The organism is Pseudoruegeria sp. SK021, assembly GCF_002119405.1.
Classification (GTDB): Bacteria; Pseudomonadota; Alphaproteobacteria; order Rhodobacterales; family Rhodobacteraceae; genus Meridianimarinicoccus.
The window spans coordinates 57672-113894 of record NZ_MTBG01000006.1 but is presented as its reverse complement, the minus strand read 5'-3'; the positions used below and the strand labels follow the sequence as shown (position 1 = coordinate 113894).

Annotated in this window: 57 protein-coding genes and 1 pseudogene (2 of these 58 running past the window's edge); 21 read left to right on the top strand and 37 right to left on the bottom strand. The window is 60.1% G+C overall.

Annotation, left to right across the window (positions count from 1 at the left end; genetic code table 11):
- From xrtD to BV911_RS06330, 9 genes are all read right to left on the bottom strand, one after another.
- Positions 1-591, bottom strand: the 5' end (the start) of a protein-coding gene (gene xrtD, locus BV911_RS06365) for a VPLPA-CTERM-specific exosortase XrtD (RefSeq protein WP_240512168.1). 948 nt of this gene lie to the left of the window's left edge; the window shows 591 of its 1539 coding nt (coding positions 1-591); the start codon lies at positions 589-591; its stop codon lies beyond the left edge, outside the window.
- Between the two features lie 181 nt (positions 592-772).
- The gene (locus BV911_RS06360; RefSeq protein ID WP_139840044.1) at positions 773-2161 is read right to left on the bottom strand and encodes a hypothetical protein; all 1389 of its coding nucleotides are present in this window, start codon (positions 2159-2161) and stop codon (positions 773-775) included.
- A 12-nt stretch (positions 2162-2173) separates the two neighbouring features.
- Complete coding sequence (locus tag BV911_RS06355; RefSeq protein ID WP_086052755.1) at positions 2174-2767, bottom strand: polysaccharide biosynthesis/export family protein; 594 nt, start codon at positions 2765-2767, stop codon at positions 2174-2176.
- A 172-nt stretch (positions 2768-2939) separates the two neighbouring features.
- Positions 2940-4805: an excinuclease ABC subunit UvrC gene (gene uvrC / locus BV911_RS06350; protein ID WP_086052754.1), complete on the bottom strand. Its 1866-nt coding sequence runs from the start codon at positions 4803-4805 to the stop codon at positions 2940-2942.
- Positions 4806-5089: 284 nt separating this feature from the next.
- On the bottom strand, positions 5090-5872 hold the full coding sequence (locus BV911_RS06345; protein ID WP_086052753.1) for an SDR family oxidoreductase: 783 nt from the start codon (positions 5870-5872) through the stop codon (positions 5090-5092).
- 11 nt (positions 5873-5883) lie between these two features.
- Positions 5884-6846 (bottom strand): calcium/sodium antiporter, encoded by a 963-nt coding sequence (locus tag BV911_RS06340; RefSeq protein ID WP_371587905.1) that lies wholly within the window; start codon positions 6844-6846, stop codon positions 5884-5886.
- Positions 6847-6848: 2 nt separating this feature from the next.
- Complete coding sequence (locus BV911_RS19550) at positions 6849-7013, bottom strand: hypothetical protein (RefSeq protein WP_168183999.1); 165 nt, start codon at positions 7011-7013, stop codon at positions 6849-6851.
- A gap of 3 nt (positions 7014-7016) precedes the next feature.
- A complete protein-coding gene (locus tag BV911_RS06335; RefSeq protein WP_086052785.1) occupies positions 7017-7814 on the bottom strand; it encodes a S49 family peptidase in 798 nt (265 codons plus the stop codon).
- A gap of 141 nt (positions 7815-7955) precedes the next feature.
- Positions 7956-8216 carry a hypothetical protein gene (locus tag BV911_RS06330; protein ID WP_086052752.1) on the bottom strand — a complete coding sequence of 87 codons (261 nt, stop codon included), beginning with the start codon at positions 8214-8216 and terminating at the stop codon, positions 7956-7958.
- Between the two features lie 228 nt (positions 8217-8444).
- Here BV911_RS06330 and BV911_RS06325 point away from each other — a divergent pair, with 228 nt between their 5' ends.
- Positions 8445-10091, top strand: a complete 1647-nt coding sequence (locus BV911_RS06325; RefSeq protein WP_086052751.1) for a hypothetical protein — start codon at positions 8445-8447, stop codon at positions 10089-10091.
- A gap of 31 nt (positions 10092-10122) precedes the next feature.
- On the opposite strand, the gene BV911_RS06320 is transcribed toward BV911_RS06325, so the two are convergent.
- From BV911_RS06320 to BV911_RS06310, 4 genes and pseudogenes are all read right to left on the bottom strand, one after another.
- Positions 10123-10962, bottom strand: coding sequence for a CpsD/CapB family tyrosine-protein kinase (locus BV911_RS06320; protein ID WP_086052750.1), 840 nt, complete (start codon positions 10960-10962; stop codon positions 10123-10125).
- A 62-nt stretch (positions 10963-11024) separates the two neighbouring features.
- Entirely contained in the window at positions 11025-12275 is a 1251-nt protein-coding gene (locus BV911_RS06315; RefSeq protein WP_240512167.1) for a GNVR domain-containing protein, read from the bottom strand.
- Between the two features lie 135 nt (positions 12276-12410).
- Positions 12411-12599, bottom strand: a pseudogene (locus tag BV911_RS20355) (Wzz/FepE/Etk N-terminal domain-containing protein); the annotation flags it as partial.
- On the bottom strand, positions 12589-13458 hold the full coding sequence (locus tag BV911_RS06310; RefSeq protein WP_086052748.1) for an ExeA family protein: 870 nt from the start codon (positions 13456-13458) through the stop codon (positions 12589-12591). The pseudogene BV911_RS20355 and the gene BV911_RS06310, both read right to left, overlap by 11 nt.
- A gap of 577 nt (positions 13459-14035) precedes the next feature.
- On the opposite strand from BV911_RS06310, the gene BV911_RS06305 reads away from it, so the two are divergent.
- The 5 genes from BV911_RS06305 to BV911_RS06285 all read left to right on the top strand — a co-directional run bounded on the left by BV911_RS06305 (position 14036) and on the right by BV911_RS06285 (position 18804).
- Positions 14036-14674 carry a sugar transferase gene (locus tag BV911_RS06305; RefSeq protein WP_240512166.1) on the top strand — a complete coding sequence of 213 codons (639 nt, stop codon included), beginning with the start codon at positions 14036-14038 and terminating at the stop codon, positions 14672-14674.
- Positions 14675-14904: 230 nt separating this feature from the next.
- The gene (locus tag BV911_RS06300; protein WP_168183998.1) at positions 14905-17253 is read left to right on the top strand and encodes a tetratricopeptide repeat protein; all 2349 of its coding nucleotides are present in this window, start codon (positions 14905-14907) and stop codon (positions 17251-17253) included.
- Between the two features lie 180 nt (positions 17254-17433).
- The gene (pgsA, locus tag BV911_RS06295) at positions 17434-18105 is read left to right on the top strand and encodes a CDP-diacylglycerol--glycerol-3-phosphate 3-phosphatidyltransferase (protein ID WP_086052745.1); all 672 of its coding nucleotides are present in this window, start codon (positions 17434-17436) and stop codon (positions 18103-18105) included.
- Positions 18105-18350 carry a molybdopterin converting factor subunit 1 gene (gene moaD, locus BV911_RS06290; RefSeq protein WP_086052784.1) on the top strand — a complete coding sequence of 82 codons (246 nt, stop codon included), beginning with the start codon at positions 18105-18107 and terminating at the stop codon, positions 18348-18350. The genes pgsA and moaD overlap by 1 nt, the downstream gene beginning before the upstream one ends.
- A gap of 1 nt (position 18351) precedes the next feature.
- The gene (locus BV911_RS06285) at positions 18352-18804 is read left to right on the top strand and encodes a molybdenum cofactor biosynthesis protein MoaE (protein ID WP_086052744.1); all 453 of its coding nucleotides are present in this window, start codon (positions 18352-18354) and stop codon (positions 18802-18804) included.
- Between the two features lie 20 nt (positions 18805-18824).
- Here BV911_RS06285 and BV911_RS06280 read toward each other — a convergent pair whose 3' ends face one another.
- The 3 genes from BV911_RS06280 to ubiA all read right to left on the bottom strand — a co-directional run bounded on the left by BV911_RS06280 (position 18825) and on the right by ubiA (position 22054).
- Complete coding sequence (locus BV911_RS06280; RefSeq protein ID WP_086052743.1) at positions 18825-19163, bottom strand: hypothetical protein; 339 nt, start codon at positions 19161-19163, stop codon at positions 18825-18827.
- Positions 19150-21027 carry an OmpA family protein gene (locus BV911_RS06275; protein WP_086052742.1) on the bottom strand — a complete coding sequence of 626 codons (1878 nt, stop codon included), beginning with the start codon at positions 21025-21027 and terminating at the stop codon, positions 19150-19152. The genes BV911_RS06280 and BV911_RS06275 overlap by 14 nt, the downstream gene beginning before the upstream one ends.
- 64 nt (positions 21028-21091) lie before the next feature.
- On the bottom strand, positions 21092-22054 hold the full coding sequence (gene ubiA, locus BV911_RS06270) for a 4-hydroxybenzoate octaprenyltransferase (RefSeq protein WP_086052741.1): 963 nt from the start codon (positions 22052-22054) through the stop codon (positions 21092-21094).
- Between the two features lie 11 nt (positions 22055-22065).
- Between ubiA and BV911_RS06265 the strand changes: the two genes are divergently transcribed.
- The 5 genes from BV911_RS06265 to BV911_RS06245 all read left to right on the top strand — a co-directional run bounded on the left by BV911_RS06265 (position 22066) and on the right by BV911_RS06245 (position 27578).
- Entirely contained in the window at positions 22066-22845 is a 780-nt protein-coding gene (locus BV911_RS06265; protein ID WP_086052740.1) for a 16S rRNA (uracil(1498)-N(3))-methyltransferase, read from the top strand.
- Between the two features lie 31 nt (positions 22846-22876).
- On the top strand, positions 22877-23419 hold the full coding sequence (locus tag BV911_RS06260; RefSeq protein ID WP_240512165.1) for a hypothetical protein: 543 nt from the start codon (positions 22877-22879) through the stop codon (positions 23417-23419).
- 128 nt (positions 23420-23547) lie between these two features.
- Positions 23548-24918, top strand: a complete 1371-nt coding sequence (locus BV911_RS06255) for a glutamate--cysteine ligase (protein ID WP_086052738.1) — start codon at positions 23548-23550, stop codon at positions 24916-24918.
- A gap of 97 nt (positions 24919-25015) precedes the next feature.
- Positions 25016-25624, top strand: coding sequence for an NAD(P)H-dependent oxidoreductase (locus BV911_RS06250; protein ID WP_086052737.1), 609 nt, complete (start codon positions 25016-25018; stop codon positions 25622-25624).
- Position 25625: 1 nt separating this feature from the next.
- Positions 25626-27578, top strand: coding sequence for a cation:proton antiporter (locus BV911_RS06245; RefSeq protein WP_086052736.1), 1953 nt, complete (start codon positions 25626-25628; stop codon positions 27576-27578).
- Positions 27579-27602: 24 nt separating this feature from the next.
- Here BV911_RS06245 and BV911_RS06240 read toward each other — a convergent pair whose 3' ends face one another.
- Positions 27603-28319, bottom strand: coding sequence for a response regulator (locus BV911_RS06240; protein ID WP_086052735.1), 717 nt, complete (start codon positions 28317-28319; stop codon positions 27603-27605).
- A 152-nt stretch (positions 28320-28471) separates the two neighbouring features.
- On the opposite strand from BV911_RS06240, the gene mce reads away from it, so the two are divergent.
- Positions 28472-28876: a methylmalonyl-CoA epimerase gene (gene mce, locus BV911_RS06235; RefSeq protein WP_086052734.1), complete on the top strand. Its 405-nt coding sequence runs from the start codon at positions 28472-28474 to the stop codon at positions 28874-28876.
- Positions 28877-28902: 26 nt separating this feature from the next.
- The gene (locus BV911_RS06230) at positions 28903-29196 is read left to right on the top strand and encodes a DUF1467 family protein (protein WP_086052733.1); all 294 of its coding nucleotides are present in this window, start codon (positions 28903-28905) and stop codon (positions 29194-29196) included.
- Here BV911_RS06230 and BV911_RS06225 read toward each other — a convergent pair.
- A complete protein-coding gene (locus BV911_RS06225; RefSeq protein ID WP_240512164.1) occupies positions 29150-29863 on the bottom strand; it encodes an EI24 domain-containing protein in 714 nt (237 codons plus the stop codon). The genes BV911_RS06230 and BV911_RS06225 overlap by 47 nt on opposite strands.
- Positions 29848-30426 carry a nitroreductase gene (locus tag BV911_RS06220; RefSeq protein ID WP_086052732.1) on the bottom strand — a complete coding sequence of 193 codons (579 nt, stop codon included), beginning with the start codon at positions 30424-30426 and terminating at the stop codon, positions 29848-29850. Before BV911_RS06220 ends, BV911_RS06225 begins: the two co-directional genes overlap by 16 nt.
- Positions 30427-30557: 131 nt before the next feature.
- Here BV911_RS06220 and BV911_RS06215 point away from each other — a divergent pair, with 131 nt between their 5' ends.
- A complete protein-coding gene (locus tag BV911_RS06215) occupies positions 30558-30803 on the top strand; it encodes a DUF167 domain-containing protein (protein WP_086052731.1) in 246 nt (81 codons plus the stop codon).
- Between the two features lie 4 nt (positions 30804-30807).
- Here BV911_RS06215 and BV911_RS06210 read toward each other — a convergent pair whose 3' ends face one another.
- Positions 30808-31053, bottom strand: coding sequence for a hypothetical protein (locus BV911_RS06210; protein ID WP_086052730.1), 246 nt, complete (start codon positions 31051-31053; stop codon positions 30808-30810).
- Positions 31054-31243: 190 nt separating this feature from the next.
- Between BV911_RS06210 and BV911_RS06205 the strand changes: the two genes are divergently transcribed.
- On the top strand, positions 31244-31957 hold the full coding sequence (locus BV911_RS06205; RefSeq protein WP_086052729.1) for a M48 family metalloprotease: 714 nt from the start codon (positions 31244-31246) through the stop codon (positions 31955-31957).
- A gap of 97 nt (positions 31958-32054) precedes the next feature.
- On the opposite strand, the gene rimO is transcribed toward BV911_RS06205, so the two are convergent.
- Together rimO and BV911_RS06195 are read right to left on the bottom strand one after the other, a co-directional pair.
- Positions 32055-33443 carry a 30S ribosomal protein S12 methylthiotransferase RimO gene (rimO, locus tag BV911_RS06200; protein ID WP_086052728.1) on the bottom strand — a complete coding sequence of 463 codons (1389 nt, stop codon included), beginning with the start codon at positions 33441-33443 and terminating at the stop codon, positions 32055-32057.
- An 88-nt stretch (positions 33444-33531) separates the two neighbouring features.
- Positions 33532-34122 (bottom strand): GcrA family cell cycle regulator, encoded by a 591-nt coding sequence (locus BV911_RS06195; protein ID WP_086052727.1) that lies wholly within the window; start codon positions 34120-34122, stop codon positions 33532-33534.
- A 169-nt stretch (positions 34123-34291) separates the two neighbouring features.
- On the opposite strand from BV911_RS06195, the gene BV911_RS06190 reads away from it, so the two are divergent.
- On the top strand, positions 34292-35095 hold the full coding sequence (locus tag BV911_RS06190) for an ABC transporter permease (RefSeq protein WP_240512163.1): 804 nt from the start codon (positions 34292-34294) through the stop codon (positions 35093-35095).
- A 27-nt stretch (positions 35096-35122) separates the two neighbouring features.
- Here BV911_RS06190 and argF read toward each other — a convergent pair whose 3' ends face one another.
- From argF to BV911_RS06160, 6 genes are all read right to left on the bottom strand, one after another.
- Positions 35123-36046 carry an ornithine carbamoyltransferase gene (argF, locus tag BV911_RS06185; protein WP_086052726.1) on the bottom strand — a complete coding sequence of 308 codons (924 nt, stop codon included), beginning with the start codon at positions 36044-36046 and terminating at the stop codon, positions 35123-35125.
- Between the two features lie 6 nt (positions 36047-36052).
- On the bottom strand, positions 36053-36547 hold the full coding sequence (locus BV911_RS06180) for a GNAT family N-acetyltransferase (protein ID WP_168183997.1): 495 nt from the start codon (positions 36545-36547) through the stop codon (positions 36053-36055).
- The gene (locus tag BV911_RS06175; RefSeq protein ID WP_086052724.1) at positions 36534-37718 is read right to left on the bottom strand and encodes an aspartate aminotransferase family protein; all 1185 of its coding nucleotides are present in this window, start codon (positions 37716-37718) and stop codon (positions 36534-36536) included. Before BV911_RS06175 ends, BV911_RS06180 begins: the two co-directional genes overlap by 14 nt.
- Before the next feature lie 228 nt (positions 37719-37946).
- A complete protein-coding gene (locus BV911_RS06170) occupies positions 37947-39359 on the bottom strand; it encodes an L-serine ammonia-lyase (protein WP_086052723.1) in 1413 nt (470 codons plus the stop codon).
- Positions 39360-39508: 149 nt separating this feature from the next.
- Positions 39509-41968: an ATP-dependent helicase HrpB gene (gene hrpB, locus BV911_RS06165; RefSeq protein WP_086052722.1), complete on the bottom strand. Its 2460-nt coding sequence runs from the start codon at positions 41966-41968 to the stop codon at positions 39509-39511.
- 5 nt (positions 41969-41973) lie between these two features.
- Positions 41974-42705, bottom strand: coding sequence for a DUF3108 domain-containing protein (locus BV911_RS06160; RefSeq protein ID WP_086052721.1), 732 nt, complete (start codon positions 42703-42705; stop codon positions 41974-41976).
- 115 nt (positions 42706-42820) lie between these two features.
- Between BV911_RS06160 and meaB the strand changes: the two genes are divergently transcribed.
- Positions 42821-43855 (top strand): methylmalonyl Co-A mutase-associated GTPase MeaB, encoded by a 1035-nt coding sequence (gene meaB, locus BV911_RS06155; protein WP_086052720.1) that lies wholly within the window; start codon positions 42821-42823, stop codon positions 43853-43855.
- A gap of 101 nt (positions 43856-43956) precedes the next feature.
- Positions 43957-44244, top strand: coding sequence for a 50S ribosomal protein L28 (gene rpmB, locus BV911_RS06150; RefSeq protein ID WP_086052719.1), 288 nt, complete (start codon positions 43957-43959; stop codon positions 44242-44244).
- A gap of 62 nt (positions 44245-44306) precedes the next feature.
- Here the strand turns inward: rpmB and BV911_RS06145 are convergent, their stop codons facing one another.
- Entirely contained in the window at positions 44307-45062 is a 756-nt protein-coding gene (locus BV911_RS06145; RefSeq protein WP_240512162.1) for an NAD-dependent deacylase, read from the bottom strand.
- Positions 45063-45569: 507 nt separating this feature from the next.
- Here BV911_RS06145 and BV911_RS06135 point away from each other — a divergent pair.
- Positions 45570-45707: an entericidin A/B family lipoprotein gene (locus BV911_RS06135; protein ID WP_086052717.1), complete on the top strand. Its 138-nt coding sequence runs from the start codon at positions 45570-45572 to the stop codon at positions 45705-45707.
- Between the two features lie 101 nt (positions 45708-45808).
- Here the strand turns inward: BV911_RS06135 and BV911_RS06130 are convergent, their stop codons facing one another.
- The 3 genes from BV911_RS06130 to BV911_RS06120 form a co-directional block, all read right to left on the bottom strand.
- Complete coding sequence (locus BV911_RS06130) at positions 45809-47548, bottom strand: SulP family inorganic anion transporter (RefSeq protein ID WP_240512170.1); 1740 nt, start codon at positions 47546-47548, stop codon at positions 45809-45811.
- A gap of 144 nt (positions 47549-47692) precedes the next feature.
- A complete protein-coding gene (locus BV911_RS06125) occupies positions 47693-48577 on the bottom strand; it encodes an MBL fold metallo-hydrolase (protein ID WP_086052715.1) in 885 nt (294 codons plus the stop codon).
- A gap of 98 nt (positions 48578-48675) precedes the next feature.
- Complete coding sequence (locus BV911_RS06120; protein WP_371587898.1) at positions 48676-49098, bottom strand: tellurite resistance TerB family protein; 423 nt, start codon at positions 49096-49098, stop codon at positions 48676-48678.
- Positions 49099-49224: 126 nt separating this feature from the next.
- Between BV911_RS06120 and BV911_RS06115 the strand changes: the two genes are divergently transcribed.
- On the top strand, positions 49225-50808 hold the full coding sequence (locus tag BV911_RS06115; protein WP_086052713.1) for a lysine--tRNA ligase: 1584 nt from the start codon (positions 49225-49227) through the stop codon (positions 50806-50808).
- A 68-nt stretch (positions 50809-50876) separates the two neighbouring features.
- Here the strand turns inward: BV911_RS06115 and BV911_RS06110 are convergent, their stop codons facing one another.
- From BV911_RS06110 to BV911_RS06095, 4 genes are all read right to left on the bottom strand, one after another.
- A complete protein-coding gene (locus tag BV911_RS06110; RefSeq protein WP_086052712.1) occupies positions 50877-51395 on the bottom strand; it encodes a hypothetical protein in 519 nt (172 codons plus the stop codon).
- A gap of 90 nt (positions 51396-51485) precedes the next feature.
- Positions 51486-51890 carry a hypothetical protein gene (locus tag BV911_RS06105; RefSeq protein WP_086052711.1) on the bottom strand — a complete coding sequence of 135 codons (405 nt, stop codon included), beginning with the start codon at positions 51888-51890 and terminating at the stop codon, positions 51486-51488.
- Between the two features lie 10 nt (positions 51891-51900).
- Positions 51901-52392 carry a HugZ family protein gene (locus BV911_RS06100; RefSeq protein WP_086052710.1) on the bottom strand — a complete coding sequence of 164 codons (492 nt, stop codon included), beginning with the start codon at positions 52390-52392 and terminating at the stop codon, positions 51901-51903.
- A gap of 174 nt (positions 52393-52566) precedes the next feature.
- Positions 52567-53322: a hypothetical protein gene (locus BV911_RS06095; protein ID WP_139840043.1), complete on the bottom strand. Its 756-nt coding sequence runs from the start codon at positions 53320-53322 to the stop codon at positions 52567-52569.
- A gap of 152 nt (positions 53323-53474) precedes the next feature.
- On the opposite strand from BV911_RS06095, the gene BV911_RS06090 reads away from it, so the two are divergent.
- Positions 53475-53792: an antibiotic biosynthesis monooxygenase gene (locus tag BV911_RS06090; RefSeq protein WP_086052708.1), complete on the top strand. Its 318-nt coding sequence runs from the start codon at positions 53475-53477 to the stop codon at positions 53790-53792.
- 215 nt (positions 53793-54007) lie between these two features.
- Here the strand turns inward: BV911_RS06090 and gcvP are convergent, their stop codons facing one another.
- Positions 54008-56223: the 3' portion of an aminomethyl-transferring glycine dehydrogenase gene (gene gcvP / locus BV911_RS06085; protein WP_086052707.1), read on the bottom strand. It continues 631 nt past the right edge of the window; only the last 2216 of its 2847 coding nucleotides appear in the window; its start codon lies beyond the right edge, outside the window — the gene reads right to left on this strand; it ends in the stop codon at positions 54008-54010.

Genomic DNA, 56223 nt, shown 5'->3' with positions numbered 1-56223 from the left:
GATCGAGAACAGATATGAGAAGGACAGGATGGGGAACAAATAGCGCAATCCGGAACAGGCTTCAGCGACCTGAAGTTTGTAGACCCCGAGATCGATGATATTGCCTTCTAGGACAACGGTCACGCCGGCCAATTTGACGAACCAAACGCCCAATTCTGACGAGATGCCCTGGAGAAATATCGACAATTGCCAGTAAACGGCTTGCGGCAATGGGAGCATGAAAATTAGATGCAGTACTGGCGCCCAATGGGTTTTGCCGCGCTGCCAACCGAAACACACAAGCACAACGCCCATCACCCAGATGATGAAGGCGTAGGCTACGATGTCACCGATTCGGACCACATTGCCGAAGGCCGCGATCGCCATTCCGAATGCGACGATCGCTATGCCGGGCCACCGGTTGACTGGGCCGCCGGTATCCAAGGGGGCTTTGCGCAATTCCCGTAGGAACAGATACATGGAAATGACGGGAATCAGCGGGCCGTGACTATATTCCGGAGTGGCCCACGCGCGCGCAAGGTCAGCGAAGCCGAGCCAGAAGATCGGGATCGAAACCGCAAGCAAAAGTACGAACAAAAGAAGGCCGGCCAAATCGACCGGACGTCCTGCGATTGAAAATCCTGTCGGTCGAGACGGGGTTTGTGCGTACATCAAAGGCTCACTCGCTTAAAAACAATTCCGGACTGGGAGCAAGATATACTACGTTCCCTTCCGCGGCACCCAAAGACTTTGTGAACTGGGCGCACTTCGCGGATCTTTTAGCGCACAGCTCTTAACGAATCGATGCGAAATCACGCCTTAGGCCGATGAAGACTGCATTAGAATTCGCCTCTGACGATGTGTCGTAGTCTTTCATCTGGTGTCGGTAGCCTGCAAAACCTGACCAATCTGGGGTCAAGACACGGGTATACTGCGCGGTCAGATTGACTCGGCTTTCATCGGGCTGGTCGTCAGCGTCATAGCGGGTCAGACCGGCATTGAGGCTCAGGTCGAACGATGACAGGGGCGTTACAAGGTAACTGTAGTCAATCGCTGCCCGAGAGACGATGATATTTTCGCCTTCATCATCAACGGTCGTGTTTTGAACGATATTCATCCCGATCTGCGATCGCGGCAACAGATAGGTATAATCGATATTGCCGATGGCCCGGACGTTGGTATCGGCGTTTGAGGACGCGCCGAGATTGTAGGACAACGCGCCGCCCAGCAATTGTCTGGACCTGCCATAGGTTACATCATAGCGCTCGCCATTTTCGTCAACGCGCGAGGAAAACCCGAAGCGGTGCTCGCCGTCGGGGACTGTTCTGGTGAAATCAACCCGTCCAACAACACCAGAGGCCGTCTCATCCCCAGTGGTCTTTTCGGTCAGAACCTCAGAATAGCCCAGTCGAACGGACACATCCAATGCCGGATTGATGCTTCCATCAAAGCCCGTATCCAACGTCTTACGGGTTCGATGCGTATCGACGCTGTCCCCGACGTCTTGAACGTCATAGCCGCCGCCAAACGTCCAGCGCAGGATGGGGCTGATCAAAACTCCGAATTCGCCGTTCAAAAAACCTTCTTCCAGATTGTCGTTCGATTCGGTGGAAGAACCCGATAGGTCGTAATATTTCCGCTGAAACAAGAGACCATCAAATTTGAAGCTGAGCGGCCCGTTTTGATTGATGAAGCCGCCAAAGGTCGATCGCACAGTTTCGACATTCCCATCGGAATTGGAGTCGTCAAACGTGCCGTCGGGGTTCAAATCTCCCAACGGATCGAAGAAATCCAGATCATACCGACGGAGCGCGAGGTTGAAATAGAGCGAACTGTCATCGGTCGCTCTGGTAAACCGAAGGGTCAGCCGGGGATCATCAAATAAGGTTTCTGTTCCTTGACCGGGCAGGTCCGCCACACGTGCCGTGCCCTGAGCATCCAGAAACAGCGTGTCGGTGAGAGTCCGGCTGTTCAGGCTGGCCCCGACCGTGGTGTTCCACAGAAACGAATTCCCGGGAGACGTCGGACTGAGGTCGTAGTTGTCGTTCGCCTCAAGGTCGGTGACGATGCGTGCCGTTGTTCGCGCGGTTTGGCCCGATACAGTTTGCGCGACCGCGTGGCTGACCAGTGATAGGCACAACCCACCACAAGTCAGAATGACTGTTGGAAATATTCTTGCCACGTTATCAGCCTGTTATTCGAACAACCGTCGTTCCGGAACGAAGATGATGTCGCCATCACGCATGGTGGTATTTCCGCTGATTGCGGCGCCGTCTCCAACCTTTTTAAGGTTGAACAGGAATACGGCCTCTTGGCCCGTGGAGGGATCCGTGCGGCGCAACTGAACCCGTTTGGTTGCCGCGAATTGGTTGAAGCCACCGGTTGAGGCCAGAGCCTGAAGGAAATTTACTCCGGAGGTAACCTGAACCGGTCCGGGATTGTTGACCTGTCCGACCACATAAATCGTGATCGTCGGACCGGTCTGACCCGCCGCGGCTTGTGCGAGCGACGCAACCGAAACGAATACGGTCGGTGCGGATGCAAAATTCGGGGCCAGCGCGGATTTTAAGCTGGATTCGACCTGACGGATGCTGCGCCCTTCGGCGTTCAGTGTCCCCACGAATGGGAACGTGATCGAGCCATCCGGCAGAACCATGACATTCCGGTTCAGACTGGGATCCTCAAGGACTTCCACAGACAGAACATCGCCTTGTTGAAGGTTATAATTCTGAGCAACGCCGGGAGACGCGAAAAGAATGAAAGCCAGTAGTCCAAACAGTAGTCGCATAGTCCTGTGCCTCTCAGAAATTCAGTGCCTTGTGACGGCAAGCTGACGTGATGCTACGGTTAGATGGCCTAATGTAGAAGCCCTTTGTGTCGCAAATGGCCTTTTGCGGGGGTACCGTCTTTTCCCTGCAACAGGTTCCGGTAAACTGATGCCGGTTCAAGTAACCATTTGATTACGATCCGTGGAAGAAGTCGTAGATCAATTGCGCCAATGCGTCCGAAATTCCATCGACGGCTTTCAGATCGGCCAAATCGGCACGGCTGACGGCCTTCGCCGAGCCGAAATGTGCCAGCAGGGCGCGTTTCCGGCTTGCGCCCACGCCTGGAACGTCATCCAGCGGCGTTGCGCCGACGGCTTTGGCTCGTTTCGCGCGATGGGTGCCAATGGCAAACCGATGTGCCTCGTCGCGAAGTCTTTGAATGAAATACAGCACCGGGTCGTTGTGCCGAAGCGCCATCGGGCGTTGTCCGGTGCGATGGAACTCTTCCTTGCCGGCATCCCGGTCGACGCCCTTGGCGACCCCGATCATCGGAACGTCGCCGACCCCTAAGTCTTCCATGATGCCGCGGACAGCGCTGACTTGCCCCGCCCCGCCATCAATCAGTAGCAGATCAGGCCATGTTCCTGCAGACCGGTCGGCATCCTCTTTCAGGAGACGATGAAAGCGCCGCGTCAGAACCTCTTTCATCATCCCGAAATCGTCGCCGGGGGTCAGGCCGTCACCGCGAATATTGAACTTACGATAGGAATTCTTCATGAATCCGTCAGGTCCAGCCACGATCATCGCACCTACGGCATTTGTGCCTTGGATATGCGAGTTGTCATAAACTTCGATTCGCTGCGGGGGCGCGTCCAGATCGAAAGCTTCGGCCAGACCCTTCAACAGCTTCGCTTGGGTGAGGGTTTCCGACAGGCGTCGGGCAAGGCTTTCGCGGGCATTCCGGGCCGCACCAGCCACCAATTCTGCCTTCTCGCCGCGCAGGGGAACCGAGATGTCGACCTTTCGCCCTGCTTTTTGCGCCAACGCTTCGAGCATCAGATCTTCGTTGTCGATTGGATGGGACAGCAACAACTGACGGGGTGGTTCGCGGTCGCTGTAGAATTGACCGATGAAGGCTTCCAGAACCTCACCGGCTTCTGCGCCTGACCCGGTGCGCGGAAAGAAATCCCGGTTGCCCCAATTCTGATTGCCGCGGATGAAGAATACCTGAACGCAGGCTTGGCCGCCTTCAAGATGCAGCGCGATGACATCGGCTTCGGTCACGCCGCGCGGGTTGATGCCTTGTGAGGATTGGACATGGGTCAAAGCGCGAATCCTGTCCCGCAAGGCTGCGGCGCGCTCAAATTCCATCGCTTCTGCGGCTTCGGCCATCTGTAGCGCCAAATCCGCCTGAACCTTGGTCGAGCGTCCGGACAAAAACCGTTCTGCGTCGGACACCAGGCTGCGATAATCCTCTGCGCTGATCTCGCCGACGCAGGGGGCGGAGCACCGCTTGATCTGAAACAGCAGGCAGGGGCGGGTTCTGCCTTCGAACATCGTGTCGGAACAGTTCCGCAGTAGAAACACCTTTTGCAATTGATTGAGCGTCCGGTTGACCGCGCCGGCGCTGGCAAAGGGGCCGTAGTAATTGCCCTTATCTGTTTTCCGGCCACGATGCTTGCGGATCTGCGGAAAGTCATGGTCCTTGGCGACCAGAATATTCGGAAAGCTTTTGTCATCGCGCAACAGCACGTTGTAGCGCGGCTTCAGTTGCTTGATCAGGTTCTGTTCCAGCAGCAGGGCTTCGGTTTCGGTACGGGTGGTCAGGAACATCATCGATGACGTTTCCCGAATCATCCGGTCGATTCGTCCGCTATGACCGCTGGGCCGCGCATAGTTCGACACCCGGGCCCGCAAATTGCGCGCCTTGCCGACATACAGCACCCGATTGCTGGCATCGAGCATCCGGTACACGCCTGGCGAACCATCAAGGGTCTTCAAGTAGCTTTGGATCCGTGCATAGCCGGTGAGGATGGTGTCGTCTGTCATGCCGCTCATTGTGTTAACTTTCGATTCCTCCGGCGGGGTCCTGCAAATTCTATTGAGTGGGTACAAGCGAAAACATATGCACTGAATCTGTGGATAAGTCTGGTGGTATCTTTTGGGCTACCCGGTTTTTCCCTTCATTTGTTGGGACTTCGTTGAGTTGCCTAATTTATAGGCGCAGCTGCAATGTGCTGAAAAATAACGAAAAAAATATTCACATTTGTAACGCGATGAAAAAGCTAACGTTTTTATGAACGCTTTGGGGCCGTCAGGATGCCCGTGCACAACTTGTCGGATCAGTCAACGCCCAACTCGTCAGGAGTCTGCCATCCAAGGTGCTGCCCACCATCCACACAGATCAGTTGCCCCGTCACCGCAGGCGCGTTGATCAGATAGTGCAGGGCGGCGGTGATGTCCCCAAGGTTGACGCCGCGTCCAAGGACCGTAGCGGCCCGTTGAGCCGCGAAATTGGCTTCGGACTGTCGCGCACCCTGAAGGGTTGGGCCGGGGCCAATGGCATTCACCCGCACCTTGGGGGCCAAGGCTTGTGCCGCTGTCTGAGTGAAGGCCCACAGCCCCATCTTGGCGATGGTGTAGCTCATGTGCTGCGGTGTGAGTTTGCGCACCTTCTGGTCGATCATGTTGACCACAAGGGCGCGCGGCAGCGGCTCTCCGTATTGGTCATATGCCGGGTCTGGGGCTTGGGCCGCGAAGGCTTGGGTCAGGACGACAGGGGCGCGCAGATTGCTTTCAATATGCCGATCCCAACTGCGCCGTGTTCCGGTGGCCACCGTATCATATTCAAAGATCGATGCGTTGTTGACCAGAAGTGTGAGCGGGGTCGTAAGCTCCGCCGCGGCCCGGTCGACCAGCGTGGTGGTCTGATCTTCGTCCAACAGATCAGCCTGAAGCGGAATTGCACGGCACCCCATTGCCCGGATCTCTTCGACAACGCTTTCGGCGGCTTGTTGCGACGACGCGTAATGCACCGCGACATCGAACCCCGCTTCAGCCAAAGACAACGCCATCGCGCGTCCCAAGCGTTTTCCGGCACCGGTGACGAGGGCAGTTCCGGACATTGAATGCCCTCCTAAAACAGCAAGAATCCGATATAGACAAAGTACAGCGCGGTGAAAATGATCCCGGCGAGCCGGGTCAATGTCCACCCCAGAAGCACAAAGGGCGCCAGCAGCAGCGAGCTTGCAACCATGACCCAGAGGTCAACGCGCAGAAACGCCGGATCAACCGGAATCGGGGCGACAAGGCTCGTGACGCCGATAATGGCCAGCAAATTGAAGATATTCGAGCCAAGGACATTCCCCAAAGCCACATCTGCATTCCTGCGCAGGGCGGCCATGACGGTCGTTGCCAATTCAGGCAGCGATGTGCCGACTGCGATCAGGGTCAGGCCGATAACGGTGTCGCTAACCCCGAAGTCAGTGGCGATCCGAACACCGCTTTCCACCAAAAGCTGCGCCCCCAGTGGCAATCCAATCAACCCAAGGACAAGAAACAGGGCAACTTTCCAGCCCCGCATCGCCGGATCCGCACCTTCGACATCCTCAAGGTCATCGTCGCTGTCACCCGTGTTGGTCGCCGCGTTTCGACGATATTGCCGCGCCCGCCGGACCTGATCCAGAATCATCAGACTAAGCGCCAAAAGCAGGATGATGCCGTCGATCCATGAGATCGGGCCTATGAAACACATGGCGACGAACGCCAGCGTCACGCCAATCATGATGGCATAATTGCGGACCGTATCGCCACTGCTGCAGTGCAGACCTGAAATGATGGCCGGAATGCCCAAGACCAACAGGATATTGGCCGTGTTCGACCCGACGACATTGCCAAGGGCAAGGCCGGGTGCTCCTTCCAAAACCGCGCTAATGGCGATGAGAAGTTCAGGGGCTGAAGTGCCGAACGCGACGATCGTTAGACTGACAATCATCGCGGGGATGCCCAGTCGCAGGCTGAGGTTTACAGCCCCCCTGACCAAACTGTCTCCGGCGAAAAGAAGTATGACAAGGCCGAGGCTCGCTTGCAGCCAATCCATGATTAAAGGGTCTTTCTGCCGCAATCACATTTAGATTTCCCGATCCGGTACTTACCGCAGCGGGAGCATTTCAGCGCTTTCAGCTTGGCGGCACCGGGCATACGCAGGCGTCCGAACATCGCCAACGCGACCATTCCGATCAAAAACAGGCTGACAACTTTAATCATGGTTCAAAGGCCATAGCGGGCGAACAACGCGCGCTCTTCGATGCCATCCATAGCCTGCGCCATGATGTTCATTCCAAATCGTTGCAGCAGGCCGCGCCGCATTCCATAGGGTCGGAACTTGACCTTGTCGCCAAACCGTTCCCGCATTTTCGGCACCAGATGGCCGATGCCATCTGCAAGGCCCAACGCGACAGCGCGGTCACCTGTCCAGATGTCTCCGGTAAAGAGGTCTGTATTCGCATCAAGGCGGGCGCCGCGGCGCTCGGTCACGTGAGAGATGAATGTGCCGTGGATTTGATCCAATAGGGTCTTCAGGCGGGCGACATCTTCGTCTCGTTCGGGCTTGAATGGGTCCAGCATGCTTTTCGACGTCCCGGCGGTGTAGACCCGCCGTTCGATTCCATGACGTTCGATAAAGGTATTCGCACCAAAAGACGACGAGATCACCCCGATGGATCCCACAACCGAACAGGGATCAATCCAAATTTCATCGGCGGACGCGGCAAGCCAATAGCCCCCAGATGCGGCCACGTCTTCCACGAAGGCAAAGACCGGAACATTCTTCTCCTTGGACAGACGCTGAATGCGGGCCCCGATCAATGAAGATTGGACCGGACTACCCCCAGGTGAATTTAGCGCTAGGGCAACGGCGACGGGCTTGCCCTTTGTGAATGCGCGTTCAAGCACTGGGGCCAGCGTCTCGTCATTCAGGCCAGCACGATTGCTGGCAGCAATGACCCCGGACAGTCTGACGACAGAAATGACAGGCGGTGACTTTACGAACGGGATCCAACGTTTCATCGTCAAGACATAGGATGCCCAATCCAACTCAACAAGGCGCAAAGCGGAGGCGATGTTATAAGAAAGACCCCGACGGATCGACGGGGTCTTTGGTGGCGGTCGGGCCGCTACGCAGTTTGGTGTGGGCTGGTGCGGCGGGCGTTACCAGAGGCCGATGATATTGGTGGCCGAGGTGCCCGACGCCAGAACTTTGCGCAATCGGATCGGAAGGATGACTCCAGCGGGAACCCCGCGCAAGGTCACCTGCGTCCCCGACATGAACTCCACAGCAAGATCGCCGCCGCCGCCGACATAAATTGCGCGAGTGACATGGCCCAGTGTCCCATTTCCCGGGGTGATGCTTTCAGCGTCCACTGCGGGCGACGACAGGCCGGGTGCCACACGATCATAGGCGTCAGTCATTGGGCTATCCTTTAATTGAGAGCAGGGCCGCGTTTTGCGTTCCCCGGATTACAAGTCGTATCGATTGTTTCGACGTCTCGGCATCCTGTGCGATGCTGACCCGATGGCCTGAAGCGCGGCGATAACATCAGTGGACTGTGACCGGAACGAGTTAACACTGGCTTTGACCAGCGTACGGTGGTTCTGTAAGCGCCAGATGGATCTTCTGTGCAGGGAAGGGGGCCGGGAATGAAACGATCAGTCTTCCTTTTCATTGCTGGGGTCTGCCTGATGCTTCTCAGAGCCGGAACGGCGGAAGCGCAGCTTTTAGCCACCGGCGTGCAGGGGGACAGAACCGCGCCGATCGTCGATGGAATTGCCCCGGTCACAAGCCAGAATACGTGGCGGGATCCCTTGACCGGGGTGTGGAGGGTCGGTCTCGCACCGGATCCGTCCCGACTGCGCCAACCGGTCGTAGACCCGGCTAGCGCGGCGCCGGCGATGGGGATGTTGCGGCGGCTTTACGCCCAAGGCCGTGCGGCGGGGCTTGCAACAACGCTCTATGATAACCGGGATCGAGATCACTCTCCTTTATCGCCGACGGCATTCCCGCAATTGAGCCATACTGCCTATAGCCAAGACCTTTCGGCGATGAATCTGGATTACAACTGGGCGGGCGGGATTCTGTTTCCACTCGCGGTCATCGGCAATTCATCGACGGCCCGGGTGTCTGGGCCCTTGGCGCGTAGCTTGGGGCGCATCTCAATGGGTGGGCAGATCAACGCCGAACGATCTTACGAGCTTTATGCGCACAACCATTCGTATGTGTATCCTGAACACCGCGACCACGACCCGAACACCGGCGATCGGTTCTTCGCCAATGCCCCTTATTTCCTGATGTCTCAGGGGTCATCCTACAGTGATAAGCCGTTTGTGACTGCTTTGGCCCTGATCTATGCCAGCTACACACCCGAGACGCGGGCGCGTCTGGACGAAAGTGGTTTATTGGCTTCTGTCACCCAAATGGTGCTTCGGCGCAGCTTGAGTGGCATTCAAACCCCACAGGATTATTTGTCGCCGCGGGCGCACCCGGTCGTGTTTGACAAGTCGCAGTTGCGCCCTGCCGCGATGGTTGGGCTGGCCAACGCTATCATGCCGGACGCGATCCCGCCGATGGTCAAATTGAAGGTCGAGAGCGAATTTCCGGTTGAGGCGGGCCGGGACTATTTGGCGGATAATCTTGACGAAGTCATCTTCACGACGCCGTCGGCCATCGCCCGGGCATGGCGTTCCTTCGCATATTCGCGCAGCATGTCTATCAGCGCTTCGGAAACCGTGGATCCGAATGGGCGTCCTTTGACGTTCCATTGGGTGATCCTTCAAGGCGATCCGCAACGGATCGATATTCAAGTGCGGGACAGCGGCGACAGTGCGGATATTCGGGTGGATTGGCAGGGCGCGATTCCCTCATCCACCGGGGCGAATATGATGTCGAGCCGCGTTGATATTGGGGTGTTCGCGGATAATGGCGTCTGGATATCCGCCCCAGCCATTGTGTCGATCAGCTTCCCCGTGTTCCAGAACCGCATATACGAGGGACAGGATGGCGCGACGCCGCGTCTTGTGTCGCTGGATTACGTTGTTGATCCGGACGACATTTATGCAGATCCGACCCTATGGCCTACGGCCGATTGGGATGACACGATCACCTATGACCCAAACGGTGCGATCTCGCAGATCGTTCGAACCTTTCCGGATGGCCAAACCCAAACGCTGACTATGGGATTGGCCGATTTTATTCGCAATCAAACCTTCGGCGTGCCGGACAGGATCCGCCATTCGTCGACCCGCGCCCCCAAAGGTCAACTGCGTCTTGATGCGCATGTGGTGGACTAAAGTCGCACTCCGCGCGTTTTACGCCGATCTGCTAACTATAGGAGTAATTATAGCCGTATGACGATCCGGTTAGGCGGCACTTGTTCATCACAACCCCCATGACTTGCGTCATCGAGGCAATTTCGGATTCGGCGACATCAATTTCGCTGATTGTGGTCATTTCGGCCGCAGCCACAAGGATGGCTGCGTCGGCAAAGCCGAGGAAGCCATGCGTGTCATCACTTCCCAGCATTGGCGGGGCGTCGAAAATCACGATGTCTGGAGCATAGATCGCTTCAATCTCTTTCAGCCTGTCATGCGCGGCGGAACTTTGAAGAAGTTCCGACGAGTTGGACACAGGGGAGCTGTTGGTCCCGAAAGCCAAGTTTGGACCATAGGACACGATGTGTTGTGCCGGCTCGTCCTGACCGTTGAGGACGCGGGCAAACGCCATTTTTTCTGTAAGACCAATGGTGTTGGCAAGCTCTGGGCGACGCATATCTACTTCGATGACCAAGGTGCGAAGTTCAGCCTGACGTGCCAAGCTAAAGGCAAGATTAGCGGCAATCGTGGTCTTTCCACACTGCGCCGTCGGCGACGTGACGACAATCCGGCGCCAGTTGTTTGCCTTGGCTTGCTGCAGGATCTTTGTGCGCATCATATCGAACGGCCCTGCATCGTTTCCCCCGAAATACGAGACGACCCGATTGGCGCGTAAAATTCGTTCGTTCGGCTCGAATGATCGCAAAGCTTGCCAAGCTTCGTTGGTCGATCCCTCGGACCGAGAAGCCATTTTGTTGCGAGTCAATGTCGGGCTGGCGGGGGGCGTCGTGCCGCCGGTCTGTCCGCGACGCTCCCGTGCGCGACTGAGTGCTTCTTGAAGTCGTTCCATGGTCTGTCCTCGTGTCGCTGACCCAAATGCGTCTTGGGTCGAAGTCTACTCAGTCGATTTGTTTAGAAGTTCACCGAAAAACCAAACCTGTTGGCAAAGGGTTCGATCAATGTGTCCAGCGGAAAATATAGGTTGTGAACCGCAAACAGTAAGAGCGGTACGAGGATCACGAAGAAAGCGATAATCGAAAACAACACCATCCGTCTCGCGACCACTTCGCGGTCGGTCCTCAGGTAAGGCAGAACAGCGAGAGGCGTGATCCCAAGTTTGTCCGTGATCTGCTCAGGCCGTCGGATCGCGCTATTCAGTAGCTCCATCAGAAACACCAGTCCCACACCGGAGGCCATGCCGATCCCAAGCCCCGCTGCCGAAATCAGAACCCGGTTTGGTTTGGTCGGACGGTCGGGCGGTGTGGCTTGTTCGAGGACGCTGATCCGTTGTCCCTTCGACAAGAGTTCAATGCGCTCGCCCGTTGCGGCTTGCGACAACCGGCTTGCGGTCTGAGTATACTGCGCCTGAATATTGGCGTAGTCCCGTTGCAACTTATCCAAGGTAATCGTGTTGGACGGAATGCGCGACAACTTTTCGCCAATATCCTCCAACTCCTGATCAATGCGTGTGATTTCTTCGAGCCGGAATTGGATGTTGGAATCGATTTGAGCCAACTGCGATTCGAAGACGCTTTGGGCGCTGGAAACTTGTTCCGTAGGATCGACCCCGGTTGCGCTGGTATCGGACAGGGCCGCCGTCAATGCTTGCCGCGCCTGATCCACTCTTGCGATCATGACGCGCAGCTTGGGGTTTTGCTCTGAGTAGATCAGCTTTGCATCGGCCAACTGTCGTTCCGCAGCTTCCAGAGCGATCTCCTCGGGCAATTGTGCGACAGAAGCCGACTGGATGTTGCCTGTCCGTTCGAAAATGTCGACCACTTGGGTGCGTTGGTCACGCAGCGACTGGAGCTCGCGATCGCGGATTGCCCGATCGTTGATCAATGTGGCGCGGCGGGTCTGAAGCGGGTCTAGATCCTGCGGAAGACTGCCGGTGTTCTCGGTTTGAAACTTAAGAATTTCGGCGCTCTGAGCGTCCAAATCACCGCCAAGACGGTCCCGTTCCTGTTCAAAGAATTCAAGTGTGTCGCTGGCCCGCGACGTGCGCATGGCTACATTGTCTTGCAAAACCAGTGTGACGAATTCGTTCGTAACCTGAGCCGCTGTATTCGCTGTATCCGAGCGGAATTTGATCGTGACGATGGTTGCGGCGTTCTTTCCTGTGGAACTACTGAGGGTCAACCGACTCCGCATATCGTCAACCATGGCGCCTGCCGTGAGCGGTTCGCCGTCATTTGGGGCGTCTTTGTAGATTCCTAAGCGGTTGGAGATGTCGAGCAGCGTTTCACGCGTTCGCATCCGCTGCTGAATAATCTGAATTTGTTCTGTGGCCCCTGTGTTCACTGTCGAAGCGGCCAAACTGTTCGGAATCTGTTCAGACTCAACCAAGAGAATCGCCTGGGCTTCGTATTCGGGGGGCAAGAGAAACGCCAGCGTCACGCCAATCGACGTGCATAGCGCCGTCAAAAAGACAAAATATGGGCTGCGACGCCAAAAAATGCTAAGATAGTAACGCAAGTCAAATTTCATCGACCTTGCCTCCGTCTAGGTTGGCAGCACCGAAGAAAACACCGTCAGCCAGAACCGATTCGACGGTTTCCAGTGAGACCATGTGTTCGTCGGCAGAAAAAGCATAGACCAGACTTAAGTCACAAATCTGGTTCACCAACCGCGGAATGCCGTTAGTAATCGCAAAGATCCGATCGATTGCATCGCGACCGAATTCTTCGCCGGTTCCTCCTGCCACCTGCAAGCGATGGGCTATGTAGGCCCCGACGTTCTCGCGGTTCATCGCGGAGAGATGGAAACTGGATCCGACACGCTGGACAAATTGCTTCAACTCAGGACGGGAGATCAAGGCGCGCAATTCCGGTTGGCCGACGAGGACCAGTTGCACCAACTCATCTTTGTTGGTGTTAATATTCGTCAACATCCGCAGTTCTTCAAGGGTTTGAACGTTCAGGTTTTGGGCTTCGTCGATGATCAAGATGACGCGCTTTCCGTTGGAATAGGCCTCCAACAGGAAGTTCTGAAGTTGGTGGAACAGTTGCACATAGGATGCCTTCGGATCGAAATCTTCGCCCACAGAATGCAAAACCCATTGAAGCAGTTCGCCGCGATCCCCTTGCGCGTTCGAGATCAACCCAACAACAACGTCGTCGGACAAAGTTTTCAGCAGATGCTGCAACAAGGTTGTCTTCCCGGCACCGATTTCGCCCGTCACAACCGTGATGGGAGATCGAGTCAGGATGCCGTATTCCAGCATCGTATACGCAAGGCGGTGTGATCGTGACCAGAACATGAAGTCCGGATCTGGAACAAGCGTAAAGGGGCGCTCGCGAAATCCGAAATGCGTGTTGTAAATGTCTACAGGGGCTGTTGTGTTCATTGTTCCTAAACCGACGACTTTCACCAACTTGGTGCACTGCTAGAGCGTCGTCAAATACCAAACACCGCAGTTGCGATGACTACCATTGTTACACGTTAGCTTTAGGCGCAACGCCCTCTGAAAAGAAGCCAAAAATCCCGTCCGGTGCGATTGGTCGCAAGTTTGCCGTAGCATGCCCCAGCATGAAGGAGAAACTCTTTGGAATTGGTGAATAGCGATTCTGAGGCTGCGCGAGCGCCGAGGTTTCCGACAGACCCGCGGTGGGCCACCGTTTCGCTGAATCGGCATAATCCTGCTTAATTTTAGTCAATTTGCCACCTGAACAGCCTAAACAAATTGCTTACCTTGACGAGGGTTTTGGTATAAGCTGGTGAAATCAATGGGTTGTCTGGTAGGTTAAAGTTTGAGGTAAGAGAGTAAGAAGATTGAAACATATGGGATGCACGTGTTATGCATCGTCTGCGCACCTCACGTTCTTGTTGAATGAGATGTGGTGCCCTTGGCGTTCGTGTTTGTAATCTTTTAGTGCATCGAGGTAACCGTTTTGACTGCGCATTTCCCTAATTCCCCAGACGTTGTGACAGGCATCGTCGACTATACGCCCTCCAAGAGTGTGTATCGCGAGTATTTTAAGCGCGTTTTCGATGTTGTGTTCGTGCTGGCCGCGGCAGTGGTCATCGTGCCGGTAGTCGCGATCCTTTGTTTTCTTGTGGCGCTGGACGGGTCGAGCCCGTTCTTTATCCAGCGTCGTGTGGGCAAGGGTGGGCGGCTGTTCTCGATGGTTAAACTCCGCTCGATGGTTCCGAATGCAGATCGGAAGCTGGCCGTTTATCTTGCAAGCAATGGTGAGGCCCGTGCCGAGTGGGACCGGACTCAGAAGTTGAAGCACGATCCGCGGGTGACGTGGGTTGGCCGCCTGATCCGCAAAACTTCGCTTGATGAGCTGCCGCAGTTTTGGAATGTGCTGATGGGGAGCATGAGTGTGGTCGGTCCGCGTCCCATGATGCCGTCCCAGCGCGATCTGTATCCGGGCCAAGCCTATTTTGCGCTGAAGCCGGGCGTGACCGGTTTTTGGCAGATCGGCGATCGCAACAATACTTCGTTTGCCGCACGTGCGCGCTATGATGCCGAATATTATAAGAAGTCATCGATGACCACAGACCTCTGGGTGATCGCGAGAACCCTAAAGGTTGTCGTGCGCATGACCGGCGTCTAGTTTCATCTGTCAGAGAAAATGTTACTATGGTCGCAGGTCCTCTGCGGCCATTTTAATTTTTAGGTCATTCGTCGAAGATAGAACGAGAGAACCTGAAGCAGTGTGGGTGAAAAATGAGACAGTTTAAGGGCCTTTTGACCGCGTCGATGTTTGTGGCCGTTGCGTTGGTTGCTGGATGCGAAACGGTCGAGGAAAAGGCGCAAAGCCATTACGAGGCTGCCGTCGCGCTTGTGAATGAGGGCGATCTGGATCGCGCGATCGTGGAGCTGAAGAGCGTCTTTAAGCTGGATGGGGAGAACTACGATGCGCGGATGCTGTACGCCGAACTCAAACAGGAGCAAGGCGACGCGCAAGAAGCTTATGGACATTATCTCCTTGTAAGCGAACAGTTTCCTGACGACTTCCCGGCTAGGTTGAAGCTGGCAGAGATGGCGATCAATCTTGGCGCTTGGGACGAAGCCGAGCGGCATGCGCTGGCCGGTCTAGAGTTGCAGCCAGACAATCCAGAGTTGGCCCCCATTCTCATCGCCGTCCGATATGCAGAGGCCGTCCGGCTCAGCGATCAGGCTGAGATGGAGGCCGAATATGCGCTGGCGCAGGCTTGGCTGAAAGACAATCCCGGTGACACAAACGCTCGCCAGGTTGTGCTCGACAAACTGGTTCGTGAACAAAAGCCTTACGCGGCCTTGGATTCTGTTGATGAGGCTCTCGAACTCGATCCGCTGAATACACAATTCAACCAGACCAAACTCTCACTCTTAGCTCAGTTGGAAGATCTCGAGGGCTTGGGCGGACACCTTCAGACGATGGTGGTCCGGTTTCCTGAGAACCAGGAAGTCCGGACGGCTCTGGTGCGTTGGTATCTCGCGAAAGGTGACGCTGTGGGCGCGGAGCAATTCGTGCGTGAGCTTGTCGTCGAATCCGGGGATGACATAGAGCCACGAGTCGCTTTGGTCCACTTCCTAAATCAGATCAATGGCGTTGACGCTGCCATCGCCGAACTTGATGTGCTGATCGAGGAAGGGTTGGACGATGATACGTTCCGGCTGCTGCGGGCCAGCCTTGTCTTTGACAAGGGAGATCGTGATGTGGCGATTTCTCAGATGCAAGAACTAGTAGACGGGCGGTCTTCAGATGACGTCAGCCGCAAAATGGAGACGACACTGGCCCGGATGTTGGACGCAACAGGGCAGACCGAGGAAGCGAAAGAACTGGTGGCCAAGGTCCTTGCTGAGGACAACACCGATGTAAATGCGCTTAAGCTCAAGGCGGAATGGCTGATCAGCGACGACCAGGTCCCTGACGCGGTGCTTGCGCTGCGCACTGCCCTTGATCAAAGTCCGCGCGATTCAGAAACCATCACATTGCTGGCCCGTGCGTATGAGCGCGGCGGTAACCGGGAATTGATGGCGGAAAGTCTGGCATTGGCTTACGAAGCGTCCAACGCTGGTGCCGGAGAAAGTCTGCGCTACGCGACTTACCTTATGCAGAACGAGAAATATCTGACGGCGGAAGAGGTCCTGCTTAAATCTCTGCGGGGCGCGCCCGGAAATGTTGTGTTGTTGCGATCTCTGGCCGATACCTATCTTGCGCTGAACGATCTTCCCAGAGCAGAGCAAGTCGTGCACGGGATGCGTCAGATCAATACTGATGACGCGCGTAACTTTGCCAATGCACTGGAAGCTACGATTCTGCTCCGGACCTCTCGCACGGATGAGAGCATCCAATTGCTGCAATCGATGGTCGCCGAGGACAGTGCGGGGATCGGCCCACAGGCCGCGATCATCCGGACCCATCTTGCCAACGGCGAAATCGGCAACGCGCGGCTTTATATGGATGAGCTTCTTGCGCAAGCCACTGCAAACGGGGACGAGAGCAACCCAAATCTCATGTTCCTGAATGCGGCGCTGTTTGCGACCGAAGGGGACTACGATCAAGCCAACACGATCTACCGCAAAATTTTGGACACAACACCAGAACTCGAGGCGGTTTGGCGCGCATTGATTTCGACGACCGTGCGTCAGGGTGACATTGAAACCGGAGAGAAAATCGTCGACGAAGCGCTGGAAGTCCTGCCTGAGTCTGCGAATCTGTTGTGGATCAAGGCGGGCTTGGCCGAACAGAATGGCGAAATTGACGAAGCCATTGCTATTTACGATGGTCTTTACAAAGCCGATTCCAATTCGACCATCGTCGCCAATAATTTCGCAAGCCTTCTGGCGAATTACCGGGGTGACAACGACAGCTTGCAACGGGCGTACGTGATTGCACGGCGTTTGCGGGGCACGACCGTGCCTGCCTTCCAGGATACCTATGGTTGGATCGCCTTTCGCCTCAGCAATTACAATGAAGCCGTGGAGTATTTGGAACCAGCCGCTGTCGGACTCCCCAACGATCCGTCAGTCCAATACCATCTCGCCAAGGCCTATGTCGCACAGGGAAATTCTGCGGAGGCGATCCCATATTTCCAACGGGCCGTCGACCTCTGGGCGGATACGGATCTTGCTGACGCAGCAGATGCACGGTCTGAATTGGATCGGCTCAGCAGTGCGGGATCGGCGCCAACGGCCACTGAGTGAGAGCCATCGCGGCTGCGCCGATCGGACCTTGCGATCCGATCGGCGCACAACGTCAGTGACTGACCGATCTAACTCCGGACCCTGCCTATCTGGGTCCGGCATTGCCGATGGGCCAAACAGTGGGTACGCCGCTGCATCTTGGTCTTTCGGGGCCGCCACCTTTTCGATAGATGTGTTCGTATGAGATGGACCATTCCCAATATTCTGACCGTGTTCCGACTGCTGGCTGCACCCTGTGTCGCCTTGGTGTTCGTGATCTTTGCGCGTCCCACAGCCGATTGGATCGCCCTCGCCCTGTTCGTCGGAGCTGCGATCACCGATTGGTTTGATGGCTATATCGCGCGCGGATGGCATCTCCAAAGCCGATTTGGGACGATGCTTGATCCCATCGCGGACAAGGCCATGGTGATTATCGCCCTGACCGTCGTGGTGGCCCTCTCTGGGTTGGACCCGCTATTGGTCGTGCCCGCAGCGGTGATTCTGTTTCGAGAAGTGTTCGTGTCAGGTCTGCGAGAGTTTCTTGGCGCGGATGCCAGCACCCTTAAAGTGACCAAGCTTGCCAAGTGGAAAACCACGGTTCAAATGGTGGCGATCACGCTTCTGTTGCTCAGCCTCGGATTGCAAGAAGAACATGCCTCGCTTTTCTATGCGCTGTCATCGGACGATTACGCGCTGGCGATGGACGCCGGACCGAGCGGTTGGAATTACGTCTGGTGGGTTGCGCAGTCCGGTTGGCTGACGGGCTTGTGTGGAGTGGTCTGCTTCTGGCTGGCTGCGGTTCTGACCGCTATCACGGGCATCGATTATTTCGTGAAGGCTCTGCCGTTTCTGCGTGAGGATGGTCGCGGATGATCGACGTTCTCTACTTCGCGTGGGTGCGCGAACGCATCGGACTGCCAAAAGAACGGATTGAGACACGTGCCGCAACCATTGCCGATCTTGTGGCGGAATTGGCGGCGCGGGATGACCGCTATGCGATGGCATTTTCGGATCTGACGGCGATCCGTGTCGCTGCAGATCAGGTTCTAACGGATTTTAACGCGTCCTTGACCGATGTACGCGAAGTCGCCTTTTTCCCGCCCATGACCGGTGGCTGAAATGGATGTCCGGGTTCAATCCAGCCCTTTCGATCCGGGGATAGAACTTAATCGCTTCACGGACCATCTTGGCGGCGCCGAAGCGGGCGCCATTGTGACGTTCTCGGGGGTTGTCCGAAACCGGCCCGACGGCAGCCTCGTCCGAATGGAAATCGAACATTATCCCGGGATGACCGAACTCGCCCTGGCCGAGATCGGCCAAGAGGCGATGTCGCGCTGGTCATTGTTGGATGCGCTGGTAATTCACCGCTTTGGGCCATTGGTCCCCGGCGAGCCCATCATGATGGTTGCGACAGCTGCGGCCCACCGTAGTGCTGCATTTGAAGCCGCCGAGTTCTTGATGGATTATCTCAAGTCGCGGGCGCCTTTCTGGAAGAAAGAAGTGACGTCCGACACTCAGGGCTGGGTCGCGGCCCGTTCAGAGGATGAACAGGCCTTAACTCGCTGGCGCTGACGGGGCCAGTCCGCGCGATATTATCGGTGCCCATTGCCCATGTTGGCAGAGGAAATAAATGCCCGAAGTTCATCGGCATTGGCCCGCGCGTCGCGCAGCCCTTCCATCGCCGCCTTCAATTCAGCATCCGATTGGGCGAGTCGGCGCCGCAACCGGCCTTCAACGTCTTCTTGGCGGGCGATGGCAGCATCGCGGGCTTCTTCAGCGTGGTGCAGCGCCTCTGCCATCCGGTCCAGTTCGCCAAGATCGTCTTTCGACACATGCGACACGCGGCTGATAATCCAGTTGGTGAGGAACCCAACCGAGAACGCGACAAATAACAAGATCGCAGTGGCGAAGATAATGTCAGTTCGGTCCATTTTCGGGCTCCGTCGGGTTCGATGTGGGCGCGTCGTCTTCAGTCTGAGATGTGCCAAGCAGGGCGAACTCAATCCGCCGGTTGGCTTCGCGTCCATCTGCTGTGCCATTGTCAGCATCGGGGCGCGCTTCGCCATAGCCCTTCGCCGTCAGATTCGCCGACAACACCCTTTGGGCGATCAATGCCCGCAACACCGCGTCGGCACGTTGCTGGCTGAGTTTTTCGTTCATTTCATCCCGGCCTTGGCTGTCGGTATGGCCGCCAATCTCAATCGGGACATCAGAGCATTTCCGCAAGACATCAGCGATCTTCCGAACGATTGCAGATGAGGCAGCATCTAGCTCGACTGAACCTGGGGCGAAGGTGATTTTCGTTTCGGACTGGATCGCCCGGACGCGGTCGATGCATTCCTGCGGGCTGGGCAGAGCGGCAATCGGATCCAGCAAGCGGTCGTAATCGATCTTCAGTCTGAACGGATCTCCCATTCCAAGCGCCGCTGTCAGACCGGCTGCAATTTCGGTTGACGCGGCTTTGGAACCGCTTGTTCCATCGATTTCGATCATCGACGGTGACACCGATAAGCTGCCTTCTTCGATGGCGGAAAACTGATCCAGTGCAGCCAGAATGCGCAGGGTCCATTTGTCTGGCAGCCCGGCTTGTTGCCGCAAATCCAGCGAGAGGCTTTCGGAATGGAATTGTGCCCGTGCCAGACTTTGCACCACAGCGATACTGTCACGATCCGGTAGGGGGCCGTGAATGATCACCGCGCCATCCTCATTGCGGCTTGCGCGAAATTCCAGTTCCGACTCCGCGCCCTCTGCCGGATCCGCCAGGCCGATCGGCACATTGACGCTGAAAATGCCCGGGATACTGCTTTCAAGATCCTCAAGGGCGGTCTCTGTGAGAACCGGCTCGGCGGCGGGGCCAGGGACCAAGGTCAGTTGCAAATCGGACAGCGTCAGGGTTCCGTCACCCATTGCGGCCAGTTTATTCAACCCTGTCACCACGACCTGATCCCATGATGCATCCGGTGCGCCCAGTACGACCGCGCAACGGCCAACAACGTCGATACCGGCTGCTGCGGCTGCGGCCTCGATCATTTGGCGGCCAGAGTCGGTATTTGCTGCGCAGGCTTCGGTAACGCCGCCTTCAGGGGTCAAGCGAAACCGCGCAATGAACGGTGAGACGACTTTGCGCGGCGCCCGAAGATCAAGCGACAGCGAAACGCCGGGAGGCAGCATGGCCCGCAACTTTGCGTCGAAGGCGGAGAGCGACAGGGTGGCGGGAGCCAGCCCTGAGATCTGAATCGCATCGGGGGTGAGCAGGACGCGGCTGTTGTCCAGCGCAGCCATAGCGGTGAGGCTGGCGGCAAGGGTTTCAGGCCATCCCTCGGGAGCGGCAAGATCGACGGGTGCTACCAGATCGGACAGGCGTAGATCGGGCTTCAGCGCAGTGATCTGCTGTGCCAGCGTCAGCGCATCGTCAGTCGTTGCCGGAATCAGGCCGTGAATGGTCAAGGCATTTCCGCTGCGCAGAAGTTCCAGCCGAAGCTGTGGCGGCGGAAGCGTCGAGACTTCGACGACGGTCATGCCATCCCGCAGATTGACCGGGTTAAGAACTGCGCTGGCGGTGGTCATCACACGGAACCGGCTGGCCTCGTCCGGGGCCTCGCCGCTAATACGCGCAATTACCCCGTCAGTCGTCACGGTCGCCCATGGATAGCCTGCCTCCGCCAGCGCGTTGCTGACAGCGGCAAGACTGCGCCATTCAAGATCGTCTGCGATGCGGGTGCCAATCCAGACACTTCCGAATGCCGCAGCACAGAAGGACAAAAGGCGAAGCGAGGTCTTTGCAGTAGAACGCATGCGGACAGTTTCGACGCTCCGTTTTAGATGAGGTGTGTTTACGCAGACCTGCGCCGCTGTGCAATCAAAGCGCCACGGCAACGGCGAAAAACAGCGCAAGGATCAGGCCGGTGTCGCGGTTGGATCGAAAAATACGCAAACAGGCGTCGGTATTGTCAGTGTCGAGGCCGCGCAATTGCCATGCCAGATGCATGCCAACGCCGGCGACGCCAGCCAAGGAGGTCAGCAGCGGAGCGGTCGCGCCGCCCGGTCCAAACGCCATCCCGACCGCGATGGCCAAGCAAGCAACCGTGGCGATCTGAAACCGCCAGAGCCACAGGCCGGTCCGGTTTCCGAACAGGCGTGCAGTGGATTTCACTCCGATCAGCGCGTCGTCTTCTTTGTCTTGGTGCGCATAGATCGTGTCGTAAAACAGCGTCCAGAAAATGCCCCCGATATAGAGGAACACGGCTGGCCAGCCGAGGCGGCCATCTTGTGCTGTCCATGCCAGCACGGCGCCCCAGTTGAACGCGAGACCAAGGAAGATTTGCGGCCACCATGTAAAGCGCTTGGCGAACGGATAGATTGCCACCAAGGCCAGCGACCCGATTCCCAACAAAATGGCGGTGGTGCTGAACGTCAGAAGTATGCCGAAGGCGACCAGCGCTTGCAGCCCCATCCAGATGACCGCACCCGAAACGGAGACCTGACCGGAGGGGATCGGCCGGGACCGAGTGCGCGCGACGCGTCCGTCGATGTGGCGGTCGGTGATGTCGTTCCACGTGCAGCCCGCGCCGCGCATCAGCCATGCCCCAAGCGAACAGCCCAGCAGGATCCATGCCATGCGCCAGTTCGCACCGGTGCTGGAGGCTGCGGCCAACAGCGTTGCCCACCAACAGGGTAACAACAGCAGCCACGTGCCGATGGGGCGGTCAGCCCGCGACAAGCGAAGATAGGGCCGGGTCCATGCGGGTGCCCGGTGATCCACCCAGTTTCCGTGGATGGCATCGGCGACCGGAGCCGCTGGTGTTTCTGGTCGAACGGTCATACCAAGGTCCCATGCGCAGCGCCAAAATCAGATTGTATGTAGAGCACCCGTTGGGGGAAGGGCAAACAGTTCCCTTGACCCGGGATCAGGCCCATTACTTGTTCGGGGTCATGCGACTGTCCGTCGGGGACGCATTGTTGCTGTTCGACGGGGTATCGGGCGAATTTTTGGCCGAGGTCAGCCAAGCTGACCGGCGCGGCGGCACGTTGATCTGCCGGACGCAGGTCAGGCCGGTTCAATCGCCGCCGGATCTTTGGCTGCTATTCGCGCCGATCAAGAAAGCACGCACGGATTTCATTGTCGAAAAAGCTACCGAACTTGGGGCCGCGCGGATTCTTCCGGTGCAGACCGATCACACCAATGCGGACCGTATTCGCCGCGACCGGCTTCAGGCGCATGCGGTGGAAGCCGCCGAACAATGCGGTGGCACGGTGGTTCCCGACGTGGCGGATCTGGTGCGCCTAGAGGCCGTGCTGGCGCAATGGCCCGCGGACCGGCACCTGATGTTTTGCGATGAAACGCTGGCAGGACCGTCCTCATCGGTCGCCGAGGTGTTTGCCAAAGGCACGCCCGGTGCGATCCTAATCGGGCCTGAGGGTGGGTTCAGTCCGGCTGAACGGACGCGATTGGCGGCGATGCCGCAAGCGCGGGCGGTCAGCCTTGGGCCACGGATTTTGCGGGCGGATACGGCGGCGGTTGCCGCATTGACCCTATGGCAAGCCGCGCTTGGGGACTGGCACAGCGCTGGCGGTGACCACCCATTGGCCGCGGCAACCGAAGACCTTACATAACCAAAGGACCGCAGCGGCGAGGGAGTGATCGATGTCCGGTATGATTCGTCCCGAGGTGTGGGCCAAGGCTAGAAACGCCCGAGAGTTACTGGTGGGGGCGGCGATTGCCCTTGTCGGTCTCATCTGGATGCTGAACAGCTTTGCCTTAGGTCGCCTCCCCGGCGTCATGCTTGGCCTGCTGGGCTGTGCCATTGCCTTTCTGGGTGTCCAGCGGCTGCGGTTTCGGGTGCGCGGCGATGGTCCGGGTGTTGTGCAGGTGACCGAGGCTCAAGTGGCGTATTTCGGGCCGCTTGAGGGCGGCGTGGTTGCACTTGATCAACTGCGCTCGCTGCACTTGGATCCCACCGGCACGCCATTGCATTGGTGTCTGCGGCACGATGCGGGGCCGGATTTGCATATTCCCGTGACGGCGAAAGGGGCCGAGGCGTTGTTTGACGCCTTTTCGCAATTGCCCGACATTCATACCGAACGGATGCTGCGCGCGCTGAATGCCCCCGGCCGGGTGACCCAGATCGTCTGGCAGCGCCCGGCAAAGGCGCAGACCGCCAGTTCACGTCTGATTGACCTTGGCTGAAATGCGCGGACGGTGACGTCGACGGCGCCGAACAAGTAAGTTACCGATGGTCCCGGTCCCCGGGGTTGTACCAGCGCTGCGGGCCGTTTACTTCCCGATTGGGTCTGCGCTTTGAAAAGGACGTCTGCATGTCGATTCCGCAAACGGGTGGGGGGCCTGTCACCTCGGCGACGGCGCTTGCCGAATATCTGGCCGAAGGGTGCAAGCCACGTACGGACTGGCGCATTGGCACCGAGCACGAAAAGTTCGGCTATTGCCACGATACGCTGAATCCCTTGCCCTATGATGGTCCCCGGTCGATCCGCGCCATGCTTGAAGGGTTGCGCGACGGGTTTGGCTGGACGCCGGTCCTGGAAGGCGACAACATCATCGGTCTGGAAAAAGACGGTGCAAATGTCAGTCTAGAACCGGGCGGGCAACTGGAACTGTCCGGTGCGCCGTTGATGTCAATTCATGAAACCTGTGACGAGGTGAACAGCCACCTGCGCGAAGTGAAGCAGGTCGCAGACACCATCGGGGCCGGGTTCATTGGTCTGGGTGCCGCGCCGATCTGGAGCCATGAGAAAATGCCGGTAATGCCGAAAGGGCGCTACCGGTTGATGACGGATTACATGGGCCGGGTTGGCACGCATGGGACCCAGATGATGTATCGGACCTGCACCGTGCAGGTAAATCTGGATTTCGCCTCCGAACCCGACATGGTGCAAAAGCTGCGCGTGGCTTTGGCGCTTCAGCCGGTTGCGACCGCGCTCTTTGCCAATTCGCCGTTCTTTGACGGCAAGCCCAACGGGCTGAAAAGCTGGCGCTCGCGCATTTGGCGCGATCTCGATCCTGCCCGCACTGGCATGCTGCCCTTTGTGTTCGAGGACGGGTTCGGCTTTGAGGCATGGGTCGACTATGCCTTGGATGTGCCGATGTATTTCGTCTATCGCGACGGGCGCTATATCAACGCGCTTGGGCAGTCCTTCCGGGATTTCCTGAAAGGCCAGTTGCCAGCCTTGCCGGGCGAGGTGCCGACTCTAAGTGATTGGGCCGACCATCTGACCACTATTTTCCCCGAAGCACGCTTGAAGAAATTCATCGAAATGCGGGGGGCGGATGGCGGACCTTGGCGGCGCCTTTGCGCGCTTCCAGCCTTTTGGGTCGGTTTGACCTATGATCAAAGTGCGCTGGATGCGGCTTGGGATGTGGGCAAGTCTTGGGACGCTGAAACCCGCGAAGAATGGCGGGTGGCGGCGGCGAAAGACGGGCTGCAAGCCAAAGTCGGGGGGCAATCGATGCTCGACATTGCCCGTGAGGTGTTGGCGATCGCCCAGTCTGGCCTCAAGGCGCGAGCAATTCCCGGTGCTGGGGGTTTGGTCGCGGACGAGACCCATTTCCTGAATGCGCTTCAAGAAAGCGTCGAAACTGGCCGGGTTCCCGCCGACGAGTTGTTGGAACATTACCACGGCGACTGGAACGGGGATCTGACCCGCATCTATGACGCGTATAATTACTGAGCCGTGACAGAACAGGGCGCGCCGGGCGAGATCAAACCGCTTGATCCCGGCGCGTCTTGACGGCTTCCTAGGGGCAGGGCGGCAACAAGGCAGATCAGTGGCACGCACGCTTCTTTATTTCGCGCATCCCGGCCAGCGGCAGTCCCATGCCAATTGGGCGATGGCCCAAGCCGCGCGGCCAATAGACGGGGTCACCTTCGTCGACCTGTACGCCGACTATCCCCGTTACAATATTGATATCGACCGAGAACAGGCGCGGTTGCGGGCGCATTCGGTGATCGTATTTCAGTTTCCGCTATTTTGGTATTCCCCCCCGGCGCTGGTCAAGGAATGGCTTGATCTGGTTCTGGAACCCGGCTTTGCCTATGGCGAGGGCGGCACTGCCCTTGTCGGTAAAACCCTGATGCTGGCTATCACGGCGGCCTCGCCTGCCGAGGCATACGGGCCTGACGGGTTCCAGAAATTTCCGATCCGCGATTTCCTCCGCCCGTTGGAGCAGACCGCCGCCCTTTGCCAGATGCGATTCACCCCACCCTATCTTCTGTTCGGTGCGCTCGACGCGCAAACCCACGGGAGCATCCCGCCCCATGTGGCTGGCTACCGCGCCCTGCTGACGGCATTGCGTGACGACAGGTATGATTTCGATGCCGCCGCCGGGCACGACGTTATCACCTGCGATGCCTTGCCCTTGCGCGCGGAGGGCTGAGATGGACGGGTTTCTACTGACAGCGTTCCTGTTTCTGATCGCCGGGATCATCGCGGTGCCCCTTGCGACCCGGTTTGGCCTTGGCTCGGTGCTTGGCTATCTGATCGCGGGGATCGTCATCAGCCCGTTACTGCGTTGGCTTGGGGTCGATCTGGTGTCGCTGCAGCATTTCGCAGAGTTCGGTGTCGTGATGATGCTGTTTCTGGTCGGGCTGGAGTTGGAGCCCCGGTTGCTATGGCAGATGAAGGCCCGCCTGCTCGGGCTGGGAGGGCTACAGGTGGCGCTGACAACTGGGCTGGTCATGGTCTGCGCCATCGCCCTTGGTCAGGTCTGGACTGTTGCCTTGGCAATCGGGCTGGTGTTTTCATTGTCCTCGACAGCCATCGTGCTGCAAACCCTGAATGAAAAAGGGCTGATGCGCGGCGATGGGGGGCAGGCCAGCTTTTCGGTGCTGCTGTTTCAGGACATCGCGGTCATTCCTATGTTGGCCCTATTACCGCTTCTCGCCCTGCCTGAACTGGGCCCCGTCGTCGCTCAGGGCGCGGCCGACGTTCACGGGGCAGCCGATGGCACCGCCGGTGCGGTCGGCCATGGCATGTCGCTCAATCTGGTTGAGGATATGCAAGGCTGGATGCGCGCGCTGGTCACTGTCGCGGCTGTGGCCGTGGTTGTTGGCGGTGGCAGCTATCTGACCCGGCCACTTTTCCGGTATGTCGCGTCGGCAGGCCTGCGCGAGCTGTTCACCGCAACCGCGTTGATGATGGTGATTGGCATCGCGGTTCTGATGTCCTTGGTTGGGCTGTCTCCGGCCTTGGGAACGTTTTTGGCCGGGGTGGTTTTGGCCAATAGTGAATACCGGCATGAATTGGAAAGTGATGTGGGCCCGTTCAAGGGGCTGTTGCTGGGCTTGTTCTTTATCACCGTTGGTGCCGGCATCGACTTTGCCCTGTTGTCGGCTCATTTCGCGGCGATTGTCGGGCTGGCTCTGGGGCTGATCACAATTAAGGCCACGGTCCTGCTGGTGCTGAGCCTGCTGTTTAAGGTTCGGGGGGCCGATCGCTGGCTTCTGGCCCTCGGGTTGGCGCAGGCGGGCGAGTTTGGCTTTGTGCTGCTGTCCTTCACCGTGAGCAACCGGATCATCCCCGAAGGGCTGGCCGATCAGCTGTTGCTGGTTGTCACCCTGTCGATGCTGTTGACGCCAGCCCTGTTCATCCTGTTCGACCGGGTCATCGCCCCGCGCTTTGTCACTGATGTGGGGGGCGCGGCCGATGATATTACCGAAACCGGCAGTGTGATCATCGCAGGTCATGGACGTTTTGGCGGGGTCGTGAACCGGATCCTCAAGGACGCGGGCTATAGCACCGTGGTTCTGGATCACAGCTATGCGCAGTTGGAATTGATCCAAGCCTTCGGGATCAAGGTATTCTATGGCGATGCCGCGCGCCCGGATCTGTTATTTGCAGCGGGAATCGCAGAGGCCAGTCTGCTGGTGGTGGCGATCGACAACCGCGATCAGACCACCCAGATCGTGCGGCACGTATGTCAAAACTATCCGCAGGTGCATGTGATCGCCCGGGCGCGTGATCGTGGCCACGTCTACGAACTGTATTCGGCCGGATGCCGTGACATCATTCGCGAAACCTTTGATAGCGCGGTTCGGACCGGGCGGTCGGCGCTAGAAGCCCTCGGCATGCACCCTCATGACGCCGAATTGTCGGCGCGTGCCTTTACCCGTCAGGATAAGATCGCCATCCGGGAATTGGCCGAATTGTATGATGCCGACACGCCGGTTCACCAAAATGCAGCCTATGTCGCGCGCGCCCGGGCCTTGATGGAAGAGAACGAAGCGGCGCTTCGCGGCACCATCCCATCCGGCTATATCCGCGCCGAGCGGCGGTGGGCGCCGCCACCGTCAGGGGACGGGGCAAATCGTGACGGCGATCCGCCACAATAGCCGTGGTTGATCGGGACGGATTGATCAGACGATGGCCGTGGTCTGGATTCGCGCCGCAACCATGGCCCGGATCGGTGTCAGGTCGGGGGCATCATGAGATCGGCGCATATCGGCGCCAAGTTGACGGGCGGCGTTGATCAGAGGGCGGTCTTCGGCGCTGTAGGCGACCGTTTCCAGAAATTGCGCGATATACTGGATGTCTGGTGGGTCAGTGTCGCAATCGATCAACGCGGCGATCACTTCCATGTCGTTGCGAAACGCCAGGCGGTCCGGCAGCAATTGTTCGTCGCTGAGCACCCTAAGGCCACGTGGCTGCACCTCGGCGGGCAGCAGCCGCAAAATGGTTTCCTGAAAGATCCCGAGGGACGGGATCGGCTTTGTCAGAAAATCCCGGGCGCCTTCGGTAAGTGCGATATCGCGCAGACTGGGATCGCCGCTTGTGGCGATAACGGGCGGGGCGGGGTCTGGCCGGCTGGCCAGATCGCGGATCAGATCATTGCCGGGGCCGTCGGGCAGCCCCAGATCGATGATCACCACGGATGGCCGGTAGGCGGCCAAGTGCCGATAGGCAGATTTCAGGCAGTCGGCCCGTCGGATGCGTGCGCCACTGCGCAAACACATTAGGCGCACAGCTTCGGAGGCGAACCTGCTGTCTTCAACGACCAAAACGGTGGCACCGATCAGGGGACGCTGGGCGGTCGGCAATTGTCTGAATGGGTGTTCGTAGATAGAATCGCTCATCACACGCTCCAATCAATGTGCGGGTGATCCCAGTTCAGGCGATTTGTCGTAAAGACCGCGTTAATGGGCACATCACCGCAATTGGCTTCGGGCGCTTGCGCCGCCGCGGGGCAGGGGACATAACCCCCATGAGCAGCCACAGGAGTGTCGTCATGATCGGGCGTCTGAACCATGTCGCGATTGCCGTGCCGGATCTGGCGGCGGCATCGGCGCAATACGCCAACATCCTTGGTGCCAAAGTCGGCGCGCCTCAGGATGAACCCGATCACGGCGTGACGGTGGTGTTCATCGACCTGCCCAACACCAAGATCGAATTGCTGTATCCATTGGGCGAGGCCAGTCCGATCCGGGGATTTCTGGACCGAAACCCGGCCGGCGGCATCCACCATATCTGCTATGAGGTCAGCGACATTCTGGCGGCGCGGGATCAGATGATCGCCAGCGGCGCCCGGGTTTTGGGGTCTGACGACCCAAAGATCGGCGCCCATGGCAATCCGGTGATCTTCTTGCACCCCAAAGATTTCAACGGCTGCCTGATCGAGTTGGAGCAGGTCTGAGCCGCGCTTCGAAAGGAACTCCGCTTATGTCTATCTCGTCTGGTTTCGTCCTGTTCGCAGTGATCTGGTCCATGGTGTTTTTCGTGGTTCTGCCGTTGCGCATGACCACGCAGGGGGACGTGGGCCAGATCGTGCCCGGCACCCATGCCTCGGCCCCGGTCAATCCGCAGATCAAGCGCAAGGCCAAAATCACCACCCTTTGGGCCATCGGTCTTTGGATCGTGATCGCTGGGGTCATCATCTCGGGTGCGATCACGGTCCGAGACTTCGATGTTATGGGGCGGATGCCGCCGGTTTCAGCCGTTGAAACAGGTGAGTGAAACTGGCCGCGCCCAAGATCGGGATCAATAGATTGACCAGCGGAATGGTAAGCGGGATCGCCAAAAGGCACCCCGCCAGCCAGATTTGCGGCATATGTTTGCGTGCCAGTCGGCGCGCGTCGGGCGCGGGCAGGCGGCGCAGCGCGACCATCTGAAAATATTCCCGGCCCAGCAGGAAGCCGTTCAGCCCCCAGAAGATCAGTGGCGCGAATGGCGGGAACAGCAGATACAGCACCAAAGCCGCCACGTTGGCGACGAGGATCACCCCAAGAAATTTCAGGCTGTCCGCAATCGACGTCGCGATTGAGACCGTTCGGGCCGCTGGCAGGCCGGGATAGTGGCGCGCCTCCACCGCGTCTGCGACCTCATCCAGAAACAGCCCGGTGAAGGCCGACGCCACCGGCACCATCAGGAACACCGACAGGCCCAGCACGGCCACCAGCGACAGGCCGGATGCGATGGACTGAAACACTGTCACATCGCCGAAAAATGGCAGGGTGATGACATCGGGAAACAGGGCGCCGACCACCCAGCTTGTGCCCAAGCTGGCGGCCAGCAACAGCCCGACTGTCAGGCCAAGGCCTAAAAACAGCACCCGGCGAAACCGGGGATCGCCCATCTGCGCCACGGCTTTGGTAAAATCGCCCAGCATCAGGTGTCGAGCCATGTGGTGATGGTGTCGATATCTGGGCGGGGGCGTTCGGGCGGCGCCGCGGTCTCGGTGCCGAAATGCACGAAGCCGGCGATCCGTTCATGGGGCGCAAGTGCCAAGCCTTGTTCCATGAAAACGCGATCATGGGCGGCCCAGCCAGACAGCCAGTTGGCCCCCCATCCCGACGCGAGGCCGGCATTCAGCAAGGACAGGCAGACGGCTCCGGCGGAATAGGTCTGCTCCAGCGCGGGAATCTTCTCTGAGTCGCGCTGAATTTCGATCACCGCCACCGCGCAGCCCGAGCGCAGAAACTGATCTTCCATTTTGGCGATAGGTTCGGGGTCCAAGCCCAGCTCGTCGCCGCGCTGTCGCGCGATCGTGGCTAGACGGGTCAGGGCATCGCCGGTCAGCACGATAAAGCGCCACGGCTCTAGTTTGCCGTGATCGGGGGTACGTGCGGCGGCGGTAAGCAGGGGGATCAAATCGGCCCGGCTTGGATAGGGGCCTGTCAGGGTCTTGGCCGGTCGCGAGCGCCGGGTCTGCAAGAATGTCAGTGCGTCTGGATTGGGGGCAAGCATGGCGGTCTCCGAATAGGGTCTGGTCCTGATGTCGGTTATGCCCGCGCCGGTGACAAGGGCCGAGGGGGTTGTTCCATGCGTGGCGATGCGTCAAACCATAATTATTCTGGCTTGGATTGCAGAGATTTATCATGACCGACACCGCCCCGCCCGCCGTGGGAACCGAGATTGCCGTGCGCGTCACCCCGAAAGCCTCGCGCAATCGGGTGGAGGCTGAGGGTGACGGTCTTCGGGTTTATGTGACCACGGTGCCCGAAGATGGGAAAGCAACCGAGGCCGTCCGAAAGCTGTTGGCCAAGCATCTGGGTTTGCCAAAGACCCGCCTTGCACTGGTGCGCGGGACCAAGAGCCGGGACAAGATGTTTCGCGTGCTTTGATGGGTCAGGCTTTCGGGGTCGTGTTGATCACCCGGTAGACGCCCTCTGGCAGGTCAAGCGCGGCTGCCAAGTCCCGCACTTGGGCAAGGGTGAATGAGATTCGGATCACAGCATCCCGCCGCGGATCGAACTGTTCGACCGTCACACAATCCTCAAAGGCCTGAACCGTGATATCCTCGGACATCGGGGCGGCACTGTCATCGACCAAAGTGATGACTGTCGCGTCGAAATCATGTTCAATGGTAAACATTGGCGCTGTCCTTCGCGGCTGACTGACAGGCTCAGGCTAGAATACTCCTGAGGCGCAGGCCAGCCGGAACTCAACCATGGTCGCGTCTGCGAGCCGCCCGTGACTGGCGCCGGCCTTGGACTCGTGATAATTCGTGTCGCCATACTGATCAGAGCGCCTTAATCTGGGGCCAAACAGCAAAGAGTAGTCCATGCGCCGCCTTTCCCTGATCCTCGTCCTGACCGCGACGGTTTCTGGTTGTGCCGTCTCGACCGGCACTTCCCCCCAACAGAGCCAACCGCGCCCGCAAGCCCCATCCTCTGGGGCATCCTATGGCGTGTCAGAGGCCACATTCGTCACGGTCCGGAACCGGGTCGAACCAGTGGCTGAAGAAGTGTGTCGCCGGGCCGGAACCGTCCGGAACTGCGATTTCAAAATCGTGCTGGATACCAGCGCCAACGCGCCCGCGAATGCTTATCAGACCCTCGACGCCAATGGTCGTCCGCTTTTGATCGTCACCAAGGCGCTGTTGGGTGAGTTGCAAAACGCCGATGAGGTCGCCTTTGTGTTAGGGCACGAGGCGTCGCACCATATTGAGGGCCACATTCCCAAGACGCAGGACACAGCCCTTGCCGGGGCGGTTCTGGCCGGAATGATCGTGGCTGCCGGGGGCGGCAACGTGCAAGCCATCGAGTCGGCGCAGCAGATCGGCGCGCAGGTCGGATCGCGGACATTTTCAAAGAACTACGAACTTGAGGCGGATTCGCTGGGAACGCTGATCGCCTATGGTGCGGGCTATGATCCAACGGTTGGTGTGCTGTATTTCGCACGCAGCCCCGACCCCGGTGATCAGTTCCTTGGATCGCACCCGCCGAATGCCGATCGGATCAAGGTAGTTCAGAAAACCGCGGCAACCCTAGGCTGAGGCCCCAAACGGGCCATAGGCGACCATCTGTCAATTTCGATGCCGCCAATCACGCAGCGCGGCTGGTGATCTGGCGGCATCGTGATGGCCGGTCCGGTCAGGCTGAAACCAATTTGCCCCAAAGGTCGTATTCGCTGGCCTCGTCCACCTCGACGGTGACCAGATCGCCGGGTTTCAGACCTTCAAAGCCGCTGTCGATGAACAGATTGCCGTCGATTTCGGGGGCATCGGCCTTGGTGCGGCAGGTCGCGCCATCGGCATCGATCTCATCGACCAGAACCTGCTGCAAGGTCCCGATCTTGGCCGCCAGCTTTGCCTCAGAGATCGCTTGCGATTTTTCCATGAACCGGTTCCAGCGGTCCTGTTTGACTTCATCGGCCACGTGATCGGGCAGGGCATTGGCCCGGGCGCCGGCGACGTTTTCATACTGAAAACAGCCCACCCGGTCCAGTTGTGCCTCGTCCAGCCAATCCAGTAGGGTTTGAAATTCGGCCTCGGTTTCACCGGGATACCCGACGATAAAGGTCGAGCGCAGGGTGATGTCGGGGCAATCGCCGCGCCACGCCGCGATCTCATCCAAGGTCCGGGCGGCGGCGGCGGGGCGGGCCATCCGGCGCAGAACATCCGGGTGGGCATGTTGGAACGGAATGTCGAGATAGGGCAGCACCAGACCTTCGGCCATCAGCGGGATCAGGTTGCGCACATGCGGGTAGGGATAGACATAGTGCAGCCGCACCCATGCGCCCAAACTGCCCAGATCGCGGGCCAGATCGGTGATGTGCGCCCGGGTTTCACCATCTTTCCAAGGGCTGGCGGCATGGCGCAGATCGACACCATAGGCCGAGGTGTCTTGGCTGATGACCAGCAATTCCTTGACGCCAGCATCGACCAGACGCTCGGCTTCGCGCAGCACCGCATTGGCGGGACGAGACACCAGTTTGCCGCGCATATCCGGGATGATGCAGAATTTGCAGGCGTGATTGCAGCCTTCGGATATCTTCAAATAGCTGTAATGGCGCGGGGTCAGGCTGACGCCGCTGGCGGGAAGCAGGTCAATAAAGGGATCGGGCGACGGCGGCACCGCCTTGTGAACCGCGTCCAGAACCTGTTCGTATTGATGCGGGCCGGTCACGGCCAGAACCTTGGGGTGCGCGCCGGTGATGTAATCCGGCTCTGCCCCCAGACATCCTGTGACGATCACCCGGCCGTTTTCCTGCAAGGCCTCGCCAATGGCCTCTAGGCTTTCGGCCTTGGCGCTGTCCAGAAAGCCACAGGTGTTCACGATCACCGCTTCGGCACCGGCGTAGTCGGCCGAGATCGCATAACCTTCGGCGCGCAGGCGTGTCAGAATGCGTTCACTATCCACCAAGGCTTTGGGGCAGCCAAGGCTGACCATGCCAATGGTCGGCTGGCCGGGGCGGGCGGCCTCGGGCATCCGGGGCGCTGGGGCAAGGTCCGGGCGCAGGCTGGGAGGGTTGGCGGACATGGGCGGTTACTCGATGCAGAGGGTGTTTGGGAATGCAAAAGGCCGCTTGCGCGGCCCTTGCTTCAAATCGTGGTGGGGCGTTGGCCCATTACCGGCGACGATCGCGGCGCGAACTCATTGGCTGGAAGGCGACGCCAACATGCGCTTCGCAATAGGGTTTGCCCTGTTCCGATGGCAGGCCGCAGAACCAGAAATCTGGTGTGGCCGGATCGCCGATGGGCCATTTGCAGGTCCGTTCGGTCAGTTCCATCAACGTCAGACGCTTGGCCTTTTTTTCAACTTCGCGCTGCGAGGCCAGGGCCTCGGGGCTGATTTCATTGGCTGAGGGCTGCGGCGGCAGAGGTTGACCTGCCGGGATGATGGCCTTGCGGGTAGGGATTGGCGCACGGGGCGCGGCGGCGGCGGGTTCAGATTTGGTTTCTTGCATGGGTTTTTCTTCTGGTGCCGGAACAGTTTCCTGTACCGGGGATTTTGGAGCCGCAGGTTTCGGCATCACCGGTTCGACGGCGGCCTTGACCGGCGGCGTGCCAGCGACACGATTGGACAGGCCCAGACGGTGGACCTTGCCGATCACGGCATTGCGGGTTACGCCACCCAATTCCTTGGCGATCTGGCTGGCACTTTGGCCGTCCCCCCACATTTTCTTGAGGGTCTCGACGCGCTCATCGGTCCAGGACATGGGGCACTTTCGATATCTGGGGCAGGGCAACCCGGGAAACAGGCGTCCACAGCATGAAAATTCGTGAAGCCCTATTCTAATCACCCCTCGGGCGGATACAAGATGCGCAGTGGTTTATCCTCGCGCAGACGCGTTTGCGCTTTGGGGCAGTTTGAAAAGGAATGGCACAATGGCAAGCACCCAGGACATGGGCGTGCGGCGCTTTGGACGCGTCAACTGGTTGGGGATGTGGACCTTGGCAGCACGCGAAGTGCGCCGGTTTATGGCGGTCTGGTCGCAGACGCTGGCGGCGCCGCTGATTACGGCCGGGTTGTTTCTGGCGGTGTTCAATCTGGCGATCGGTCCCAGCCGCGGGGATGTCATGGGGGTTCCGTTCATCGAGTTTCTGGCCCCCGGCCTGTTGATGATGACCGTGATTCAAAACGCTTTTGCCAATACTTCTTCGGCGATTATGGTCGCCAAGGTGCAAGGCAGCATCGTGGACACGCTGATGCCGCCGCTGTCGCCCCTAGAGCTATTGCTGGGCTATCTGGCGGGAGGGGTCGGGCGCGGGCTGGTGGTCGGCGGCGTCATATTGCTGGGCAGCGTTTTGTTTCTTGGCACCGGCGTGGCGCATCCTTTGTGGCTGTTGATCTATGTGATCTTGGGCAGCACCATGCTGGGCTCGCTTGGCATTATCGCGGCGATTTTTGCCAACAAGTTTGACCAAATGTCCGCGATTAGTAATTTCATCATTACGCCGCTCAGCTTCCTGTCCGGCACCTTTTATTCGATTGATGCGCTGCCGCCAGTGATTCGCACCCTCACCCACGCCAACCCGATCTTCTATCTGATCGACGGGGTGCGCTTCGGGGTGTTGGGCGTGTCCGACAGTTCCCCGTGGTTGGGATTGCTGGTGTGTCTCGCCACGACCGGTGCGGTCATGACGATGTGCTGGCGCTGGTTCAAATCCGGATACCGGCTAAAGGCCTAATCGGGGCGGAGATGGGTTTCGGGGTCGTCAGACCCCGAGACACCAGCGCAGGATTGCCTTTTGCGCATGAAGGCGGTTTTCGGCCTCGTCGAAGATCACCGATTGCGGGCCGTCCATGACTTGGCTGGTCACTTCCTCTTCCCGATGGGCGGGCAGGCAATGCATGAACAGCGCATCGGGCGCGGCATGGGCCATGAGGGCGGCATCGACCCGGTAGGGCCGCAACTGGTTGTGCCGCCGTTCGCGGGTGGATTGCGGATCGTGCATCGACACCCAAGTGTCGGTCACAACCAGATCGGCACCGGCCACGGCCTTGGCGGCGTCGCGCTCAATCTCGATGGTGGCACCTTTCGCCCGGGCTTCGGCGACGAAGACGGGATCGGGGTCAAGGGTCGGTGGGCCGGTAAACGTCAGATCAAAGCCGAACTGCCCAGCCGCATGCAGGAATGAGGCGCAGACATTGTTGCCATCGCCAGTCCAGACCACTTTCTTGCCGGCGATCGGTCCGCGATGTTCCTCATATGTCAGGATATCAGCCATGATCTGGCAGGGGTGGGTTCGATTGGTGAGACCGTTGATGACTGGCACGCTGGCATGGTCGGCCAATTCCAGCAGGGTCGATTCCTCAAACGTCCGGATCATGATCAGATCGACATAGCGTGACAGCACCCGGGCCGTGTCGGCAATGGTTTCGCCATGGCCCAACTGCATCTCGGTGCCGGACAGCACGATGGATTGGCCGCCCATCTGGCGGATGCCCACGTCAAAGGACACCCGGGTCCGGGTCGAGGGCTTTTCAAAGACCAAGGCCACCATTTTTCCCGCCAGCGGCTGATCGGCATCGACCATGCCCTTGGATTGGCCCTGACGGGCGACCTTCATGGCGCGTGCCTGATCAATCATCGCACGGAGATCGGTGGGGTCGGTCTTGTTGATATCGAGAAAATGCATCGTGTTTCAGCCTTTGAAAATCATGACGCGGACCTTGTCACCGTCGTCGCAATCGCGGATTTCGGAACCGTCGAATCCGGCCTTTTCATAGGCCGCAATCGCACGGAGGTTGGTCGGGTCGGGGTCAACGCAGACACAGGGCGCACCCCGGTCTAACAGCGCCTGAGCCCGGCTGCGCAAATAGCCGCTGGCATGGCCCTGTCCCAGAAAGTCAGGGTCGCCCAGAAACGTGTCCAGGGCGCGGGCCGCTTTCGGCAGATCGGCGTAGTGCGGGGCAGGCCAATGATGCGCCGGATAGTCCTGCACGAAGGCGAAGGGGGTGCCCTCGTGCCAAACGATGCGCATATCGGCCTGTCCACTGTCCATGTCGGCACCGATCAGGGCGATCTCGGTCTCGGGGTCGCCCCACCAGCCACCGATATGGGCGCCGGACAACCAGTGCCGCAGCCGTGGAATATCTGCCCGGGTGACGGGCAGAAATGTGTACTCAGGCCGGGACATGGGCCGCAATCGCGGTTGCGGCTTGATCAAGGCGGGTGATGGCGGCGTCAATCTCATCGTCCGAGATGGTCAACGCCGGCAGCAGCCGCAACACATTGTCCGCCGCCGGAACGGTCAGGACCAAGGCGTCATATCCGGCCTTGACCACGTCAACGACGGACGGCTTACAGCGCAGCCCCAGCATCAAACCCGTGCCGCGCACACTGTCAAAAACCTCGGGGTGGTCCGCGACCAACCCGTCCAGCTTCTGGCGCAGCACCGCAGACTTGCGATTGACCTCGGCCAAGAACGCCGGGTCCGAGACATGGCGCATCACTTCCAATCCGATGGCGCAAGCCAGAGGATTGCCGCCATAGGTCGAGCCGTGGGTTCCGGCGGTCATCCCCGATGCGGCATTTTCAGTGGCCAGAACCGCCCCCAGTGGGAAGCCGCCGCCAATGCCCTTGGCGACCATCAGGATGTCCGGCTCGATCCCGGCCCATTCATGGGCAAACAGCTTGCCGGTCCGTCCCATGCCGCATTGTACCTCGTCGAGGATCAGCAGGGTGCCGGTGGCGTCGCACAGGTCACGCAGGCCTTTCAGGCAGCCATCCGACAGGGGCCGGATGCCGCCCTCACCCTGAATCGGCTCAATCAAAATCGCGGCGGTTTTGTCGGTGATGGCCGCCCGGACCGCGTCATGATCGCCAAACGGCAAATGCGTGAAGCCGGGCAGGACGGGGCCAAAGCCGCCGATCATCTTCGGGGTGCCCGCGGCCGCGATCCCAGCCGAGGACCGGCCATGGAACGAGCCGTCAAAAGCGATGATCTCGGTCCGCTCGGGCTGGCCCTTTTCGAACCAGTATTTCCGCGCCATCTTGACCGCCAGCTCACAGGCCTCGGTGCCGGAATTGGTGAAGAACACGGTATCGGCGAAGGTCGCGCCGACCAAGGCATCCGCCAGCGCCTGCTGCTGCGGAATCGTGTAAAGATTGGAAACATGCCACAGCGCGCCCGCCTGATCGGTCAGGGCCTTGACCAGCGCCGGGTGGGCATGGCCAAGCGCCGTGACGGCGATCCCGGCACAAAGATCCAGAAAGCGGCGGCCATCGGCCTCAATCAGCCAGCTGCCTTCGCCCTTTACGAAAGACAATGGTGCGCGGTTATAGGTCGGCAGAACAGACGGGATCATCTGGAAAATCCTTGAACAGAAGCCCTTTGGTGCCGCAGACACGGGGGCAAGTCAATATTGGGGGGTAGGGATATGGAAATCAGAACGCAGGACAGGACGGCCTGCACCCTAACGGGGCGGGCTCAGGCTTAGACGCGTCGGCGTCGCGATGAGGTCCGAGTTTCCATGGCGGAACTTTTAACAGCCTTCGAGATATTCGGAAAGGGGCAAAGCGGCAGGTTGGATGTGTCAGCACCCCGGCAGATTGACAGCCAAGCCGCCTTGCGAGGTCTCTTTGTATTTCTCGTTCATGTCACGTCCGGTCTGGCGCATGGTTTCGATACAGTTGTCCAGCGGCATGAAATGACTGCCATCGCCGCGTAAGGCAAGGGATGCCGCCGAAACCGCTTTGATTGCGCCCAAGGCGTTGCGTTCAATGCAGGGCACCTGCACCAATCCGGCGGCGGGGTCGCAGGTCATGCCCAGATGATGCTCCAGTGCAATCTCGGCCGCGTTCTCGATCTGTGCATTGGTGCCGCCAAGTGCCGCGCAAAGGCCTGCCGCCGCCATTGAAGACGCAGACCCGACCTCGCCCTGACAGCCGACTTCCGCCCCCGAGATTGAGGCCCGGTGTTTGATCAACCCGCCGATGGCTGCCGCCACCAGCAGAAAGTCGCGGATGCCGGATTGATTCGCGCCAAGGCAATGGTCCCGGTAATAGCGGATCACCGACGGCACGACGCCCGCAGCGCCATTGGTGGGCGAGGTGACGACCCGCCCGCCCGCCGCGTTCTCTTCGTTGACCGCCATGGCATAAACCGACAGCCAATCGTTGACGACATGGGGCTGGGCCTGATTGCGCCCGGCCTCTGATTGCAACTGGTCATGGATGGCCTTAGCGCGGCGGCGGACGTTCAGTCCTCCGGGCAGGATACCCTCGGTTTGCAGGCCCCGGTCGATGACCGCCGACATCACCTCCCACAGGGCGTCAAGGTCGGCATCAAGGGGCGGGGCAAGGCGATAGGCCTCTTCATTGGCACGCTTCATTGCCGCGATGCTCAGACCGGATGCGCGGCCCATCGCCAGCATATCAGTGGCCGACCCGAACGGATATGGCAGGCCCAGTGCGGCCTTGGCGGCGCCAAGGTCATTTTTGCCGCTGTCCCGGCGCTGAAGTTCCGTGTCGGTGATCACGAAGCCGCCGCCGATCGAGTAATAGGTTTGGGTCATGTAGGGGTTGCCGGCCTGATCAAAGGCTCGCAGGATCAGTCCGTTGGCATGACCGGGCAGGGCGGGGCCATAATCAAACACCAGATCGGTTTCCGGGTCGAAGGCCAGATCGCCCAAGCCCGTGGGGTGTATCCGACCGGTGCGACGGACCTCAGCCTCCAGGGTTTCGGCCGCGTCCGGATCAAGGGTCGCGGGCTCTAGGCCGCAGAGCCCGAGGATCACAGCCCGGTCGGTGGCGTGGCCCTTGCCAGTAAAGGCCAGACTGCCGTGCAGCGATGCGCTGAGCCGCGCCAGATTGCCGGCGCCGGGGATTTTTTCTGCGCCGCCCCGCAGATCCTCCAGAAACAGCGCGGCCGCTGTCATGGGCCCCATGGTGTGGGACGACGACGGGCCGATGCCGACCTTGAAGAGATCAAAGACACTTAGAAACATGATCCTACCTTGCGGTGCGCGCCGCTCAAAGTGCAATGCAAAATTTGGCGATGACGGTCGATCCGGGGTCCACACGCGGCGCAAGCCGCGTGCCCGGCCCAACTGCCGCAGATCGCAGATCGAGGCGGGCGGGAGGCCACCATCGCCGGCTATCGCGCCCGCGGCTTGGCGCGAAGGGTCGGGTCTGCTTGGGTCGGGTCCTCTGGCCAAGGGTGGCGCGGATAGCGCGCGCGCATGTCTTTGCGCACGTCGTCATAGCTGCCGGTCCAAAACCCGGGCAGATCCGTCGTCGTCTGAACCGGGCGTCCGGCGGGCGAAAGCAAGGTGACCCGCAACGGATGTCCCGCCACATTGGGGTGCTGGGTGACCCCGAACATTTCTTGCAATCGCAGCGCGATCTCGGGGGCGTCGCCGCTATAGTCAATCGCCACTTGCCGGCCCAGCGGGGTTTTGAAATGCGGCGGCGCCATCCGGTCCAGTGCCTGCACCTCGTCCCAACTGAGCCGCGCCAGCAGGGCCGGGGTGGGATCCAGCGCCTTCAGATCGGCCTCTGTGCGGATCTGGTGCAGATAGAGCAGCAGCCAGTCTTCCGCTTCGGCCAGCAATGCCGCGTCCGAGGGATCGGGCAAATCCGGCAGGGCGTCCCGGGCCAAAGCCAAACGGGCCCGCAGCAGGGCAAAGGCCGGGACCGGTTTCAACGCCCCTAGGCCCAGATCGCGCAAGCCGGCCAGGGCTGCCGCCGCGCGGCGCTCTGGCGGCACGTCACGCCAGTTCTGATCGCTGAGGGCCAGTGCGCCGAACCGCTCTTGCACCCGGGCGGCGACCCGGCGGTCCCGGCGCGACCAGACACAGCTTTCGACGGTGTGAATTTGGTCGGGAAACAGGGCGCGCAGCGCGCTTTCGCTCAGCGGCAAGGCCTGCCGAATCCGGGCGTCGCGCGGATCGCCATCCAAATCTGTGGCGACCAGAAGCCGAGTGCCGGCCAGTGGATCGCTCGGATCCATAGTGGCGCCTTTGCCGCCGCTGAGCACCCAACGTGGGGCCTCGCCAGCCCGGCGCAGGCCGATGCGGTCGGGATAGGCCAGCGCCGCCATTTCGGCCGGGTCCAATGGGGCAGTTCCTTGGCCGGGCAAACGCCGCAAGCGCCGGGCCTCGCTGCGAATTCGTTCCAGCGCCGCCCGGTTGACGGTCGGGCCGCGCCCGGCACCTGCGCGGCCAGGATTGGACAAAGCCTCCAGCCGCAAGGTCAGATCGGACGCGGCGCCGCGCAGCGGGTCGCGGTCTGACAGAAGGGCCGCCAGATCGGCCGCGGCGGGGCCTGCCGTGGCCAGCATATGTGCCAGCCGGGGGTGCAGCGGCGTCGTTGCCAAGACCTTGCCATGGGCGGTGATCTGGCCGGTCGGGCCAAGGGCGCCAAGCTGTTGCAGCAGCGCCTGCGCTTCGGACAGGGCCGCCTCGGGGGGCGGGGACAGAAATGCCAATTCCGCCGCACGCGCCCCCCAAAGCGCCAAATCCAGCGCCAGTCCGGTCAGGTCGGCGGCTTCGATCTCGGCTGGGGCAAATCCAGCCATCGCGCCTTCTTCGCCCTTGGTCCAGAGACGGTAACAGATCCCCGGGGCGACCCGTCCAGCCCGGCCGCGCCGCTGCTCGGCCTCGGCCCGGGTCACGCGTTCGGTCACCAACCGCGACATGCCCGACCCGGGATCAAAACGCGCCCGCCGCGCCCGTCCAGCGTCGACCACAACGCGGATATCTTCAATTGTTAAAGAGGTTTCGGCGATCGCCGTCGCCAGCACCAGCTTGCGCCCGACCCGGGCCGGGGCAATGGCGGCGCGTTGGGCCGCCGCATCCATCGCCCCGAACAACGGTTGGACGACGCAAGTATCGGGCAATCGCCCCTCTAGCGCGCTGGCCACGCGGCGGATTTCACCCTCGCCGGGCAAAAAGACCAGAACGCCGCCTTCGGTTTCGGCAACGGCTTGTCGGACCAGATCTGCGGTGGCCGCCTCTAGGCGGGCCATTCGGTCCAACGGCCGGTCCAGCCACCGGGTCTCCACAAGGAAGCTGCGCCCTTCTGAGGTCACCATCGGCGCATCGTCCAGCAGCGCGGCCACCGGCGCGGCATCCAGCGTTGCCGACATCACCAGAAGTTTTAGATCGTCGCGCAGAGCGTTGCGCACCTCCCATGTCAGGGCCAGACCCAAATCTGCTTGCAGTGAGCGTTCGTGAAATTCGTCGAAGATTACGAGGCCGACACCGTCAAGGCCGGGGTCGCCCTGAAGGCGGCGGGTCAGAATGCCTTCGGTGACCACTTCAATCCGGGTCGCGTCGGAGACTTTGGCCTCGCCGCGCATCCGGTAGCCAACCGTTTGGCCGACGTCTTCGCCAAGGGTATGGGCCATCCGTTCGGCGCTGGCGCGGGTCGCCAGACGTCGGGGTTCCAGCATCAGAATGCGGCCCTGCACAATTCCGGCTTCAAGCAAGGCCAGCGGCACCCGGGTGGTCTTGCCAGCGCCGGGGGGGGCTTGCAGAACCGCGCGGCCTTGGGCCTGAAGTGCAGCGATCAGATCGGGCAGGCATCCCTCGATCGGCAGGTCAGAGACTGGCAAATCTGTTACCGGCGCGACAGGCGCGCAGTGCCGAAATCGGTGGAGAATTCGGCCGAAGACAGCGCATACTGGTCCTTGCCCATCCGCTCATAGTTCATGCTGACCGGCCACGACGACCGTTCGGCCATTTCCTTGGGGCTGAATCCGGCAATCCTGCGATAGGTTCCGGTGCAAGTGATCTCGTCGCCACTGCCGCTTTTGGATGACATCGTCAGACGGCTGCGACGATTGCCGTCAAACAGTTCGACGTTCATTTTGCAAACGTCCTGAGCCGATTGGTTGCGCAATATCATATAGGCGGCGGTCATCGGATCGACTGTTCCAGCTTGCTCCGCGGCTGGGGCCGCATATTTCTGAGGCTTGCTGCGGGCCGGTGTCCGGGTGATTTCTGGAATGCCATTGCGATAGTGAAAGGCACGCTCGACGCGGCCTTTTTTTGAGTTGGTCACTTCCTTGAACGTCGAAGGCTTCAAGGTGCCTCCGGTCTCGCGGCCTGTTGCCACGACATCTGCGCCACCGTCGAAAAGCGCTGCCATCAATCCGGTCGCCTTGGCGGAGCCGCGGGCCTCGTACTGATCGCCCTGGGTGGTGGCTTCAAAGGCAAGGACGCCGACCCGAATGCCAAGCACGCTGATGTCAAAAGTGCCCTTTTCCTGCTCCTGCGCGGCAACCGGCGTAGATAGCGCGCTTGCCAGCAAGGCTGCAACCAAGGCCATGATCGTCCGGCTGTGGAACATGGGGCATCCCCTATAAATGAATTGGTGTCTCTCTGGACATAGTCTGGGAGACCGGGCAAGACAACGTCAACCACGCAACGTGCAGCCTTGCTGCCCTGTTCCCTCCGGAGGCCCGATGACGCCCGGTGAGCCCAGCACTCTTGTCTCGGATCTTGCCCCCGGTGTTCTGGCCGGTGAACGGCGGGCCATTGCCCGCGCAATCACCCTGATTGAAAGCCGGCGCAAGGATCATCGGATCGCGGCCAACCTGTTGTTGGAACAATTGCGGGCGTCGAACCGCCAAGCGCTGCGAATCGGTTTGTCCGGCACCCCCGGTGTGGGCAAGTCGACTTTCATCGAATCATTTGGTTTGCAGCTGACCGGGCAGGGTTTGAAAGTGGCGGTGTTGGCTGTCGATCCCAGTTCGGCACGGTCGGGCGGGTCCATCCTCGGCGATAAAACCCGGATGGAACGCCTGTCGCGGGATCCGCTGGCCTATATTCGGCCTTCGCCCAGTCAGACCCATCTGGGCGGCGTTGCCCGCCGAACCCGCGAATCCGTCAGCCTGTGCGAAGCGGCGGGGTTTGATGTCGTGTTGATTGAAACCGTCGGGGTCGGTCAATCTGAAACCGTGGTCGCTGAAATGGCAGATATTTTTCTGCTGCTGATGGCCCCGGCTGGCGGCGATGAGCTGCAAGGCGTCAAGCGCGGCATCATGGAGATCGCTGATCTGATTCTTGTCAACAAAGCCGATGGCGATCTGAAAGCGGCCGCCACGCGCACCTGTGCCGATTACGCAGGGGCCCTGCGGTTGTTGCGGCGCAGACCGCAGGACCCGGATGACTTTCCCAAGGCGATGATGGTGTCTGCGATCGAAAACAGCGGCTTACAGTCGGCGTGGTCGCAAATTCAGGCGCTTGCGGCTTGGCGTCGTGCGCAGGGCCATTGGCAGAAGCGGCGCGATGCACAGGCGCGGCACTGGTTCGAAGAAGAGGTGCGGCAGGGTATCTTGGCGCGATTGACTGATGATGCCGCCGCGCGCGCCCAGATGGCGCAGCTTGGAGAGACGGTCGCATCGGGGGCGCAAACGCCCGCGCTGGCGGCCGAGCAGATGTTGACTTGGCTTCGTGGCGACGATTCAATACTTGACGACTCCCATCAAACCCCGTAACTCCGCCCAACGAATTCTGGGCGCTGCACATGCGGCGTCCCTTTGTATTGAACCGGCAGACAGGGGATCGCCCTTTTCCGCCCGAACCTGAGGAAGATCACATGGCACGCCGCTGCGAACTTACCGGAAAAGGCCCGATGGTTGGCAACAATGTCAGCCATGCCAAAAACAGAACCCGTCGGCGGTTCCTGCCCAACCTGCAGGTCGTCTCGCTGATTTCGGACACGCTTGGTCAGACATTCAAGCTCCGGATCTCGAACGCAGCATTGCGCAGCGTTGATCACCGTGGCGGTCTGGACTCTTTTCTTGCTAAAGCAAAAGAGACCGAACTGTCGGCTGACGCTCTGAAGATCAAGAAAAACATCGAAAAGGCTCAGGTTCCGGCCTGATCGACCTTTCGATCGTTTTCCCTGAAGGACGATGAATCGCCCCGCCATTGTGCGGGGCTTTTTCATGGCGAATCGCCATGTGCAGGTGACCCGCCAAGAACCTCATCGACCCATGAGGGCACCAAGGTGCTTGCGGGGCCGCGCCGTACATCGTCGAAATATGGCGTGATGTCCGAGCGATCAAGATTCAGTTCCAGCGTGGTCGCGCCGGCCGCCGCAGCCTCTTGCACGAATGCTGCGGCCGGATAGACCTGCCCGGATGTGCCGATGGCGACAAAGTGCTGGCAGCCCGAGATCGCGCTGGCGATTTGATCCAGATGCAGGGGCGTCTCACCGAACCAAACCACAGCGGGGCGGGTGGCTTGCGCCCGGCAAGTCGGGCAGCGATCGGATGCGGCCATTTCGACGGGGGCAGGCCAATGGTCGCCGCACTGATTGCAGAACGCTTCGTTCAGACGCCCGTGCATATGCAGGACCCGCAGGCTTCCAGCCCGCTCGTGCAAATCATCGACGTTCTGGGTGACAATAAGCAGCCTGTCCCCCCAAGCCGATTCCAGCCGCGCTAAGGCCAGATGGGCCGGGTTCGGCTGTGCGGTCAGGCATTGGGCACGGCGCGCGTTGTAAAAGGCGTGCACAAGCGCCGGATCGCGGGCAAAACCTTCGGGCGTTGCCACATCGTCCAGATTGTATCGTGACCACAGACCTTGCGCATCGCGAAAGGTGCCGAGCCCGCTTTCGGCGGACAGGCCGGCACCGGTCAGGATCACAGTGTGGGGGGCGGCAGGGCCACGTGTGGTCGGTCTCAGCCGCGCCTCCACCCGAATCGTCCGTTTAGCCGCAGGATTGCGATGCCACTGAGCCAAAGGCCTTGTAGCGCTTCCAGAAGCTTTCGTCGGTGCTGCGATCCGATTGCCGGACCTCTTGGGCACGGTGTGGGTCCTTAAAGAAAGACGCGGCGATCCGTTGGTCCCGGTTGGTCAGTGTCCGGTTCGCGACGCTTTGAATGCAGGTGCACACCGATCTGGTGGCGCCTCTGCGTCCCGAATCGACGCATGCGTTTTCAATTTTCCCCGCATGGACGGCCCCTGCCGTAAGGATCGGGAATGCAAGAATAGCTCCTGCAATCAATAGGATATGTCTGGGTTTCATGCTCTGCCTCTTCTCACTCTACGGTGATTGCACCTTAAATATGGCAAATTTTCGTTGAATCGGCAATTGCGAAGACAATCGGGGGCAGACTGCCCGCCGGATTCCGATTTTGGCGGGGTGGGAACCAGACGGCCCCAGTGGCGTTGGGTGGCAACTGAAACAAATAGGAGACCCGCATGACACGCTTCTTTGCAACCGCGCTTGTGCTGCTAACTCTGACCGCCTGCGAGACCGTGGGAGGTTTTGGTGAAGACGTCCAGAATGCCGGTGATTCGATCACTGATACATCGAACGAGGTGCAGTCGGACATGTAACGGAGGCCGTTTCCCCCCGCGGGCCTCCAGACCCCGTCCGCATTTTCGGGCGGGGTCTTTGCGTATCTGGTGCTTGTGCCTTATGCCCTCCGCCCTCCGCCCTAAATGGCGGTTGGGTCGGTGCCGGACAGTTCGGGTGATAGGTGGCACAGGGCGTCATATTGAGACAAGAACACGCGGCCTGTCAGGTCCTCCAAAAAGTGCGACGTTTTCAGGCGGTCCGAGACCGGACCCTTGACCTCGGACAGATGCAGACGCACGTTCATTTCTTTTAAGCGGTGATTGATCGCCTCAAGGCTTTCCAGTGCGCTGAGATCAATCGCATTCACCGCCGAACACATCAGCACAACATCCCGGATCGGGCAGTCCGATGCGACACGGTCCGACAGGTAGTCCTCAAGATAGCGGGCATTGGCGAAATACAGGCTTTCGTCGATCCTTAGGGTCAGGACCGCAGGGTCGGTCAGAACCGAATGGCGCAAGATGTTGCGGAAATGTTGGGTTCCCGGCACCAGCCCGACCTCTGCGATATGGGGGCGCGAGGTCTTGTGAAGATGCAACAGGATTGACACCAGAACCCCTGCGGTGACCCCGGTTTCCACGCCCAGTCCCAGCGTCAGCAGCATGGTCGTCGCAACGGCAAGGAAATCGGACTTCGCATAGGCCCAACTGCGCGGCAGGATCGAGAAGTCGACCAGCGACAGCACCGCCACGATGATCGTCGCGGCCAAAGTTGCGGTGGGCAGGAAATAGATCAAGGGGGTCAGAACAAGGGCAGCGATGCCCAAGCCCACGGCGGTGAACGCCCCAGCGGCGGGGGTTTCGGCGCCTGCGTCGAAATTCACCACCGAGCGGGAAAAGCCGCCCGTCACCGGGTACCCGCCGGTAAAGGCCGCTGCGATATTGGCCGCGCCCAAGCCAATCAGTTCTTGATCAGGGTCGATCCGCTGGCGTTTCTTCGCGGCAAGGGTCTGCGCGACCGAGATCGATTCGACAAAGCCGATGACCGAGATCAGAAATGCCGGTAGGAGCAGCAGCCGGATCAGGTCGGGCGAGAACGAGGGCAGTGTCAGCGGCGGTAAGCCTTGTGGGATTGCCCCGACAACCCGAACGCCGTCTGCCTCCAGCCCCAGCGCCCAGACCAACGCCGTGGTCCCCACCACTGCCATGACCGGCCCGGCCTTGGTCGCCATATCTGCCGCGCGTGGCCCCAGACCGAGCCGCCCTAGAAGCGGCCGTAAGCCCTTGCGCACCCAAAATAGAAAGGCCGTCGCAGACAGCCCGATCAACAACGTAGCGACGTTCGTTGAGGGCAGATTTTGCAACAACGATAGAGTCATTTCTGGCAAGGTGCTGCCCGATGCCGGGATTCCCAGAATGTGCTTCAACTGACTGACAGCGATCAGAATTCCGCTGGCCGTGATAAACCCTGCAATCACCGGGTGGGACAGGAAATTGGCCAGAAATCCCAACTTCAACAGGCCCATCACCAGCAAAATCGCCCCGGATAGACCGGCCAGCGTTAGAGCGGCCACCGCATAGCCCATACTGCCCTGATCCGCGATCGTGCCAAGCGCGGCTGCTGTCATCAGAGAAATCACGGCGACTGGCCCCACCGCCAAGGCGCGGCTGGTCCCGAAGATCGCATAAAGCACGATCGGCGCGATCGAGGCATAAAGCCCCGCCTCGGGCGGCAGCCCGGCCAGTAACGCATAGGCCAGGGATTGTGGGATCAGCATGATCGTAACGATGATCGCCGCCATCAGATCGCCGGACAAGGTGTGGCGGTCATACTGACGGCCCCATTGCAGGATCGGAACGTAGCGGCGAAGCGATTTCAGGGTCAAAGAGTCAGTATCCGGATGAGAACGTTGAAAAGGCCCGTTTGGGGCGTGTCACGCCGCACAGACGAACCTTCAGGTGGTTGTGTCGCCCTGCGGACACGTTTCGCGCCTGCGCCGCCACAGCGTGGTGATCGGGCCGGATTACAATGAATTGATCGGCACCTTCAGCATCGGATTCCCGTTGTCGTCTGTCGGTATCTCGCCCGCGCGCATGTTGACCTGAAGCGACGGGATGATCAGGCGCGGCATGGCCAAGGTTGCATCGCGCTCGGTACGGAACTTGACGAAATCCGCCTTGGTCTTGCCGCCACCCACATGAATATTATGGGCTTTCTCTTCGCTCACGGTGGTTTCCCACTGAATGTCGCGCCCGTTGGGGCCGTAATCATGGCACATGAACAGACGCATCGCATCGGGCAGGGCCAGCACTTTTTGAATACTGTCATACAGCGTCCCGGCATCGCCGCCGGGGAAATCGGCCCGGGCTGACCCGCCGTCGGGCATGAACAGGGTGTCGCCGACGAAGGCGGCATTGCCGATCACATGCACCATGCAGGCCGGGGTGTGGCCGGGTGTGGCCAAGGCGACCGCTTCCATGTTGCCGATCTGATAGGTGTCGCCATCAGAAAACAAGGCATCGAACTGACTGCCGTCGCGCTCGAACTCGGTGCCTTCGTTGAAAATCTTTCCGAACGTATCCTGGACGACCATAATTTTGTCACCGGTGCCAATCTTTCCGCCAAGAGCCGCCTGAATATAAGGGGCTGCGGACAGGTGATCGGCATGAACATGGGTTTCGATGATCCAGTCCAGCGTCAGATTCTGAGCGCGAATGTAGGCGATCATCGCATCGGCATGATCATAGGTGATCCGACCGGCGGCATAGTCGATGTCCATGACGGAATCGATTACCGCACAGGCAGAAGATGCCGGATCCCGCACCACATAGCTGATGGTGTTGGTTGCGCCGTCAAAGAAGGCTTCGACCTCGGGTGTGACGTCCATATGGATAGGAAAAGGGGGCATGGGGGACTCCGGTGTCGTGAGGAATGCGGCATCATTTGCGCCAAGAATAACGCTTATCCGTAGGGTTTGCCGGCGCGATCCGTGGCCTTTCGGATGGATCAGACCACCATGTGCCGGGCGCGCGCACCGCGTTCGATCGCAGCGGCATGCAAGCGATCGACGTCCAGTTCATAGCGGATTTCTTCCAACAAGCGCAGTTCTTCCTCGCCCAGAAATCCGTCCGCAGCGGCCACATCGCAGGCCATCGCATAGGCGGTTTCGTTCAAATGCGGCGGCAGCCCTTCGCGGATCAGTCCGAACAGGGCGTCCAGCCCATCTTCTTCCTCGAACAGTTCGAACACCAACTCGCTGATCTTGTGCAGCCGCTCGAGCACGTAATCGGAAAAGATCGGCAAATGATTGACAGTGGACTGGATTTTCACAAGTTCCGAAGTCCGGATATGTTCGTCCGAGGCGGAAACGGCGATCATGATGGCCACCAGGGCATCCTGTGGGCTGAGCTGGGGCAGGTCTTGGGGCACGGCGGCTTCCTTCATGGGCGGTCGGGGTCATTTGTCGCACAGAATATTGACGCGCGATGCCGGCAACAATAGGGAGACGGCACGCCGAGGCAATGGGCCTCGGCCCCAACCGACCGGAATAGACCCATGACCGACCTGCGCACCGCCGCCCTAGCCTCGAAAGCCTGGCCCTTTGAGGAAGCGCGCCGGGTGCTCAAACGCTATGAAAAAGCGCCGCCGGAAAAGGGCTATGTCCTGTTCGAGACCGGCTATGGCCCCTCGGGTCTGCCGCATCTTGGCACCTTTGGCGAAGTGTCGCGCACAACCATGATCCGCCGCGCCTTTGAGATCATCAGCGATATTCCGACCAAACTGCTGTGCTTTTCGGATGACATGGACGGGATGCGCAAAATTCCCGAGAACGTGCCCAATCCCGAAATGCTGCGCGAGCATTTGCAGCGTCCCCTGACCGCCGTGCCGGATCCCTTCGGCACCCATCCAAGTTTTGGCGAGCATAACAATGCCATGTTGCGCCGGTTCCTCGATACGTTTGGCTTCCAGTACGATTTTGCCAGCGCGACCGACTATTACAAATCGGGCAAAATGGACGAGATTCTTCTGCGTGCCGTCGACAAGTACGACGACATCATGAAGATCATGCTGAAATCCCTGCGGGAAGAACGGCGCGAGACCTATTCGTGCTTCTTGCCGATCTCGCCGATTTCGGGCCGGGTGCTTTATGTTCCGATGAAAGAGGTCAATGCGGCGAACGGCACCGTGACCTTCACCGACGAAGACGGTCAAGACGTGACGGTTCCGGTCACCGGAGGCAACGTCAAGCTGCAGTGGAAGCCCGATTTCGGTGCCCGCTGGGCGGCGCTTGGAGTCGATTTTGAAATGTATGGCAAGGACCACGCTGCCAATACGCCGATCTATGACGGGATTTGCCGGGTTCTGGGGGGTCGCGCGCCCGAACACTTTACCTATGAGCTGTTCCTGGATCAGAGCGGTCAGAAAATCTCGAAATCCACCGGAAACGGCTTGTCGATCGACGAATGGCTGACCTATGCGTCGACGGAATCCTTGAGCTATTTCATGTTCCTAAAGCCGAAGACTGCCAAGCGGATGCATTTCGATGTCATTCCCAAGGCGGTGGATGAGTATCACCAGCAACTGCGCGCCTATCCCGACCAAGACGACGCCGGAAAGCTGGCCAACCCGGTGTTTCACATCCACGGCCACAACGTGCCCGCCTCGGATATGGTTGTGTCCTTTGCCATGCTGCTGAACCTCGCCTCGGTGGCGTCGGCGGAAAACAAGGACGCGCTGTGGGGCTTCATCGGGCGCTATGCACCGGATGCGACGCCAGAGTCTCATCCCGGTCTGGATGCGGCGGCGGGCTTTGCGGTGCAGTATTACAATGACTTTGTAAAACCCAGCAAAGTCTACCGCGCCCCGACCGAAACAGAGCGCGCTGCGCTGTCCGATCTGGCCGTCCGCTTGGGCGACTGGACCGGGGGGGCGGATGCTGAGGCGCTGCAATCTTTGGTCTTTGCCGTGGGCAAGGATCACGGGTTCGAACCGCTGCGGACGTGGTTCACTGCGATCTATGAGGTTCTGCTTGGGGCCAGCCAAGGCCCGCGCTTTGGCGGCTTTATCGCGCTTTACGGTGTCGATGAAACCATCGCTCTGATTGAGACCGCCTTGACCCGGGACGCAGCCACCGCCTGACATCTGGCCCTGTCTTCCGGTCCCGCCGGAAGACAGGCGTCGCGTGGGCGAATGGTGCCGATCCGGCCCTATGGGCCATCGGCAAGCACTGATCCAAGCCGTGCGACCGCCCCGTCAAGAACCGTTGTGATGTCGCCTGTGTCGGTGCGAAAGCTGAACGTGTTGAAAGGTCTGGCCCCGTATCCCTGTTCAATCATGTGTTGGGCGCGGGCGATCTCAGACACCGATAAGCGGCGGCTGCGGTCTTGGCCGGTGATGTTCTCAAGCGATGCCTGTAAGCCAACACAGTGCGTCTCGATCTGTGCCGCTTGGAAGCGCCGTCTCAAGAATATCCAATTGAGACAGCGCATCGGATAGGCGATCACCACGGTCGATGTCGCGTCAAACGCGGTCATGCTTGCAGTGAATATGCCTCTGTTTGTTGACAGGCTTGAAGCATACCAAGGCCCGTGCGGGTCCGAAAACCTGTCGCCGTCCAGAAACTGGCCTGCAAGCCGATCCGCCAACAGACGGCCAAAGGTGGTTTTCCCAACGCCGATCGGTCCATCAAGGATGATGGCGTGTTTCTTGTGGTTTTCGGTCGTCATGGCTGGAAGGCTATGACGACCGTGCTGTTTGAGGCAACCAAAAGGCGCATCCGTCAGGGGGGACGGCGTGCGACCCCCGCACTCGTGCGATTAGGTCCCAAATGTCGCCACAGCCGCCGCGACGGTGGCGACAGCGGCTAGCAGTTGTGCCACCAATACGCGTTTGGCCCAAGGCGCGGGTAGGGGGCGGCCCATCTGCATGCGGACAAATGCAGGCAGGGCCAGCGCGGTCAGTGTCACCACCCCGGCCAGCTTCAGGTGCCAGCTTCCGCCAAGGGCCATCGTGCCGCCATAGCGCCCAAGCCAGAGGCTCAGACCGGTGAGCCACAGCACCGCGATGGCGGCGATGCCAACCTGCGCGATGACGCGGATCGCGGCCCGCAGATACGGTGCTGTTGCCGGATCGCGCCCGGCGCGGGTCATAAGGATCAGGGCCGCTGTGCCACCGCCAATGGCGACGGAAAAGCCCAAGTAATGCAGCACGGTCAGAAGCATGGTCTTGCCTTCAGGTCAGGCCCAGATCCCCGGGGCCAAGGTGAAACGCCTTGCCGAATCCGCCATTGAGAGCTGCCGAATGCACCCTGAATTGCAGAAACGAAAAATCGCTGAAATCGATATAAAGCTGCGCCTTGGGATGGGTGCCAAGGTAGTGCGCGCGCAGACGGATGTGCGCCGGATCGTCTCGCGGCACGAAACAGGCGGTGCAGGTCAGGGTAAGGCGCGGGTGGGTTAGCGGATCGCCGCGGGGGCCGGGTTCGCCCAACAGCAGGGAACAGCGCAGATCGGCCCGCAGCGCGACGGTATGCGCGGACAGCTCAGAGATCAGCGTCAGAGGCTGACCCTCTGGGGTGGTGCCCATGGCGACCCGTGTCACCTGCGGCACGCCGCTGGTGGGGTCCAGTACGGCCAGCGCGCCGGATCGCGCCGTGCCGATCAACCGCTGGGCCAGCGCACGGGCATCGTCGTCAGTGGGGCGGATCACAGAGGGGCTGGACATGGGCGGACCTTAGCGCCGGCCAGCGCCGATGCAACCACTGCTTACCCTTGCGCCGGTGCCGGATTTCTCCGAACCGCACCGGGAGACTCGGCATAATCTCAGGCGGTGGGCGTCCCGCGCGACTGACCCGTCCCATGCTGCCGCGTGCGTCTGATCCGGGCGAGGGCAGACAGCTTAAAACTCCAGCCAGAGCGCGGTCCTGGCCCCCAGTTTGTCATCCCCAACAAGACTGAGGATGGCGCTGCTTTCCAGCGATAGCCATGGCAGCAGTCGCACCACCAGCCCGGGCAGCAGCTTGGCATAGGGTGGATTGTCCGGGTAATCGCCGGTTTGCAATTGCAGCAACACCGTCGTACGCGGACTGATGGTCACGCCGGTGGTCAGGTCCAGTTTAACCGGCTGACCGGCGGTGTCGGCGCGCCATTCCACGCTGGCCTCGGCCCCGGCCCAAGCTGGCCCCCACGGGCTGTCAAAGCCCATGCCCCATGCAAGCGTCGGCCGCGCGATCCATTCCGTTTCAATGGTCTCAATGCCGTAATACGGCCCTTCTTGTTCATAGCGGCGCTGACCAAGCCCCAGTTGAACGGCAAAGCGATGGCGGCCGTCCTGCGATCCGATCGGCACCCGGACGAACACCACGCCGGACCACGTGTCCGGCCCCTCCTGCTGGCCGGTATCAAGGCCGACGGTCAGCCACGGGCGCAGCCCATATTCGGCATAGAGCGCGGTGTAGCTATAGAGTGGCGGCGTCGGGTCCAAGGCCAGCGCTTCGGGCTGAATCGCGGCCTCGGGGGTGGTGAGCTCATAGGCCAGCGAGGCAAATACGCCGCCTTGATCGCGCGGCCAAGCCCCGGCCAGCACCGCCGAGGCCGACAAGGCACCCGACAGCATGCCCCCCAGTCCTATCGAGCAGAGCCGAGCGGTCCGCATCCTGCCCTCCTTTCCGGACCAGCGGTATCTGGACCGGGGTTAAGACGGCGTTAACCACGGTGCAGGCATAGGCGAAGAGTGCAGGGCACGGTGCGGACAGGGCTTTACCGACAGCAGGGCAATGAGGATAGTCAGAGTAAGGAGGACGAGCCATGCAGATTACATCCCCATCAGCCAGTCAAACCGTCATCACCACGTTCGAGGTCACCCCGGGGACCTGTCAGGACTTGCTCGACGCGCTGCGCGATGCCTATGACAGCTTTATCTCGAAGCAGCCCGGTTTCATTGCGGCTGGACTGCACGTCAATGACGCCCAGACCCGGATTGCCAATTACAGCCAGTGGCAGCAACGAGAGGATTTTTTAGCAATGTTGCGCTCGACCGAGATGCGCAAACGCAACCGGGAACTCAATGCGTTGTGCCGCAGTTTCGAGCCGGTGATGTACGATGTGATTCACCAGATCGGCTGAGGAATAACGCCCATAAGTCTGCACGTCCGCCCGCGCAAACCGGGCCCTCCCGCCCCGCGCCGCCCTGTCGGACGCCGCGCGTTGGGCCGGGCGCGGCTTCGCCGCGCAGCGATCTGCTTGGTGGCGATGGGGCGCTGATACGGCGGGGGGGGCAGGCGGGACGGAAGGTGAAAACCGGTCCGACGCGCAGATTTGGGACTGCGCGCCGGTCAAGATTATTCCGCCGCGTCGAGATAGTCTGACAGCGGCGGGCAGGTGCATACGAGGTTGCGATCCCCATAAACGTTATCGACCCGGTTGACGGCTGGCCAATACTTGTCGACCCGGAAGGCCCCGGCCGGAAAGCATCCGGCTTCGCGGCTATAGGGGCGGTCCCAGTCGGCAATCAGGTCGGCTGTGGTATGGGGCGCGTTTTTCAACGGGTTGTTCTTGGCGTCGATCCGGCCTTCGGCGACCGCGTCGATCTCGGCCCGAATGGCCAGCATCGCCTCGCAGAATCGGTCCAATTCGGCTTTGGTTTCGGATTCGGTCGGCTCTACCATCAAGGTTCCCGAGACCGGCCAGCTCATGGTGGGCGCGTGGAACCCGTGGTCGATCAGGCGTTTGGCGATATCATCGACGGTGATATGAGCCGCCTCATCGAAGGGGCGGGCATCGAGGATGCATTCATGCGCGACGCGGCCATTTTTCCCTTTGTAGAGAATCGGATAGGCGTCCTCCAGCCGCTTGGCGATGTAGTTGGCGTTCAGGATCGCGACCTTGGTGGCTTGGGTCAGGCCCGCCCCGCCCATCATCAAGCAATAGGCCCAACTGATCGGCAGGATTGCTGCCGAGCCGAAGGGCGCGCCACTGACCGGCCCTTCGCGGCCGCCGGTTTCAGGGTGGCCGGGCAGATAGGGGGCCAGATGCGCCCGCACGCCGATCGGACCCATGCCGGGGCCGCCGCCGCCATGTGGGATGCAGAACGTCTTGTGCAGGTTCAGGTGGCTGACATCCGCGCCGATCTTGCCTGGCTGGCTGAGGCCAACCATCGCATTCAGGTTGGCCCCGTCGAGATAGACCTGCCCGCCATGGGCATGGGTGATTTCACAGACCTCGCGGACGGTTTCCTCGAACACGCCGTGCGTCGAGGGATAGGTGATCATGCAAGCGGCCAAACGGTCGCCCGCCGCTTCGGCCTTGGCGCGGAAATCGGCGACGTCGATATCGCCGTTGCGGGTGCAGGCCACGACCACCACCGACATGCCCGCCATCTGCGCCGAGGCCGGGTTGGTGCCGTGGGCGTTGACCGGGATCAGGCAGATCTTGCGGTCTTGGTCGCCTTGCGCGCGGTGATAGGCGGCAATGGTCAGAAGTCCGGCATATTCGCCCTGTGCGCCGGAATTGGGCTGCATCGACATGGCGTCATAACCGGTGATCTGACAAAGTGTCTTGCCCAAGTCATCCAACATCTGCCGGTAGCCAAGCACCTGATCATCAGGCACAAACGGATGGATGCGCGCGAATTCCGGCCAGCTGACCGGCATCATTTCGGCGGCAGAGTTCAGCTTCATCGTGCAAGAGCCCAGCGGGATCATCGCCCGGTCCAGTGCCAGATCGCGGTCCGACAGGCGGCGCATATAGCGCATCATCTCAGTCTCGGCCCGATTCATGTGAAACACTGGATGGGTCAGGTAGGTGCTGGTGCGCACCAGTGCGTCGGGAATGCGGTACTCATGCGTCGGCGCATCCTTGCGGTCGATGCCAAAGGCGCGCCAGACGGCTTCCAGCGTGTCGGGGCGGGTGCATTCGTCCAGCGTGATACCGACCCGGTCATTGCCGATCCGGCGCAGGTTGATGCCCTCGGCCAGCGCCGATTTCAGGATCACGCCCTGCATTTCGCCGACCTCGATGGTCACGGTGTCGAAATAGGCGGCGGGCGACACGGTGAAGCCGCCCGATTCCAGCCCGTCGACCAGCCGCACGGTCTTGCGGTGGATCCGCTGCGCAATGGCTTTCAGCCCGTCGGGGCCGTGGAAGACCGCATAGAACGACGCCATGACCGCGAGCAGTGCCTGCGCCGTGCAGACGTTGGAGGTCGCCTTTTCGCGGCGAATATGTTGTTCGCGGGTTTGCAGCGACAGCCGATAGGCGCGCTCGCCCCGGGCATCGACCGATACGCCGATGATCCGGCCCGGCAGGTTGCGCTTGTACGCGTCGCGGCAGGCCAGATAGGCGGCGTGCGGGCCGCCATATCCCAGCGGCACACCGAAGCGTTGGGTCGAGCCGACGGCAATGTCAGCCCCCATGGCGCCGGGTTCTTTCAGCAGGGTCAGTGCCATGGGATCGGCCACCAGAACGCCGATGGCCTTGGCCGCGTGCAACGCGGCGATCGGGTCGGTGAAATCGTGCAGGTCGCCATAGGTGCCGGGATACTGGAAGATCGCACCGA

What these genes read in the sequence shown, in the direction of transcription:
- BV911_RS06355 (WP_086052755.1), bottom strand. Translation starts at nt 2,767, where the DNA reads ATGCGACTACTGTTTGGACTACTGGCTTTCATTCTTTTCGCGTCTCCC.
- uvrC (WP_086052754.1), bottom strand. Translation starts at nt 4,805, where the DNA reads ATGAGCGGCATGACAGACGACACCATCCTCACCGGCTATGCACGGATC.
- BV911_RS06345 (WP_086052753.1), bottom strand. Translation starts at nt 5,872, where the DNA reads ATGTCCGGAACTGCCCTCGTCACCGGTGCCGGAAAACGCTTGGGACGC.
- BV911_RS06340 (WP_371587905.1), bottom strand. Translation starts at nt 6,846, where the DNA reads ATGGATTGGCTGCAAGCGAGCCTCGGCCTTGTCATACTTCTTTTCGCC.
- BV911_RS19550 (WP_168183999.1), bottom strand. Translation starts at nt 7,013, where the DNA reads ATGATTAAAGTTGTCAGCCTGTTTTTGATCGGAATGGTCGCGTTGGCG.
- BV911_RS06335 (WP_086052785.1), bottom strand. Translation starts at nt 7,814, where the DNA reads ATGAAACGTTGGATCCCGTTCGTAAAGTCACCGCCTGTCATTTCTGTC.
- BV911_RS06330 (WP_086052752.1), bottom strand. Translation starts at nt 8,216, where the DNA reads ATGACTGACGCCTATGATCGTGTGGCACCCGGCCTGTCGTCGCCCGCA.
- BV911_RS06325 (WP_086052751.1), top strand. Translation starts at nt 8,445, where the DNA reads ATGAAACGATCAGTCTTCCTTTTCATTGCTGGGGTCTGCCTGATGCTT.
- BV911_RS06320 (WP_086052750.1), bottom strand. Translation starts at nt 10,962, where the DNA reads ATGGAACGACTTCAAGAAGCACTCAGTCGCGCACGGGAGCGTCGCGGA.
- BV911_RS06315 (WP_240512167.1), bottom strand. Translation starts at nt 12,275, where the DNA reads ATGGTTGACGATATGCGGAGTCGGTTGACCCTCAGTAGTTCCACAGGA.
- BV911_RS06310 (WP_086052748.1), bottom strand. Translation starts at nt 13,458, where the DNA reads ATGAACACAACAGCCCCTGTAGACATTTACAACACGCATTTCGGATTT.
- pgsA (WP_086052745.1), top strand. Translation starts at nt 17,434, where the DNA reads ATGAGATGGACCATTCCCAATATTCTGACCGTGTTCCGACTGCTGGCT.
- BV911_RS06285 (WP_086052744.1), top strand. Translation starts at nt 18,352, where the DNA reads ATGGATGTCCGGGTTCAATCCAGCCCTTTCGATCCGGGGATAGAACTT.
- BV911_RS06280 (WP_086052743.1), bottom strand. Translation starts at nt 19,163, where the DNA reads ATGGACCGAACTGACATTATCTTCGCCACTGCGATCTTGTTATTTGTC.
- BV911_RS06275 (WP_086052742.1), bottom strand. Translation starts at nt 21,027, where the DNA reads ATGCGTTCTACTGCAAAGACCTCGCTTCGCCTTTTGTCCTTCTGTGCT.
- ubiA (WP_086052741.1), bottom strand. Translation starts at nt 22,054, where the DNA reads ATGACCGTTCGACCAGAAACACCAGCGGCTCCGGTCGCCGATGCCATC.
- BV911_RS06265 (WP_086052740.1), top strand. Translation starts at nt 22,066, where the DNA reads ATGCGCAGCGCCAAAATCAGATTGTATGTAGAGCACCCGTTGGGGGAA.
- BV911_RS06260 (WP_240512165.1), top strand. Translation starts at nt 22,877, where the DNA reads ATGTCCGGTATGATTCGTCCCGAGGTGTGGGCCAAGGCTAGAAACGCC.
- BV911_RS06255 (WP_086052738.1), top strand. Translation starts at nt 23,548, where the DNA reads ATGTCGATTCCGCAAACGGGTGGGGGGCCTGTCACCTCGGCGACGGCG.
- BV911_RS06245 (WP_086052736.1), top strand. Translation starts at nt 25,626, where the DNA reads ATGGACGGGTTTCTACTGACAGCGTTCCTGTTTCTGATCGCCGGGATC.
- BV911_RS06240 (WP_086052735.1), bottom strand. Translation starts at nt 28,319, where the DNA reads ATGAGCGATTCTATCTACGAACACCCATTCAGACAATTGCCGACCGCC.
- mce (WP_086052734.1), top strand. Translation starts at nt 28,472, where the DNA reads ATGATCGGGCGTCTGAACCATGTCGCGATTGCCGTGCCGGATCTGGCG.
- BV911_RS06230 (WP_086052733.1), top strand. Translation starts at nt 28,903, where the DNA reads ATGTCTATCTCGTCTGGTTTCGTCCTGTTCGCAGTGATCTGGTCCATG.
- BV911_RS06225 (WP_240512164.1), bottom strand. Translation starts at nt 29,863, where the DNA reads ATGGCTCGACACCTGATGCTGGGCGATTTTACCAAAGCCGTGGCGCAG.
- BV911_RS06220 (WP_086052732.1), bottom strand. Translation starts at nt 30,426, where the DNA reads ATGCTTGCCCCCAATCCAGACGCACTGACATTCTTGCAGACCCGGCGC.
- BV911_RS06215 (WP_086052731.1), top strand. Translation starts at nt 30,558, where the DNA reads ATGACCGACACCGCCCCGCCCGCCGTGGGAACCGAGATTGCCGTGCGC.
- BV911_RS06210 (WP_086052730.1), bottom strand. Translation starts at nt 31,053, where the DNA reads ATGTTTACCATTGAACATGATTTCGACGCGACAGTCATCACTTTGGTC.
- BV911_RS06205 (WP_086052729.1), top strand. Translation starts at nt 31,244, where the DNA reads ATGCGCCGCCTTTCCCTGATCCTCGTCCTGACCGCGACGGTTTCTGGT.
- rimO (WP_086052728.1), bottom strand. Translation starts at nt 33,443, where the DNA reads ATGTCCGCCAACCCTCCCAGCCTGCGCCCGGACCTTGCCCCAGCGCCC.
- BV911_RS06195 (WP_086052727.1), bottom strand. Translation starts at nt 34,122, where the DNA reads ATGTCCTGGACCGATGAGCGCGTCGAGACCCTCAAGAAAATGTGGGGG.
- BV911_RS06190 (WP_240512163.1), top strand. Translation starts at nt 34,292, where the DNA reads ATGGCAAGCACCCAGGACATGGGCGTGCGGCGCTTTGGACGCGTCAAC.
- argF (WP_086052726.1), bottom strand. Translation starts at nt 36,046, where the DNA reads ATGCATTTTCTCGATATCAACAAGACCGACCCCACCGATCTCCGTGCG.
- BV911_RS06180 (WP_168183997.1), bottom strand. Translation starts at nt 36,547, where the DNA reads ATGTCCCGGCCTGAGTACACATTTCTGCCCGTCACCCGGGCAGATATT.
- BV911_RS06175 (WP_086052724.1), bottom strand. Translation starts at nt 37,718, where the DNA reads ATGATCCCGTCTGTTCTGCCGACCTATAACCGCGCACCATTGTCTTTC.
- BV911_RS06170 (WP_086052723.1), bottom strand. Translation starts at nt 39,359, where the DNA reads ATGTTTCTAAGTGTCTTTGATCTCTTCAAGGTCGGCATCGGCCCGTCG.
- BV911_RS06160 (WP_086052721.1), bottom strand. Translation starts at nt 42,705, where the DNA reads ATGTTCCACAGCCGGACGATCATGGCCTTGGTTGCAGCCTTGCTGGCA.
- meaB (WP_086052720.1), top strand. Translation starts at nt 42,821, where the DNA reads ATGACGCCCGGTGAGCCCAGCACTCTTGTCTCGGATCTTGCCCCCGGT.
- rpmB (WP_086052719.1), top strand. Translation starts at nt 43,957, where the DNA reads ATGGCACGCCGCTGCGAACTTACCGGAAAAGGCCCGATGGTTGGCAAC.
- BV911_RS06135 (WP_086052717.1), top strand. Translation starts at nt 45,570, where the DNA reads ATGACACGCTTCTTTGCAACCGCGCTTGTGCTGCTAACTCTGACCGCC.
- BV911_RS06125 (WP_086052715.1), bottom strand. Translation starts at nt 48,577, where the DNA reads ATGCCCCCTTTTCCTATCCATATGGACGTCACACCCGAGGTCGAAGCC.
- BV911_RS06115 (WP_086052713.1), top strand. Translation starts at nt 49,225, where the DNA reads ATGACCGACCTGCGCACCGCCGCCCTAGCCTCGAAAGCCTGGCCCTTT.
- BV911_RS06110 (WP_086052712.1), bottom strand. Translation starts at nt 51,395, where the DNA reads ATGACGACCGAAAACCACAAGAAACACGCCATCATCCTTGATGGACCG.
- BV911_RS06105 (WP_086052711.1), bottom strand. Translation starts at nt 51,890, where the DNA reads ATGCTTCTGACCGTGCTGCATTACTTGGGCTTTTCCGTCGCCATTGGC.
- BV911_RS06100 (WP_086052710.1), bottom strand. Translation starts at nt 52,392, where the DNA reads ATGTCCAGCCCCTCTGTGATCCGCCCCACTGACGACGATGCCCGTGCG.
- BV911_RS06095 (WP_139840043.1), bottom strand. Translation starts at nt 53,322, where the DNA reads ATGCGGACCGCTCGGCTCTGCTCGATAGGACTGGGGGGCATGCTGTCG.
- BV911_RS06090 (WP_086052708.1), top strand. Translation starts at nt 53,475, where the DNA reads ATGCAGATTACATCCCCATCAGCCAGTCAAACCGTCATCACCACGTTC.